Source organism: Methanofollis sp., from assembly GCF_028702905.1.
GTDB lineage: Archaea > Halobacteriota > Methanomicrobia > Methanomicrobiales > Methanofollaceae > Methanofollis.
The window spans coordinates 1-57,671 of record NZ_JAQVNX010000001.1; the positions used below are offsets into that span (position 1 = coordinate 1).

The following is a 57,671-nucleotide window of genomic DNA, read 5'->3' on the forward strand; positions in this document are numbered from 1 at the left end:
GGCTCTGTAGAATCGGGCATGAACCCCTGGCTCACGCATACGTGATGAAAATTTCTCGTTGCAGTTCTCCTGAGTGCGGAGGGATACTTGATTCCTCTCCTTGCAACAGGGCACCTGAAGGATACTGTTCAATTGCCGCCCCTCGGCTATCTTCATCCGTGGGGGGTCCGGGGGGCAACGCCCCCGGTACGAGACGGCGGTGAAGATTCTGCGGTCGGGGGGCGGCACGCCTGATCATCACCCCTTCCCACATCTTCACGCCGGCGGCAGCGCCCCCGGACCCCCGGGACGAAGATAGGGGCAGGAAGGCAGAGAGCTCGATCGTTCTGCGGGCGGTTTTGTTCTCCGTATATCGGGTATGAGAGAAATCCGTGTGTTCAAATTCTCATCCATAACTCCAGAATTGAAAGTCTGGATCATTTTCATGGTAAATCCTCTGGATAGCATCTCTGCGGAGGCCGGCCGCTCGAAGACCTACGGGTCTTCTCAAGCTCGCGGGGTCTCGCACCTTCCGGTCCCCCCGCATCAGGATGGGACCGGGGACGGCAACTCCCCCTTCATGTTCGTTGATTTTGCCTTCCTGACCCAATCGCAGTTTTGGGGGTCCGGGGGCAGAGCCCCAGGTGCGAAGATGTAGGAAGGCGGGTGAGTCACGTTCACACCCAGAAAAGGTGAGGGTTCCTACAAAGCCATTTACCATGAAAACTACCGGGTTGGTTTTCAAAGAACCGCTTGAAACTTCGTTTCATGAGCGATTTTCCAGAACCTTTGCACCAGTAATCCAACAGAACCCCTGTTTTTTTCATTTTTCACCGGGTTTGCACCAGAGAGAGAAGCAGCCTACGGCCAGGGATCGAGAAAAGAGACTGCTTAATCCCGTTGATCACCCTCGTTTGCACCACCCCGGATTTCACAGCATGACACACGCACCGCGGCTGACCGTGCCGTGTGTTCTCCGGATCGTGTGCAAATTATCCGGGGTATCTGTACACACTTCTTTCTCTATACTCTGTACGCACATACACCTCAGGAACGCCCCCCTTCTGAGGCCGGATCATTTCCACCGCCCCGGTGCAAATCAGGCGCGAAGGTGGAAAGGTCGGCCGCCGCCGATTCTCCTCACCCCGAAAAAAGGTCTCAGATCCTCTTCCAGATATACGCAATCCTCTGGATGGCGGTATAGTGGCCGAAGATCCCGAAGAAGACCAGGAGCCAGCCGAGGTACGGGAGGCCATAGACCGTCGTCCCGAGGAAGAGGTCGAGGACGCCGGCGATCATGAGGAGGACAAGTCTGTCGGCACGGCCGAGGACGCCGCCGTAGTAGCGGCCGACACCGAGGGCCTGTGCCTGCGTGCCCATGTACGAGGACATCAGGACGCCCGTGAGGGCAAAGACCCCGATCTCCCACGAAGCCGCACCCCCTGCAAAGATGCCGGTGATGATGACAATGTCTGCGTAGCGATCCGAGACATGGTCGATGAAGTCGCCGCGCAGGCTTGCGATGGCAAGTTCGCGGGCGAGGGCGCCGTCCAGCGCGTCAAAGATGGCATTGACCGCCACGAGGACGATGGCGGCGGCGAGCATCCCTTCATAAAAGGCGAGGCCGGCCGCAAAGGCGGCGAGGAGAGCGCCGACAGAGAAGAAGTTCGGCGTCAGGCGGAGGGCCCTGGCAACGCCGATCGCCGGGGTCAGGAGGCCTGCGACATAGGGGCGGAAGCGGTCGAGGGTCATAGACCCTCCAGCAGGTACGCCGACCAGTCGAACGAGCCCGAGGACGGGGGCACAGTCCCGGCGGCAAAGCCTGCGATGAGATCGGCGGCCTCCTCAGGGCCGGTCGTCGTCGTGTCGATCTCAAGCACTACATTCCTTTCAAAGTTTTCCAGAGTCTCGACAAGGATCACGTCGAGCGCCTCGGCCTCGGCATTCTCGCGCACCTTCGCCTCCGCATAGCCGCGGGCCACAAGGCGCGCTTCCAGCACATCTGGCCGGCACCTGAGGACGATGATACGGTCGCAGGGGAGGAGGTGGGCAAGGTGCCCCTCGACAAAACCGTCTATCGGGGTGAACGCGGCCGCCCATGCTTCCTCGTCCACGATCTTCGTATCGCGTGCAGGGTCGTCGCCAAGGACAAACGGCCCGACCGTCTCGCCAGCCCTGACGACCACATGGCCGCGCCGCTCAAGGATCCCGGCGATGGTGCTCTTTCCCGTGCCCGGCGTACCGGTGATGCCGATCATCATAGTTCTGCAATCCCGCGTAGAAACAGTTCGTTCTCCCAGTCCGCCCCGATGCTGACCCTGATATAGCGGTCTTCAAGACCGGGGAAACTGCGGCACGACCGAACAATCACACCGCGGGCGGCGAGGCGCTCCATCGCCTCATCACCGGTGAGAGGTGCGACGTCGACGAGGATAAAGTTCGCGTCGGACGGCGTCACAGGCAGGGGGATCTCTGCCACGAACCGCTCTCTCCACACCCGGACATGCGCGACGGCCTCCCTGATGTGCGCCTGATCGGCCAGGGCCGCACCGGCCGCCGCAAGGGCGACGGTGTTCACGGCAAAGGGCGTGGACGCACTGTCAAGGTGGGGGAGGAGGCGGTCGGGTATAAAAGCGTACCCGAAGCGCAGACCCGCAAGGGAATAGGCCTTCGACATGGTCCGCCCCTCGATGAGAGTGTCGTACTCCTTCATCAGGGGACGGTAGTCGATATCGGAGAACTCGATGTAGGCGTTGTCCAGGAAGAGGAGGCAGTCGATACCGTCAAGGATCTCCCGCACCGTCTCTATGGGGACGGCATTCCCTGTCGGGTTGTTCGGCGTGCAGAGGAAAGCGAGTTTCGCGCCGCGGCACGCCTCGATGAAGCGCCCGGCATCGACCGAGAAGTCGGGTTCCCGCGGGACGTTCACGACTTCGGCACCCTGCGCCGCCGCCGCAAGACCGTAGAAGGAGAATGTCGGGGTGGAGACGACGACGCGGTCGCCGGGGTCGACCACCGTCCGCACGACCGTCTCGATCACGCCGTCCATCCCGTTCCCGATGATGAAGGCGTGATCGCCTTGGACCGCCTTCAGCGCCCTGAAGATGGCGTCGGGGTGGCCGGCAGGATACCGGTTCCCCTCCTTCAGGGCGGCGAGGCCGGCGGCGACCACCGCATCAGACGGCGGGAAGGAGTTCTCGTTGCTCGCCAGGCGGGCAACACGGTCAAGGCCGTTCTCGCGGGCGATCTCCTCCGCGCTCTTCGCAAAGACGTAGCCGCCGGGTGCGGCGTACTGCCGTCTAACGAAGCGCTGCATTGATGACCCCGACAGCCGTGTCGATCTCCTCGTCCGAGATCACCAGAGGCGGGACCAGGCGGATGTTCCCGTCTGCCGCACAGTTGATCAGGACGCCGTGCTCGGCACAGTACGCCTGCACGGCAGGACAGCGCTCGCCAAGGGTGAAACCGATCATGAGGCCGTGCACCCGGGGGTTGTGGGCGGCAAGGCCGCGGGCAAAGCGCCCGGCCTTCTCCGGTATCGACGGGAGAAGCTCTTCGATGACACCGATCGTCGCCCTGGCCGCTGCGCAGGCGAGGGGGCCGCCGGCAAAGGTGCTGCCGTGCTCGCTCTTCTTGAACTCAAGGCCCTCGCGGGCGACAAGCGCGCCCATGGGGAAACCGCTTGCAATACCCTTCGCGATCGTGACGATGTCCGGCACCGCCTTCGTGTGCTGGAAGGCAAACCACTTTCCTGTCCTACCCATCCCGGTCTGGACCTCGTCGACGATCATCAGGGCGCCCTTCCGGTCGCAGACATCCCTGATACCCTCAAGGAAACCTTCGGGAGCAGAAATGACGCCGGCTTCGCCCTGGATCACCTCGACGATCACGCCTGCGATGTCGGCGTCCACGGCCTTCTCCAGGGCATCGAGGTCGCCGTATTCGACGAAGGTGCAGCCCGGTTCAAGGGGCTCGAAGGGCTCGCGGATATTTGGTTTGAAGGTGACGGCAAGCGACCCCATCGTCCGCCCGTGGAAACTGTGGGTGAAAGAGACGAACTTCTTCCTGCCGGTGGCAAGGCGGGCGAGTTTCAGTGCGCCCTCGTTCGCCTCGGCCCCGGAGTTCGAGAAGAAGGCCTTGCCGTTCTTGAAGCCCGAGATCTCAACGATCTTCTCGGCAAGTTCGGCCTGGTGCGGCACATAGTAGAGGTTCGAGCAGTGGATCAGGTCATGCGCCTGCGAACAGATCGCCTCCACCACCGCGGGGTGGCAGTGGCCCGTGCTGCAGACGGCAATCCCGGCCACGCAGTCGATATACTCTTTCCCGTCCGCGTCCCAGACATGCGCCCCCTGCCCGCGCACGATCTCAATCGTGCGCGAGAAGGCGGGCATGTAATAGCGGGCATCCAGTTCCCGGTAATTCCGCGTTAACTCCATGATTTTATCGCCTCACTCGTATTCGATGGTCGCAGGGGGCTTGGGGGTGATGTCGTAGACGACCCTGGAGACCTCGGCGATCTCCGAGGTGATCCGTCCCGCGATCGCGGTGAGCACCGGGAACGGCACTTCCAGCGGGTCGGCAGTCATGCCGTCGCGGGAGTTCACCGCCCTGATGGCGACGACCCAGCCGAAGCACCTGATGTCGCCCTTGACGCCGGTCCCCCGGCCGAGGAGGGCGGCGAAGCACTGCCACGGCTGGTAGCGCTCCACCAGTTCCTCCTCGACGATGGCGTTCGCCTCGCGGGCGACCGCGATCTTCTCGGGCGTGACCTCGCCGAGGACGCGGACCGCAAGGCCAGGACCGGGGAAGGGCATCCTGTGCTGGATCTCGGCCGGCAGGCCGACGGCACCGGCAACGTCCCGCACCTCGTCCTTGTACAGATCGCGGAGGGGCTCTATGACCTTTTTGAAGAGGATGTCGACAGGCATGCCGCCGACATTGTGGTGGCTCTTGATCCCGCCCTCGCTCTCGATCCTGTCAGGGTAGATCGTCCCCTGCAGGAGGTACTTCGCACCCGTCGCCTTTGCCTCGCGCTCGAAGATCCTGACAAACTTCTCGCCGATGGCCTTTCTCTTCTCTTCGGGGTCGGTGATCCCCTTCAGCGCCGCGAAGAACTCGTCCGCTGCATTGACCCTCTTCAACCCGAGGTCGCAGAAGAGTTCGCAGATCCGCTCGCTCTCGCCCTTCCTCATCAGTCCCGTGTCCACATAGATGGGGATCAGGTTCTTCCCGATCGCGCGGCTTGCGAGCATGGCGCATACCGATGAATCGACACCGCCGGAGAGGGCGACGACAACCTTCTCGTTCCCGGCCTCCTTCTTGATCTCCTCGATCGCGGTCTCGACGAACTTCTCTACCTTCACCATTGCATTTCCTCTACTGTTTTATCTCTTTATTTTCCTTGCACGCGTTCACAAATCCGAGGTACGGCGGCGACGGCCGTGTCGGTCTCGACCTGAATTCAGGATGGAACTGGGTCGCAAAGAAGAACGGGTGGCCAGGCAGTTCCAGGATCTCCATCCTGTTCCCGTTCTTGCCGGAGAAGACCAGTCCCGCCTTTGTGATCTCCTCGATATAGTCGGGGTTCACCTCGTACCGGTGGCGGTGGCGCTCGATGATCCCTGTCTTCCCATAGAGATCCCAGGCCGTCGTGCCGGTCGCCACATCGACCTGGCAGTTGCCAAGGCGCATTGTCCCGCCGAGGTCTTTCACCTCTTCCTGCTCGGGCAGGAGAGCGATGACATGCGTACCAGGCCCGAACTCCTCGGAGATAGCGTCCTGGTAACCGAGCACGTCACGGGCGAACTCGACGACTGCCATCTGGAAACCGAGGCAGATCCCCAGGAAGGGGATCTGGTGCTCCCGGGCATACTGGATGGCGCGGATCTTGCCGGGGACGCCCCGCGAACCGAACCCACCCGGCACAAGGATGCCGTCGAGTTCGGCAAGGTCGTGATCGTCGAAGGTCTCGGCGTCCAGCCACCGGATCCGCACCTCTGTCGAGAGGGCGCGGCCGGCATGCTTCAGCGCCTCCTTGATCGAGAGATAGACGTCCTCGATCCCGTACTTGGTCACGATCCCGATCGTCGCCCTGTTCGTGTACTCGGCCGTCACCGTGTGATACCACTCGGAGTCCACGCCGCGCTTCTCCAGGCCGAGGGTGTCGAGGATGACGTTTGCGACCCCCTCTTTCTCAAGCTCCATCGGCACCTGGTAGATGTCGGGTGCGTCCGCGGCGCTGATGACCGCGCTGATCGGGACATCGCAGAAGTCGGAGATCTTCCGCCTGGAATGGCCTGGCAGGACGCGGTCGCTCCTGCAGACGATGATGTCTGGCCGCAGACCGAGTTCGCGCAGCGCCTTGACCGAGTGCTGGGTCGGTTTGGTCTTGAGGTCGCCCATCGTGTCTGCCGGGACCAGGGTCACGTGGACGAGCGCGGTGTCCTGTGCCGGGAACTCGCCGCGCATCTGCCGCACCGCTTCCAGAAACGGCATGCTCTCGATATCGCCGACAGTCCCGCCGACTTCGACGAGGCAGACCTCGGCCTTGTGACCGTGGTTTTCAAAGGCCTCGGCAGTCTTTGCGATGTGGCCCTTGATCTCGTCGGTGATGTGCGGGATGATCTGGACCGTGCTGCCGAGGAAGTCGCCGTGACGCTCTTTCTCGATAACAGTCTTGTAAATCTTCCCGGTCGTGATGTTGTGGGGCCGCGTCAGTTCGATGTCGAGAAACCGCTCGTAGTTGCCGAGGTCGAGGTCGACTTCGCCGCCGTCGCTGAGCACGAAGACCTCGCCGTGCTGGGCGGGGTTCATCGTCCCTGCATCGATGTTCAGGTAGGGATCGATCTTGATGGCCGTGACCTGGTAGCCCCGGTTCTTGAGGATCCTCCCGATCGATGCCGCAGTAATGCCTTTGCCAAGGCCGCTCATTACGCCGCCAGTAACGAATATATACTTCAAAACAAATTCCCCGCGGATATCGTCGTACCCCATTATATCTCACCGGAGGATTATAGTTCTAGTGGAGGGGGAGAGGAGAAGCCCGGCCCGGGCTGAACCGCATTTCTCCAGAAATCATCTAAAGTTGCGAGATTTTCCTCTTCTATCCACTCCGCTCAGGACTTTTGTCCCATGACCGCAAAGGAGGCGGTCGTCCGCGCGAGCACGGTACCGTCGGCGCCGATGATCGCCCCTTCGGCAAAGGCGACGGCATGACCTTTTCTGACGACACGGCCCGTTGCCCTGACGGTGCCGTCCCGCACCCCCTTGAAATACTGCGTCGTCTCGGAGATCGTGGCGATATGCTCGCCTTCGTCGAGGAGGGTGGTGAGGGCAAGTGCCATCGCCTCGTCGGCAAGGGCGGTGTAGATGCCGCCCTGCAACCATCCCGCACCGTTGTGCATCTCGGGCCGCACCGTCATCGAGAGCACGGTCTCGCCTCCACCGAAAGATATGACGTCGATGCCCATCAGAACAAAAAACGGATTTGCCATCCGCCCTTTTGCCGCGATCTCCTGGAGATAACCCATGATCAGGACTGGGACCGTCTCCGGCATAATCATTCCCGCGGCCCTGAAAAAATCATAGAGAAAGGCTCTGGAAAAACCCTAATCCGGCCGATGCATCTCCCTGATCCCCTGAGGGGACGCGCGGATCCGCTGCCTTCCCCACACAGTTCACCAGGGTACTACAGCGCCTCTGGCTTTCTCGAACTCGCTATCGCTCGTTCAGCGAAGGGATTCGACCTTTTTGACTCCCTGCGATCTTCCCCCGGACCCCGAACCAGGATCAGGCCTGGGAAGAGTGAACTGGATATCCTGAGGGGAGACTGCCATCCACCCCTATCTTAATGAAGGGGGGTGCGAGCGGAGCAAGCTTGAGAAAACTGTAGGTTTTCGAGGGCGACCGTAGGGAGGCAAGAAGACAGTCGGGTCTTCGCTGAACTCCCCCGGAACCAGCACACCAGAACAGGATATGTTATGAAATACGGCTCTGTAGAATCAGGCATGAACCCCTGGCTCACGCATACGTGATGAAAATTTCTCGTTGCAGTTCTCCTGAGTGCGGAGGGATACTTGATTCCTCTCCTTGCAACAGGGCACTTGAAGGATACTGTTCAATTGCCGCCCCCCGGCTATCTTCATCCGTGGGGGGTCCGGGGGGCAACGCCCCCCGGTGCGAGACGGCGGTGAAGATTCTGCGGTCGGGGCGGCACGCCTGATCATCAACCCTTCCCACATCTTCACGCCGGCGGCGCTGCCCCCGGATCCCCGGGACGAAGATAGGGGCGGGAAGGCAGAGAGCCCGATCGTTCTGAGGACGGTTTTGTTCTCCGCATATCAGGTATGAGAGAAATCTGTGTGTTCAAATTCTCATCCATAACTCCAGAATTGAAAGTCTGGATCATTTTCATGGTAAACCCTCGCGGGAAAGTACTTCCTGAAGCGATAGGGGAAAAATTCTGTTCAGATGTGCTTGGTCCAGGGGGGCTACCGCCCCCCATACCCCCTGCCATTAAGATAGGGGCAGGGATGGCATCCTCCTCTAGGACTCCGACCCTTTCTTCCCGGGACCAATCCTGAGCGGGGGTCCGGTGGCTGCGATCGAAGGGAGCATGAGAAGACCATCAGGTCTTCGAGTGTAGTCCCCCGGCGAACGGGAAGAGGAAGACAGAGGATCAGCACGCACTATCAACCTCTGTAGGAGGATTTCTACAGAGCCAGAAATACTTTTCATCAGGTTCACCTGAGACGTGTTTTCGCTTCATGCCCAATTCTACAAAGTCCATAAAGGAGAAAGATCCATACCCCTTCATGGATCCATCCGAGAAAGAGATGCTCGAAGACCTCATCTGGCTCAACGCCGTGATCGCAACAGAACTGATCCAGATCACGGAGAACACCTCCCAGATACTCAGGAAAGAGGCTCCCCCGGCACGTTGCCTGACCGACCACCAGGCCCTCCGCGAGACCGCCCTTGCAATGGCGGAGAAGTACAGGCCCGGCACCGCCCTCCCCGGCCACCTCCGAGGCCACCAGTGATCTCCACTTTTTCCGACCGATAGATGCACCGGCGGGTACGCGCACCCGCACCGAAGGAATGAAGGCGCGCCAGCCGTCTGTCTACAAAGATAGAGTTATTGGGAAAAATCCCCCATTGAGTGGTATGAAACTCGTACTCGCCATTGCACCGGATAGATTCCGCGATGAAGAACTCTTCGTCCCGCAGAAGGCATGCACCGTGGCCAGCGTGGAGACCGTCATCGCCTCGACAAAGACCGGCACCTGCGAAGGGATGCTCGGCGGTGCGGCCGAAGCGACGGTGACTTTTGCAGAGGTCGCACATGAGGCGTATGACGGGATCGTCATCGCCGGCGGCATCGGGTCTCAGGACTTTCTCTGGGGCAACAACGACCTGATCGGGCTCGTGCAGGCCTTCGCCGCCGAGGGCAAGGTCGTCGCCGCGATCTGTCTCTCCCCGGTCGTCCTCGCCCGTGCAGGCGTGCTAAAGGGCAAGAAAGCGACCGTCTTCAACAGCCCGAGATCGGCCAGCGAGATCAGACAGGGCGGCGCGACGCTCACGGACGAGGCCGTCGTTGTCGACGGGCAGGTCGTCACGGCAAACGGCCCCTTTGCCTCGGAGGCATTCGCCGCAGCGATCCTTTCCCTCCTCTCCCCCTGAAGACCTCTTTTTTCCCTCCCGCACACCGCATCCAAAAGACAAAAGCGCGTGAGAGACGGTTCTCGACACAGATCCAGGAAGAGAAACGGCGCAACAGTGGATACTCTCTGCAATAAAGATAGGGGTGGCGGCAAATGGAAAATACATAACCATTATAAGTGCTGATGGCTACCTCGTCAATAAGGGACGTGGGAGCGGATAGACTGTGGAGAGTTCGAATATCGACCGTCTGGAGTCAGGAATTTCCCACCTGCTCCTGACGATGGACCGTTCGGGGGACGGCATCCTCATCAGCGATCAGGAGAGGACGATCATCTATGCCAACGAGACTTTCGGCCGTATTTTTGGGTTCTCTCCAGATGAACTCGTCGGGAGAGACGTCATGGAGGTCATGGAATCAGAACTCTCTCCCCTCTTTGAGGAACCAGAGTCTTTCAGGGTCAGGATCGAGGCAGTCTACCGGAAGGCCCGAGAGTGCCGGGAGCCTGAGTTGCCCTTGCGCGGCGTCGGGTCACGGTGGATCACCTACTCCAGCCATGTCGTCTCCGGGAGTGCACTGCAGGGCCTGAGACTCGACATCTTCCGCGAGATCACCGGGATCAAACAGGCCGAGGAGACACTCCTCCAGAATGAAAAGAGGCTGAAAAACCTGACCACAGCCTGCGGCATCTGTACCTGCACGACCGGGCCCGACCTTGCGGTCGTCACGGCCGACGAGACGTTCTGTGAGATGACAGGCACCAGAAAGGAGACTGTCCGCGGGAAGAACATAAGGGAACTCCTGCCCGGCATGGCGGCATCCGAAGTGGGCGCACGCCTCGGCGAACTCTCCGCAGCGCAGCCGACGGCCGTGGTCCCCTCGCCCGGCGGAGTATGGAGGCTCTGCGGCACCTTCTTCCCGGACGGCTCGCTCTCAGAGGTCCAGTGGGCATGGTGCGGGGAGAGGGAGATGTCCCGCGCCGCAGGCGGCGCAGGTACGGACGCGTGGCCATCCTGCCTCTCCGCCCTTGCCGCCCTCTGTATCGACGGAACGCGGGAGATCGGAGACGTCCTTGCAGGGGCCGCGCGCCTGGTGCTGGAGGCGGCACCCTGGTGTTCCTGGATCGGGATAGAGGCCCCGGGCATCTCCCCTGCCGAGGCGGGGCACCGGAAAAAGAAAGATACAGAGACGATCATTCCCATCCCTCCCGGCAGGGACGGGGGGAAACTCCGTATCAGGCACGCGGCAGAAGAGGCCGTGCCCTCAGGCGGGGACGCCTTCCTCCGCGCCGTCAGCGGAGTGATCGGGGTGTACCTCGGTGAGCAGACGGCGCTGGAGGCGGCGCAGCAGTCAGAGGTCACCTACCAGACACTCCTTGAGACCACCGGGACCGCTACCTTCCTTCTCGACAACGGGGGGACTATCGTCAGGATGAACGCCGAGTTCGAGCGTCTCTTCGGGTATAATGCCAACGATCTCAGGAACGGCTTCATGTGGACCTCCTGCGTCGACGAGGAAGACCGCCAGATGGTCAGACACTTCCACCAACTCAGGCGCAGCGGGGCCGGGGACATACCGAAGTCCTACGAATGCCGGACATATGCAAAAGACGGCACCCCGAGAGATATGATCGTCAATGTCTCCCTCATCCCGGGGACACAATACTCCATCATATCTCTCGTCGACATCACCGAGCAGAACGAGACCGAGGTCGAACTCAGGGAGAGCGAGCACCGCTATCAGCTGATCGCCGAGAACGCTACCGACGTCATATTCACCCTTGACCCTGACCTCAGGTTCACCTATGTGAGCCCGTCGACCGAACGTCTCCTGGGTTGGCCTTCCGCAGGGCTGGTTGACCACCCGGTGACCGACTGCTTCGCTGCGGGCGACGGCGACGTCTTCTCCGGGGCTGCATGCGAGATCCTGACGGCCGCAGACGACGGGGAACCCCTCTCGCGCGTCATGGAACTGGAGGCACACCGTCCCAACGGCAGTCAGGTCTGGGTGGAAGTGCGGATCAATACCCTGCGTGCAGGTGACGGGTCGCCGGTCGGGGTTATGGGCGTCATTCGCGATATCAGTGAACGTAAACACGCCGAAGAAAGGGAGATCCAGTACGTCAGAGAACTCTCCTTCCTTTCCAGTGCGGCCATGGGATTCGTCGAATTGCCGCCTGAGGAGGAGATCTACCGCTATATCGCGGACCGCCTCTGCAGTCTCCTCGAAGGATCCCTCGCCATAGTCTCCCGGTACGACGACCTGGACACGACCCTCACCGTGCGGGCGATCTCCGGTATCGACGAGGACCACTCCCCCCGCCTCTACTCCCTGGCACGCAGTTGCAGGGGCATGACCGTCTCCGTACCGGCCGACCTCATCGAAGACCTCGGCAGGGGCGTGGTCCTGCCGCTGGAAGGAAGAGGGAAGTCTGAACTCCTCGCCGGACCGGTCGGTACGATTGTCGATACCTTCGCAAAAGGCACCGGCAGGAAAGAATATGTCATGGGGATTGCACGGGGCGACGAACTCTTCGGCTGTGTGGTCGTCGTTCTCAGGGATGAGGTCTGTCTGGAATCGGTCTCGACGATCGAGACCTTCGCCCACCTCTCCTCTGTGGCGCTCCAGCGGCGGCGTCTCGAGGTCGAACTCGAATCAACAAAGTCGCGTCTCCAGCACATCCTCTCCTCAAGCCCGGTGGCGATCTTCTCGGCAGAACCCTCGACCACCGGACGCGGGATGGGCCCGATCACCTTTGTGACCGAGAACATCACCGGCCTCATCGGTTTCGAGCCGCAGGAGATCCTCTTCGACTCCACGTTCTGGTCCACCTACATCCACCCTGCTGACCGTCCGCGCGTCCAGGGCGAGGAATATAGTGCACTCCTTGAGGAGGGAAAGCGGACCTTTGAGTACAGGATCAGGCACAAAGACGGGAAGTACCGCTGGGTCCACTCTGAAGTGCGGGTAATCCGCAACGAAGAAGGGAAGGCAGTCGAACTCATCGGGTCGGCGATCGACATCTCGGAGAGGAAGAGGATCGAAGAGGCCCTCAGGGTTATGGACAGCGCCATCACCTCCTCGATCAACCCGATCATCATCACCGACCTCGAGGGCGACCTCGTCTTTGCAAACCACTCGGCCCTGAAACAATGGGACTACGAGAACATCCAGAAAGTGGTTGGAAAGCCGCTCGACCGGTTCTGGACACAGAAAAAGCAGATCGCCGCGATCCTCGACCGCATCGACAGGAACGGCGGATGGATGGGCGAACTGATCGGGAAGAAGAAGGGAGGAAAACGCTTCCATGCCAGCGTATCGGCAAACATGGTGACAGACGAGGAGAACGAACCTCTCTGCATCATGCTCTCCTTCGCCGACATCACCGAGCGGATCGAGATCGAGGAGGAACTTGCGAAATACCGTACGCACCTCGAGGAACTCGTGCTTGAAAGGACCGAGAAACTGACCCGGGCAAATGAACTCCTCGGGCTGGAGATATCGGAGCGCAAACGTGCGGAAGAGCATGTAAGGGCGCTCAGTTCGTTCAGGGAGAGTGTCATCGAGAACGCCATGATGCTCCTCACCGTCATCGACGAGGAAGGGGACGTGAGCGTCTGGAACAAGGCGGCGGCCGAGATCACAGGGTTCGACCGGGACGAGATGGTCGGAAAGCACATCGATAGGGTCTGGGAGACACTCATCCCGGACACCGTCTCCAGAGACGCCATCACGCACGACATATATGAGAGGCTCAACGCCTGTGGCCGGATCGAGAACATGGAGGTCTTGATCAGGGCGAAAAACGGTGAGACGAAAGTCCTCCTCTGGAATGGCCGCCTGGTTGAAAACAGCGGAAAGAGGGGGCTCGTCGCCCTCGCCGAGGACATCACGGTGCGCAAGCAGATGGAGGAGGAGATCAGGGCGAGCGAGGCGCGCTACCGCGGCGTGGTCGAGGACCAGACAGAATGGATCTGCCGGTTCGGGTCTGATCTGCACCTCTCCTTCGTGAACGAGGCATGCTGCCACTCCTTCAGCCGCAGCAGGGACGAGATACTTGGATCCTCCGTCGCCGCACTCCTCCCCGAAGGCTGCGAGGACCTCCTCCCCCCCCTTGCCGGGCTTTTTGCAGGGGGCAGGCAGAGCGTCACCCTTGACGGCACTGCACGGAACCCGGAGGGAGACCTGCGGTGGCACCAGTGGACGCTGCGGGCCATCTTCACCCCGGACGGTGACGTCTCGGAGTACCAGGCCGTCGGCCGCGACATCACCGAGGTGAAAAAAGCCGAGGAGGAGTTTGTCCGGACAGAGAAACTCCTCTCCCTCTCCGAACTTGCCGGCGGGATCGCCCACGACTTCAACAACATTCTCACCTCGATCATGGGCAATCTCAACCTCGCAAGGATGAAACTCTCCCCGGACGATTTCGTCTATCATCGCCTGACCGAGGCCGAGGCGGCGACGATGCGGGCGGGCGAGATCACGCGGCAACTCTTCAGCTTCTCCGACAGAACAGAACCCCGGAAAGACACGCTGGATGTCGCCGACATCATCCGTGAAGCGGCAAATTACGCCCTCCGCGGCTCGAAGAGCACCTGCAGGCTCGACCTCGGGCCCGGGCCGATGCCGGTGGACGCCGACCCGGCCCAGATCCTCCAGGTGCTTCAGGCACTGATCATCAATGCCGACCAGGCGATGTCCGGCGGCGGTGAAGTGACTGTCGGGGCAGAGGTCGTGGAGGTCTCCGGGAACGACCCCGTTCCTCTTCCGATAGGTTCGTACGTGCGGATCACGGTGAAAGACGAGGGTGTCGGCATCCAGAAGGAGCATCTGGGGCGGATCTTCGATCCCTATTTCACGACCAAAAAGCATGGTTCCGGCCTCGGCCTTGCGGTCGCCCTGCCCATCATCAAGAATCACGGGGGCTGGATGGATGTGGCGTCCGAAACCGGCGCCGGGACAACCTTCTCCCTTTATCTGCCATCATCAGCACATAATGTACGTGCAGAGATGAAGCCCGAAGTCATAACGTCAGGCAGGATTGGCTCGATCCTGCTGATGGACGACGAAGCGGGTATTCTCGAAACCACCAGCGACATTCTCCGGCATCTCGGTTACACGGTGACGACGGCACAGGACGGCAAAGAAGCGGTGACGCGCTTTGAGGAGGCGCTGAAAGAGGGGAAGCCCTTCGACGGTGCCATCCTCGACCTGACCGTGCCCGGCAAGATGGGCGGTGAGGAGACCTTCACCCGCCTCCGCGAACTCGACCCGGCGGTGAAGGTGGTGGTATCGAGCGGCTACCTGAACGATCCGGTTGTCAGGAACCCGAAGAAGTTCGGGCTCTTCGGGAGTATCGGGAAGCCGTATCGGATCGATGAACTCTCCCGCGTGTTGCAGGAACTTCTCAACGCCTGAGCGTCTGGTGCCGGGAGAGTTAGACTTTTTTCACTACCCTTATTGGGGCGTGCGGTGAAGTACTCGCAACCACGCATGACCGATCAACCACCAGCCGATGCCGGGAAGGAAGCCTTCGCCCTCTATGAGGCAGGGAAGTACAGGGAGTCGATCGACCTGTGCACGTGCCTTCTGAAAGGCTCAGACGACTCTTCCCTCGCCATACTCCTCGCTACAAACCTCTTTGCCCTCGGTGAATACAACGAAGCCGAGGCACACCTCAGGGACCTCCTCAGGAAGATGCCCGAGTCCTCGTACCTCCACAGTTTTCTTGGCCGGGTGCTCTCGGCGCGGGGGGACGGGCGGGCGGTCGCCGCCTATGCAAGGGCGGTTCAACTCGACCCGGCAAATGAAGAGGCTCTCAGGGCCTACGCGGCATATTTCTCCGGGAAACGCGATCAGATGTCGGCCGTTCCGATCCTCTCCGCGCTCGCGCGGGTCTCGGGAAAGAAGGAGGATGCCCGCGCCCTGATCCGCGCCCTCATCGAGTGCGGCAGGGGAGAGGAAGCGCTCTCGGCCTATCAGGAACTCCTCGGCGGGACCGATGCCGATGCCGAGTACATCGATGCCCTGATGGTCGCCGGGCGGCACCGGGACGCCGCGGCGGCATCGGTCGAGACCTTCAGGAGGACAGGAGACTCGGCGTTCCTGCGGCAGTACCTCGCCGCCCTCTCTGCCTTCGACCGGCTGGCGGCCCTGAAGATCTTTCCCCGGTACCTCGGGGACACATCCGACAACGACCTTCTCTTTGACTATGTCCTCCTGCTCAAGTCTGAGGGGAGGTGCCGCGAGGCTCTGGAAGCCTGCGAACGCCTCCTCGCCCGGAGCCCTCATCCGATCTACCAGCTCGTCGCCTGCGAACTCATCGCGGCGACAGGGCAGACCGAGCTCGCACGGGAGTGCTACGAGGCATTGATCAGGGGCGGGGTTGCCGGGATGGACGATCCCGAGACCCTGGAGATGTCTGTCGCCGCCTACGAACAGTTTCTCAGGAAGGCGTATTCTCCGGAGACCGTGCCGGCGTGCTACCTGGAGACTGTCTCCCGTGACCCGAACGTCGTCAGCCTTACGAGGACGGGTATTTTCTATGCCTCTTTCGGTGACATGGAGGCGGCGCGGGACTGGCTGTACCGGGCATACAGGCTCGACTTCCTCAATGGCGGGATCGAATATGCCCGGTTTCTGGCGCGGCAGGGCGAGACGCGGGAGTGCGAGAAGATCCTCATCCATATTCTCACGAACACCCGGAGGACTGCCGACCTCGTGAAAGTGGCCGAGGCCGTCATCGGCGGAGACGAGGGTGGTGCAGGGAGGAGGAGGCTCCTCGACGCACTTGTCAGGAGGTTCTCGACCGAGACCGGCCACCTCGGCCCCGAGGGGACCGAGATCTTCGCACGGGTCTGCCTCTGTGCGGCCAGGGTGGCGCTGGACACAGGGGACTATGTGCGCTGCAAGGAGTACTGCCTCCACGGTCTGGACCTCTCCCGCACCTGCACGGACGCCTTCTTCGATGTCGTCAGGCGGTGCAAGGAGGCGACTGTCGCCGAACTGCCTGTTTTTCCCTTTGATGGTGAAGGTGAGGGTGCCCGAGCGGCCAGAGCCGACCGGAGCAAAAACGATGTCGAAGAGCCCGACCTCGGTCTCGACGAACGCGAAACAGCGCTGGTCGCCTTTTTACGCCAGCACCGCGAGACCAATGAGGAAGAACTCCGCAAGGTGCTCGGCACCCGCCGGGTGAGCGGTGTGGTCAATCGCCTGATCAAAAAAGTGAACGATGCCGGTCTCCCCCTGATCGAGAAACAGGGCCAGGGCGAGCACGGCGAGATATATGTCTACTGCGGGAAGTGAGTTAATGGACGGGAGAAAGACAGAGAGCATAGGAATCATCAATGCGCTCAGGCGCGGGACTGTGCCCGCATCAGGGCTGGAACGTCTTGCCGTCGGGCTTTCGGTGGAGGAAGAGGTGATCGGCAGACAACTTGACTTCGCCGCATCGGGAGGGGCCGACATAAAATTCGTCTGCGGAGATTACGGGAGCGGGAAGACATTTCTCGTGGCGCGGGCACTGGAGATCGCACGGGAGAAGACGTTTGTCACCGCGCATGTGATGATCTCGGCAGACACTCCTCTCCACAAGCAGAGCGCGCTGTACTACCGGATCCTCTCGTCTCTCAGGACCGCGGAGCACGAGAACGCCCTCAAAGAGATCGTGGACGACTGGATCTTCGCGATCGAGGAGAGGATCATCGAGGTCGAAGGGGTCTCCGAGGAGGACGAGGCCCTGAAGACCGGGACGGTGGAGAGGATCGAGGCAGCCCTTGCCGACATCTCGACGGTGAACCCGGCCCTTGCCGCGGCGCTCAGGGTCTACTACACGGCAAACTGCGCCGGGGACTTCCCTCTCGCGCAGGCGGCGCTCGGCTGGCTCTCGGGCGAGCCCCATGTGGGGCGGAGGTTTCGGCAGGCGGCAGGCGTGAAGGGCGAGGTGGACGAGGTCTCGGCGCTCGTCTTTCTGCGGGGCTTTATGCGGATCATCAGGGCGGCCGGGTATGCCGGACTCGCGGTGGCGGTGGACGAGGTCGAGACGGTGCAGGCCCTGCCCTCGAACCTGCGGGCGAAGGGCTACGGCAACCTCCGCCAGATCGTCGACGCCGTCGACAGGGGGGAGATGCCGCACTGCTACTTCCTCTTCACCGGAACCCCGGCCTTCTTCGAGGGGTCGAAGGGGATACGCTCGCTGCCGCCCCTGTACGACCGCCTGAAGATCGTGGGCGCCGACGACTATGCCAACCCCCTCCAGGCCCAGATCCGCCTCCGGCCCTTCGACCTGCAGAAACTGGAAGAGGCGGCTCTGAAGGTCTGCGAGGTCTATGCCGACGCCGCCGCACCGGTGGACAGGAACCGCGTCTCCCACCGCTTTATGCAGGGGATGATCGACCGCGTCACCACGGGGTTCGGCGGGAGGGTGGACGTCATCCCCCGCATCTTCCTCCGCGAGTTCGTGGATGTGCTGGACAAGTGCGGGCTGTACGCGGAGTACGACCCCGCGGCCGCGTATGCCTTCGACAGGGAGAGGGTGAAGGGCGACCTGAAGGAGGAGGAAGAGGCGGTGCTTGAGGTGGAGTTCTAATGGCCAACCGGAAGGAAACCTTTGTCGGGGATATCGCCGACGGGGACGAGGTCGACGAGATCTTTCTCCTCAGGTCTGCCGAGGTGAAGCAGAAGAGGGATGGAAGTCCCTATATCCTGGCGCAGGTCGCCGACAGGAGCGGGTCCCTCGCCTGCAACATCTGGGGCGTGCAGGGATGCGGCGAGGCCGTTTCTGCGGCGGCAGAAAAACTGACTGTCGGGGCCGTCTACCGCATCCGCGGCCTTGCAAAGGCCTACAACGGTGCGGTCCAGGTCTCGGTGAACGAGGGGATCGCCGACCTTGCGGAGGTGCCGCCCGAAGAGGTCTCTGCGGCGGACTTCGTCTGTGCGCCGGTGGACGAGGCCGAACTGAAGAGCGGCGTGCTGGCGATGGCCAGCGATATCGCCGACGGCGCACTGCGGGACCTGGTGCTCGAAGCGATCGCCGGCGCGGACGGGTTCTTCATGAAACCTGCCGCAAAGTCGAGGCACCACGAGTACCGCGGCGGTCTTGCCGGGCACACCCTGGAGACGGCCAGGATCGCGGCGGCGTCCTGCGATGCCGCCTGTATCCCTATGGACCGCGACCTCGTCGTCGCCGGGGCGCTCCTCCACGACATCGGGAAGGCATTCTGCTTCGACGAGGCCGGCCTTGCCTTCACGGCGAGACCGGAGTACGACCTTGTCGGCCATGTCACCATCGGCGTCTCCTATCTTACCCGGTTCCGCGGCCGCATCCCGGAGGAAAGATTTTCCCACCTCCTCCATATTGTCCAGGCCCACCACGGCCCCCACGGCGAGGTGCACTGCCACACGCCGGAGGCATGGGCCGTCCACCTGGCGGACCTGACGAGCGCCACCCTGCGGGAGGCGGCCGACGACCAGAAGGAGGCCGAACCCGGTACCCGGAAGAACGGGTGGCGGAGCGGCGGCCCGGTCTGGCGGTTCTGAAAGGTTTCTATCTGACCCTTCCAAACGTGAAGGGTTCGAGAGGACGACAAAAGGGAGTCGAGAAAAGGGAGAAAATCAAACCGGCCGCACCCGCCACCAGCGCTCCGGACAAAGAACTCTCCAGAGCCATCCCATTCTTTTTGAGCCCTGTGAGGGCCTGCCCCGCGGTTCACTCTGCAGCCGAGGGTGGGAGCATAACCCCCCGCCACGGCAGATGACAGACCTCGGGGTCGGCGATCCGGGTCTGTTTCCCGACGAACGCCACCCGCGATAAAGCCGGGACGGCATGGATCTCGGCCGCGTAGCCGATCTCCTCCTGCCAGACCTGACAGGCCTCTTCATAGGAGGGGGTGATGCAGAGGGTCTTCCGGCTTTCCCTGTCGACAACGATGTAGCGCACCGCTCCCGGTGCAGGGGGGTTGTTCATGATTATTCCGGTACAATGCCGGGAATGTAAATGAACAGGTTAAACTAACCCGGAAAAAGAGTTCTGGAGACGCCCCCGGACCCATCCAGAGAGAGTCACCACACATCAATGTCCCCGCTGGAATGAACGATGAACGGCTCTTTTGAAACCCTCAATTCCTCTTCTCCTGGCCTTGAGGGTGCCGGGAACCGGGCACTTCGCCGCCCCTCGGCTATCTTCGCCGTGGGGGGTCCGGGGGGTCTCCACCCGGCGAGAGAGAGAGCAGGGTAAAGTTTCTCGTTCTTCTGTTGGGGGCGGCCCGTCTGATCGACATGCCTTCCCACACGCTCGCGCCGGGGGCGCTATCGAAGATCAAAGATCTTCTCAAGCTCACTCTGGTCGTTCCCCCGGAACCCCCGGGATTGCGATAGGGGCGGGAAGGCGGCCGGTGATTGTTCAGAGGGGGTTCCCGTCCTCTGCCGATCCATCACGTAGGGGCAAGGGTGTGATCACCCCCTCATGTTCACTCCAGAAGAGGAATGCAACAGAGTCCGATGAGCCGAAAAAAAGAGGGTTCAGGCGTCCTTCCGCCTGCGGATCCTGACCGAGTTTGCATGGGCGTGGAGGCCCTCGGCAGAGGCGAGATTTTCCACGATGCCGCCAAGCCACTCGAGCCCCTCCCTGCTGATCATCTGGACAGAGGAGGTCTTGCAGAAGTGGTGGATGTCGAGCCCGGAGTAGACCTTCGCATAGCCCGCGGTCGGCAGGACATGGTTGGTGCCTGAGGCGTAGTCCCCGAAGGCGACGGCGGTGTACGGCCCGACAAAGATGGAACCCGCGTTCCGCACCGCGGTGAGGGCCGCCATCGGGTCGGCGACCTGGATGGAGAGGTGCTCGGGGGCGATGTCGTCCATCGCGGCGATCGCCTCGTCAAGGTCGCGGACGACCACATAGCCCGAGTGATCGAGGGCCTTCTCGATGATGGCGCGCCTCTCTGCCGTGGCCATCTGTCTCTTGATCTCCGCGCCGACCTTCGCCGGGAGGGAGGGATCGGTGGTCACCAGGATGCACCCGGCATGGGGGTCGTGCTCAGCCTGCGCCAGCACGTCGGCCGCGACGAACGCGGGTTTCGCCGTCGCATCGGCAAGGATACCGATCTCAGAGGGACCGGCCGGAAAGTCGATCTCGGCCTCTTCGCGCAGCATCATCTTTGCCGCCGTCACAAAGACATTCCCCGGACCGACGATCTTCTGGACAGGGTCGATCGTCTCCGTGCCGAGGGCCATCGCCGCGATCGCCTGTGCGCCGCCGACGCGGTAACACTCGTCCACACCGGCGATATCGAGGGCCACCAGGGTGAGGGGATGGATCGGGGGCGGGGAGCAGACGCAGATCTCCGCGACCCCGGCCACCTGTGCCGGAACCGTGGTCATCAGGGCGGTCGAAGGATACGCGGCCCGGCCGCCCGGCACGTAGGCACCGATACGGTCGAGGGGTGTCGTCTTCACGCCCAGGATCACCCCGGGCTCCACCTCGTCGAGCCAGAGCGAATGGTTGCGCTGCAGTTCGTGGAAACGCCTGATATGCGCCTCGGCCTCGGCAAGGCTCTCGACCAGAGCGTCGTCCACTTCCTCGTATGCGCCCTCGAACTCCTCGGGGGCGACGGCAAGGTCCTCAAGGTCGATGTGGTCGAACTTCTTCGTGAGAGCGTAGAGCGCCTCGTCGCCGTCCTTCCGCACTGCATCGACGATCCCGGCGACGGCGTCCTTCGCCCCTGCAAGGTCGGACCGCCGCTGGTTCTTCCATTCCTCTATGTCCAGCGCCTTCCACATAGTACGGAATGGTTCGGCGCAGGGAGGGTTAAGGCTTATCGTGGCCGTACAGATGACCCGGTTAATGGCGTTTCCTTAACTCGACACACATAAAAAGAGTTATCTGGAATTATATCGAGTTTATAACTCATGAATAGTAAAATTGTGACATTTTCAACGGTATTGATCCTCTGCGCCGCTATATTCCTCTGCGGCTGCACGACCACCCAGCAGACCGACGGTGGCAACCAGACACCTGCGGAAACAACCGCACCGGTAGAGACGACGGCCGCCGCGGCCGGTCAGGTCATCACCGTCTACCATGCAGGCAGCCTCGCCGCCCCCTTCGAAGAACTCGAAAAGCAGTATGAGACGGCGCATCCGGGCGTCGATGTCAGGCTCGTCCCCGGCGGATCGACCAAGCTCGTCAAGGACATCACCGACCTCGGCAAGAGCGCCGACGTCTTTGCATCGGCCGACTACACCCTCATCCCCAAGTTGATGATGCCGGGCTCTGCCGACTGGTACGTGACCTTCGCGAAGAACCAGATCGTGCTCTGCTACACCAACAAGAGCAAGTACGCCGGCGAGATCAGCGCCGACACCTGGTACACCATCCTGGAGAAGCCCGACATTGCATGGGCCTGTTCCGACCCGAACATCGACCCCTGCGGCTACCGCTCCCTGATGGCGATCCAGCTCGCGGAGCAGCACTACGGCAACGACACGATCTTCGACAGGGTCGTCTCCGAGCACTCGAACATCACGGTGACCGAAGAGAACGGCACGTACACGATCCTCGCCACCTCCCCCGAGCCGAAGGACACCTTCCAGATCCGGCCGAAGTCGGTCGAACTTGTCCAGATGCTCCAGAACGGCGGCCTCGACTATGCGTGGGAGTACCGCTCGGTCGCCGCCCAGAACGGCCTCAACTTCGTCGAACTCCCTGAGGCGATCGACCTCTCCTCGGTGACGTACGCCGACGACTATGCAAAGGTGACGATCGAGACTGCCGGCGGCCTCATGACCGCAAAGCCGATCGTCTACGGCGCGACCGTGCCGAAGAACGCGGAGAACCCTGAAGGCGGCCTCGCATTCGTCCAGATGCTCATCGGCAGCGAAGGGCAGGCTGTCATGGACGCACAGGGCCAGCCCCCGATCGTCCCGGCAGGCGGTTTCGGCACTGTCCCGGCCGGCCTGAAGGCCCTCACCGCATCCCCCTGAACTCTCCTTTTTTACCATGGCCCAGAGCTCAGTACTCCGTGACCGCTGCCTGGTCTCCTTCTCTCTCATCGGCGGCGTGATCCTCGGCCTCACCGTCCTCTCTCTCCTCTCGATGACCGTGAAGGAACTCTCCGATATCCCTCACCTCCTGAGAGTCGCCTCCGACGCGAAGGTGGTCGACTCCGTCGTCCTGACGATGGGAGCAGGGCTGAACGCCGTCCTCATCCTCCTCGTCCTTGGCATCCCCCTCGCGTATGTCCTCGCACGGACCGACTTCCGCGGCAAGGGAGTCGTGGAGAGCATCGTCGATATCCCCCTCATCCTCCCGCACACCGTGGCGGGCATCCTCGTCTACCTGTTGTTCATGCGCCGCGGCCTCATCGGCGCCCCATTTTATGCAGTCGGCATCTCGTTCGAGGACGCCTACCCGGGCATCGTCGTCGCCATGGTCTTCGTGGCCTCGCCGTACTTCGTGAACGCGGTGCGGGAGGGCTTTGAGAAGGTGCCTGTCCACCTCGAAAACGTGGCCCGGACTCTCGGGGCCTCGCGGTTCACGGCCTTTCGCACCGTTGTCCTCCCCCTTGCAGCCCGCGACGTCTTCAACGGGAGCATCCTTGCCTGGGGGAGGGCGATCGGGGAGTTCGCCGCGATCATCATGATCGCCTATTACCCGATGGTCATCTCCACCCTCATCTACTACCGGTTCACGACGAGCGGGATCAAGGAGAGCAGCACCGTCGCTTTCGTGATGATCCTCGCCTGTTTCACCGTCTTTATCGTCCTGCGGACAGCAAGCCGCTTTATCGGGAGGAAATATGATCGAGTTTAGGCATGTCTCTCTCGCCCTTGGCGACTTTTCCCTGAAGGACGTCTCCCTCTCCATCGAGAAAGGGGACTACTACTTCATCATCGGGCCGTCGGGTGCGGGAAAGACCGTGGTCCTGGAGGCGATCGCGGGCCTCCATCTCCCTGACGCGGGAGAGGTGCTCATCCACGGCGAGGACGTCTCGGCCGTGCCGCCGGAGAAGCGGCAGATCGCCCTGGTCTACCAGGACTACTCCCTCTTCCCCCACATGACCGTGCGGGAGAACATCGCCTTCGGTCCGAAGATGCAGAAACTCCCGAAGGAGGAGGTCGGCCGCCGGGTGGAGAGGCTGCTTGCGTCCTTCGGCATTGAACGCCTTGCCGACCGCTATCCGGGAACGATGAGCGGCGGCGAGCAGCAGCGGGTGGCGATCGCCCGCGCCCTTGCCGCGGAGCCCGAGATCCTCCTCCTCGACGAACCCTTCTCCGCGCTGGACCCGCTGACGCGGGAGCGGCTGATGATCGATATCGGGCGCATCCACCGCGAGAGGGGCCTCACCATCGTGCAGGTGACCCATGCACGGGAGGAGGCCCTGCGACTCGCCACGCGGGCCGCGGTGGTCATCGACGGCAGTCTGGCACAGGAGGGGTCTGTGCGGGAGGTCTTCGAGGATCCGCAGTCGGTCGAAGTGGCCCGCTTCGTCGGCATGGAGAACATCCTCGACGGGACCGTGACAGAGAACGCGGGCGGCCTTGCCCTGGTGCGAGTCGGCAACGCCGACATCGCGGTCATCTCAGACGCCTCTCCCGGAGAGAGGGTGGCGGTGGTCGTCGGGGCGGCCGACGTCGCGATCGCCCGCAGGGGCGAAGGCACGGGCATGGCCAGGAACAGGTTCGAGGCAGAGGTCGCCGGCATCGTGCCCCTTGGCGGGGCGCTCGTGCGTCTCCACCTCGATTGCGGTTTCCCGCTCACGGCGCTTGTCACCAGGCGCTCTGCCGATGAAGAGGGCCTTGTCCCCGGCATGATCGTCATCGCCTCCTTCAAGGCAAGCGCCGCCCGCACCCTGCCGACAGACTGACCGGCATCCCCATAAACCTCTTTTTCCATACTACCCCCCATGCAGGAGAGAGGGAGCCCCCTTGCCGGGAGAACAGGCAGACTGCGTGTGCATGCCATCGCACGCGGCCGGGTGCAGGGTGTTGGCTACAGGAGTTATGTCAACGGGTGCGCGGGCAGGACAGGCGTCGCGGGATATGTGAGAAACCTCCCTGACGGCACGGTCGAGATGGTGGCCGAGGGGGAGGCCAGCGCCCTTGCGGCCTTTCTCGACGAGGTGCGGGCGCGGGGCGAACCGGTGATCGCGGTCGAGGATCTGACGGTCGAGGTCTCAGAACCCACCGGCGAGTTCACCGGCTTCGAGGCACGTTTCGGGGACCGGCAGGAAGAACTCTTCAAGAGGAGCATGCTCGCCCTCGACCTGATGAAGGCGGTCCTGAAGACTGAGCAGGAGATCCTCGCCGAGCAGAGGAAGACGAACACGCTCCTCGAAGAATGTGTCAGGGCCGGCAGGAGATAAAAAACTGATGACACCTCCGACCTCAGAAGGGATAGTCGCCTACCCCCCACCCTGGACCGGGGACTACGGGAAAGCAGGGACCCCGCGTTCACTCCACGAGATCAAAGAGGAGACATCGATCATCACCCCGACCTCACCTTCACTATCCTGATCACGGCGACCATGACGGCGGTGACACCGTTGGTGACGACGATCGCGGCATCGCCCCGGGCCAGAAATTCACTCTCAGAAAGGAGGAGGCACGGCCCCGCACACAGATCGCCGCGTTTATATGTCGATCAGCAGAGGAAAATGCACCTATGATCGTGATTGTGCGGTTGGTCAACGGGAAGATGGAGGAGCGCGAGTACCCGGACACGATGTTCTTTGAAATCGGCGACATCCTGCCCGACGGGGCCGAGGTGGTCGAACTGCCGTACCCGGACGACATCGACGAGAACCTCGGCGCCACCGGGACCGATGACGAGGACGCCATCGACTGAATGCATCCCCTGAAGAGACAGTTGATCTCTGCGGGCCCACCACCCGGAAAGTGTCTACATCCCGGACATCTTTCGGAAAAAGTATTAACAAATCGATCGCACGTATGAAACATGGAACTGCAACCCTACAGGCGGGAGGGCGTCCTCCCGCTGCCGGTCGTCCTCATCTCGACCATCTCCCCCGAAGGCATCCTCAATGCCGCCCCCTGGGGGAACATCACCCCGGTCCTGCGGCCTCTCGACGAGATCGTCCTTGCTTCCTGGGTGAAGCGGGACACCCTCGACAATATCAGGGCGACCGGCGAGTTCGTCGTCAATGTCCCGACCGTCGACATGAGCCGCGAGGTCATGGTCTGCGCCCGCAACTATCCTCCTGAGATCGACGAGTTCGCCGAGGCGCACCTCACACCTCACCCCTCGAAAACCGTGCGCCCGCCCGGCATCGAGGGGTGCATCGCATGGATGGAGTGCAGACTTGTCGAGGAGATCTGCAGGGAAAAATATGTGCTCGTCATCGGGAAGGTCGAGCACCTCGAAGGCAATGACCGCTTCTTCACCCCGGACGGAGAGATGAACCCTGCCGCCCGGCCGCTCTGCATGATCTGCGGAAACAAAGGGATGCAGTTTACCTATCCTGAACCAACCGGGCACTTTGCCACATATGCCGAGATGTTTCTCAAAAAGGAGAGGACATGAAGAGCGAAGAGCACTTCCATGACCGTGCCGATGCCTACGAGGATCTGATCGTTGGAATTGTCCCTGATGCACGGGCATTTTTCGGCGCGGCCGTCTCATCTGTTCCCGGAGGAGAGGTCTCGGTCCTCGAACTCGGGAGCGGCACCGGCTACGTGACAGAGATGGTGCTCCGTGCCAACCCCGAGGCGGCGGTCACCTGCATCGACATGGACCCGGCCATGCTCGCCGTGGCACGGAGAAAAGAGGCCCTCCGGGGAGTCTCGTTTCTCGAAGACGACTTCAGGGACATCTGGCCAGAGGGACAGTTCGATATCGTCCTCACCTCCCTCTGCCTCCACCACCTCCCCGACTCCGACCGTGCCGCCGTCGTCAGGCGCATCCACACAACCCTGCGGCCGGGAGGGGTCTTTGTCAACGGCGACGTCTTCCGGGGAGTGACGCCGGAAGAAGAGGAGGCAGACTGTCGTCTCTGGCGGCAGGCAATGGCGGAAAACGGTCTCCCCGTCGAAGAAATAGAAGCGATGCTCGCACGGCGGGAGAAGAACACCGCCTGCCCGGACACCCTCCCCGCATACCTGCAGAAGATGAAGGATGCTGGTTTCACGCAGATCACCTGTCCCTATCGTCACAGCATCTATGCCGTCGTCGCCGCCACCCGATGACCGGGGCCGCATATTCGCGGTCCCGATAAAAATAGTGAGTGTATGATCAGGGCGACCTGATCTTCACAGCAAGGATGCAGAGCAGAAGGACCGCCGTGACCGCGTTCGCAATTATGATCGCAGGGTCGTCCCTGACCATGCCATATACGAACCAGAGGATGAGACCTGCGAGGAAGCAGACGAGCATCGCATAGGAGAAGTCGTGCGCCGACCGCGTCCGCAGGGTCTGCGCCACCTGCGGGATGAAGGAGAGGGTCGTGAGCGAACCTGCCGCAAGGCCGAGGAGGTGTATCGAGTCCATGGGATCAGATATTCCCGGTGTGACGGGCGCCCGGATATACTTTTAGCTCATTCTCCCCGCACCGACAGGAGAGATCAGGATTTTTCTATGTGCTGTTTTTCGGGCGAAACCGTCATACTCAGGTTGATCTCTCCTCTCTGATCGCCTGAAACGTCACCTCATGAGCGAATCCACAGAGCCATTTTTCGCTCACAACAGAAAAAGAGGCTGGTGCGCCCCGTGGAAAAAAAGGGAAAAGAAGGATTTACTCCTTCTGGAAGATGTTGAAGATCTGGTCGCTGCCTGTACCGGTAAGGCGGGCCCTCTCTTCGTTCTCCTCGACCAGTGCAAGCACCGGCAGGGTCATGTCGACGCCCGGCACAAAGCCGAACATCTCCTGGAGGTCGACCTGGAGAGCGTGCATGAAGAGCGCGTTCGGGATATCCATCGCGCAGAGTTCCTGGCACTGCCCGCAGTTGATGCAGGAGTCGGAGATGTGGGCGAACCTGATCAGGTGGAACATGAAGTTCGGCGGAACCTCGCCGGGCTTGACCAGGTACGGCTTCTTGGTGGAGCACTCGACACAGTAGCAGATCGGGCAGTTCTCAATGCACTGGTAGCACTTGATGCACCGGGAGGTCGCATCGAGGATCGTCTTCAGGCGGTCGTTGCCTTCGCCAAGGGCTGCGAAGTCCTTCGCACGCCAGGAGTCGCCAAGCTTGAGCATGGCGTTCTCGACCTTGCCGCGGATCTCGATACCCTTCGGGTTCGGTGCCTCGGTGGCAAGCTTGCCTGCCTTCGCGGCGGCGTCGAGGAGCTGTGCGCCCTTCTCAGAGCAAACTTCAACGAAGGTCGCCTTCCCGGCCTTGTCGCCGATGACGCCCCAGTTGCCGCAGGCAAGGTCTGCCTGGCGGGGGACCTTCATCTTGCACCGGCGGCAGTTGGCACGCCGGCCATAGCCCTCTTCCTCGAGCTCGTCCATCTTGATGCCCTTGTGGCCTTCGGCGGTCTCGATGATGAACTGGCCCTTGTCGATCTCTTCCTTGAGGACGGTGTCCGGGTCGGTCTCGAACTTCTCGGCGATCATCTTCCGTGCGGCGACCGGGCTCACAGACCCGCCGCAGTTCAGACCGATCATGACGACATTGTCGAGGTTGATCTGCTGCCTCTTGGCAAGCTCGTACATGCCCATGACATCGCAGCCCTTGAGGGTGACCGCGATCTTCATGTCCCTGGCGCCATTGAGGTACTTCTTGAAGAGCTTGGAGAGGAGGAGCGTCCCGCAGTGGAGGGATCCCGCAGTCTGTGCAATCTCTTCAGGGTTGGTGATGAGGGCCGGGACGGCATCGTAGATATCCGCACCCTTCTTCACGGCAAGGACCGCGTCGACCATCTTGCTCTCAAGAGCGAACTTGAGGAGCGAGGAGACGGCACCGCCGCACTCGCCCTTTGCAAGGAGGTCCGCATCGGTCGACCATGCGTAATACATATCGCCTTTTGCTGACATTTTCAGGCCTCCTGAATCTTCTCAACCTTCACAGAACATGCCTTGAACTCGGGGATCTTGGCGATCGGGTCGAGGGCATTGTTAGTGAGGACGTTTGCTGCGCACTCGGCGAAGTGGAACGGCATGAAGGTGACGCCCTTCATGATGTCCTTCGTGACCTTTGCCGGGACATTGACGGTACCGCGGCGGGAGGTCGCCTTGACCATCTCACCGTCAACAATACCGAGGGCCTTCGCATCCGCGGGATTGAGTTCGATCCAGCCGGTCGGGACCTCGGCGTCGAGGTGGGCAGAGCGGCGGGTCATGGAGCCGGTGTGCCAGTGCCAGATGCACCTGCCGGTGGTGAGGATGAGCGGGTACTCCGCGTCCGGAACCTCTGCTGGCGGCTTCCACTCGATGGCGTGCATGACGCCCTTGCCATCAGGGTGGGAGCACTTGCCGATGTGCAGGATCGGGGTGCCGGGGTGCGTTTCGGTGGGGCACGGCCAGTGAAGCGCTTCAGGCCGCTCAAGCCGCGCGTAGGTCATCCCTGCATAGGACGGGGTGAGTGAGCGCATCTCGTTGAAGACATCCTCCGACGTCTTCCAGGTGAACTGCCCGGCATAGCCCATCTTAGCAGCGAGCTCGGCGATGATCTGCCAGTCGAGTTTTGCCTGGCCGGGTGCCTCCTGGGCCTTGTGCCACATCTGGACACGGCGCTCGGTGCTGGTCTGGGTGCCGGTCTTCTCTGCATAGCAGGTGGCCGGGAGCACGACGTCGGCGAGGGCGGCGGTCTCGGTCATGAAGATATCCTGCACGACCAGGAAGTCAAGGCTCTTGAGGGCATGCTCGACGTGGGTGAGGTCGGGGTCGGAGAGCATCGGGTTCTCGCCCATGATGTACATCGCCTTGAGGTCGCCGGGCTTGTCGGTGAGGACGTCCATCATGACGGTGACTTCATAGCCGTTCTTCGGCTCGCAGATGCCGTCGGGGAAGCCCCATGCGTCGGCAAACTTCTTGTGGACGGCCGGGTCGATGACCTTCTGGTAGGCGGTGAAGACGACCGGGAGCGCACCCATGTCGCAGGCGCCCTGCACATTGTTCTGGCCACGGAGTGCGTTCACACCGCCTCCGCGCTTCCCGATGTTGCCGGTGAGCATCTGGAGGTTTGCCGTGGACTTGACGTTGTCGACACCGACCGTGTGCTGGGTGATACCCATCGAGTAGAGAAGGGCGGACGATTCGGCGGTTCCAATCCACTCTGCAGCGGTCTTGAGCTGCTCTGCCGGGATGCCGGAGATCTTCTCGACGTTCTCGGGCAGGTAGTCGTCCTTCAGAACGACTGCTTTCAGCTCTTCATAGCCCTTTGCACGGTTCTGTACCCATTCCTTGTCTTCCCAGCCATTGCGGATGATCTCACCCATGAGACAGTTCAGGATGGCGACATCGGAGCCTGAGCGGAACTGCATGTACAGGTCAGCCTGCTTGCCGGTGGCGGTGAGACGCGGGTCGGCGTAGATGATCTTCGCGCCGTTCATCTTGGCCTGGGCGATCTTGCGGCCGATGAGCGGGTGCTGCTCAAAGGTGTTGGACCCGATGATAAAGACGCACTTCGATTCCGCAATATCGAGAATCGAGTTGGTCATTGCACCGGAGCCGAAGGAGGCGGCAAGCCCTGCGACGGTCGAAGCGTGGCAGAGACGGGCACAGTGGTCGATGTGGCGGGTCTTGAGGGCGCCGCGGGCGAACTTCATCAGAGCGTAGTTGTCCTCGTTGGAGGTACGGGCCGACGAGAGGCAGGCAATTTCGTCAGGCTTGTATGACTTGAGCTTCCGGGCGATGAGGTCGTAGGCCTCGTCCCAGGTTGCCTCGACAAACTCGCCGTTCTTCTTGATCATGGGCGTGGTGAGGCGGTCCTCACGGTTCACAAATTCCCATGCATAGGTGCCCTTGGGGCATACCTTTCCCTCGTTGACCGGGGAGCGGTGGTACGGCTGGACGCCGCAGACCTTTCCGTCCTTAACAACGAGGTTGAAGGAACACCCTGTACCGCAGTACGGGCATGTTGTACGGACATACTTCATGTTCTCCATGGAATAACCTCGGATAGATAAGAGGTTGAGGTTCGATTATATAAGGATAGTGTCATATTCCGAAATTTTTGATGAATAGTGGTGGAAGGCGCGGATGGCGGCTGGGATTTAATACTTCAAGACTATTTAACCGACAATAGTACTGTTTTACTGGTCACACCTGACACGCTCAAATAGGGCGGGCGCGCAGGTCTTTATATGCAGGTGCGTATCCCGCCGATGCTCGCCGAACTCGTCGTCGCAGCGATCTCGGCCATAGACGGCGTCGTCTTCTCCGGCCTCACCAGGTGCCCCGCATGCGGCGGGCCGGTGCGGGGCCATGATATGAAAAAGCGCCGGTTCGCCGTGATCCAGAGAGAGAAAGGGCGAAGAGAGATCACGGTCTGGGTGAAACGCTACCACTGCACGGCATGCGGCGCATTCTGCACCGCAGACGCACCCTTTTATCCGGAGACGCGGGTCGGGTCTCCAGTTGTCGACCTCTGCCTCGTCCTCACCGCCGACCTCCCGGCCAACCATGCCGCCCGCATCCTCTCGGCGATGGGGGTCGTCCTGGACCGCGGGTCGGTGCAGAACTATGCCGCCCGCCGCGCCGGCCCGGTGTCATCAACCCTCCTCTACGGCCTGAGGCTGCCGAACTCGCTTCTCTCACTCATCCCGGTCGCCATCGGCAGGTACGAGTCCGGTCCCGTCCCAGGGGCAGAAGTCCTCGCGGCCTGTGGTTTCCCATCCGCAGACAGGACACCGCTTCACCCGCTGCGGCGAAAGGAAGGGGACGAGCGGGACGAAGAGGAAGAGAAAGAAAAAAGGGAGACCGAGGAGGTAACAGACCGCGGTCACGAGGACGGACCCCAGAAGGACGAGGAGGCTCAGGGTGAGCCGTTGCGTGACGCCACCTCCCGGACCGCATAGGCAGGAAGGGCGTCGGCCATCCCGCCAAGTTCCCTGTTGAGGTCGGTCCCGCCAAAGATCTTCGTGAAGAGAGCCGACCCGATCCCTGCGCAGAGGACGGCGCCGTTGCCCCGGGTCGCCGCACATTCGGAGACGGCCCTGAGGATCATCCCTGACTGCGCCGCCCAGAACTGCCGGGCGATGCCATATATCGCCTCGTCCCCGATCTCCGCGGGATCGGCGCAGACAACCCGCGCCAGCCTTCTCATCGCGGCCTGCACAGTCGCCGGGCCGCCGTCGGGCGTCGCCGCGGTGTACATCTCAGGGGAAATCTGGCCGAGGACGAGGTGGGCGTCGCCGCTGCACGCGAAGTACTCTGTCGAGACAGGGGTGAAGACGCCGTTGACCTCGACGGCGTGGATGAGTGTCGCCACATTTGTCCTGAGCATCCCCGTATAGACGAGGTAGCCCTGCTGGAGACGGAGGAGGTCGGTGAGGCCGCGGAGGTCGTCGAAACGCCCGAGGGGTATGATGTCCGCGGTGGTGCTCCCCACGTCGAGGAGGACCGCACCCGGATACCGATCTCGCAGGTAGTCGGCAGAGGCAAGCCAGTTTGCGGCGGCAAGTGCGGGGACGGCGTCGTCGTGGAAATTCCCGTCTGTCCCGTAAAAAACGGCGTCAGGGAAACTTTCCTTCACCGCATCGACGATGAACCTGATCCCCCCGGCCTTGTCCTCAAAACTGTCGGCAAGTTCGCCGCTCATGACGACAGCCGCGTTCTCCCCTGACCCGGCATAGCCCCTGAGCATCTCCGCAAGGGGCGCCTCTGTCCAGAGGGGGCAGTAGTGGATATGGGCGCCGTCCGTATCGACGACCTTCAGGTTCGCGCCGCCGACGTCGATCCCTATCATAGCCTCTCCACCTTCCCTTCCCGGTCGAAACGGACGCGGCCGGTGAGGCTGACCGTCTCCGGCGCCATGCCGCGGGAGGCGTCGACAAGCACCTGCGCGATCTCCTCCTTCATGCAGGCGGCGATGCCGACGAGGCTTGTCGTCGGCCTGGGGTTGACCTCAAGGACATAGGGCCTGTCCGCGACGACGAGGTCGACGCCGGCATAGCCCTGGCAGCCGATGACAGACGCCGCCTTCACCGCGGTCTCGATAATCTCCTCCTTCATCGGGTGGTCGATGGGAGTCTCCCCGCCCATGTAGGTAAAGACACCATCTTCCAGGGGGATGTGCTGCCTGTTGAGGGAGAGGACGAGGGGTGGCCGTCCCGTATAGAAGAGGCAGGCCTCGCCGACATAGCGGTTGACGACCAGGCTGACAGACATGGATTCGCCCCCGATATACTCCTGGCCCATCTCACCCTCGCCCGGTGCTTCCTCGGTGAGACGGGTGTTCGCGGTGTCGCAGGAGTACACCGGCTTGACCACCTTCAACCCCTCTGTCCGCTCCTCAGGGACCGGGATGCCGTGGGCGGCGAGGACCTTCAGGGACCGTTTTTTATTCGCACACAGGGCGACGTTCAGAGAGTTGCACCCGAGGTTCTCAGTGCAGTCCTCGACCTTCTTCGTGAGGGGCGCAAGGAGGTGGTCGGGGGCGATCACAAGACCGACGTCGCATTCGGGCGCGAGCGCCTCGATCTCAGCCATCAGGTCGCCGCCGCGGGGGGTGACCACCTCGTAGCCGCACCGCGAGAAACTCCCGCTGAGCACCGTCATCATGGCCTTCCCCTCGGCCGCCAGGGCCGGGTCATGGAAGACCGTATATTCTGCAAGAAATGCCCTCATTCCCTAGAGGATTGTCGCCGGCCGGTTTTGTAGATATTGATCGCAAACGACTATCTGCCAGGGGGCCCTATCCCTTCAGCAACGATGCGACCAAAAATCCTCCTCACCAATGATGACGGCGTCTACTCCAACGGCATATGGGCGGCATACAGGGCGCTCGCCCCGATCGCCGATGTGACGGTCGTCGCCCCGGCAACCCAGCAGAGCGCAGTCGGGCGTTCCATCTCGATCTTCGAACCGATACGGGCGACAGAGATCACGGTGGACGGCGTCCGCGCCTATGCGGTCGGCGGCAAACCGACCGACGCGGTGATCATCGGGCTCTTTGCCCTGAAACTCCAGCCCGACCTCGTGGTGAGCGGCATCAATATCGGCGAGAACCTCTCGTACGAGTCGATCATGACTTCCGGGACCGTGGGGGCGGCGATGGAAGCATCGAACCAGGGCGTGCCCTCGGTCGCCTTCTCCCTCCAGGTCTGGGACCAGGGGGACAAGTTCGACGACCCCCGCCATGTCGGAAACAGTTTCAACGACTCTGAACGGGTTGTCAGGGACGTCTGCGAGAAGATCCTTGCCCGCGGCTTCCCTGAGGGGACAGACGTCATCAACGTGAACATCCCCTCCCAGGTCAGGGGGGGCTATGAGGTGACGCACCTTGCGCGCAAACTTTTCCACACCGGGGTGGAACGGCGCCTCGACCCGAGGGGCAGGCCGTACTTCTGGATCAACGGGCCCCTTGTGGAGGACGCGGAGGAGGGGACCGACGTCCACGCGATCAGGAAGGGAAACGTCTCCATCACGCCGATCACCCTCGACTGCACGGCGGCAAAGGGCGTGGACAGCGTCCGCGATCTCTTCGGGTAGAGGGCATCCTGAATTCTCGGCTTTGCAGAAACCCTCATACTCAGGTTGATATCTCCTCTTTGATCTCAGTGAGGAATGTGCGGATCCACCGCCTTCCCCACACTCTCGGCCGGGGGACTACGCCGAAAATCAAAGATTTTCTCGAACTCGCTATCGCTCGTTGCCCCCGGATCCCTGATTTAGGATAGGATCGGGGAAGTGAGAAGAGGATATCCCGAGGAGGGAGATTGCCATCCACCCCCCATCCTAATGAAGGGGGGACCGGGGGGCTTTGCCCCCCGGAGGAGGCCGGCGGTACACCTTATCTTCCCCCGTGCCCATACTTTTCTGATGACAAAACAGGATAATCTTGAAGTGAAACGGGTCGCCGGCCTCGCCGCCGCGGAAGAGGTGGGGGACGGCATGGTGGTCGGCCTCGGCACCGGTTCGACGGCAAACTATGCGATCCAGAGGATAGGAGAGCGCATCAGAGAGGAGGAGATCTCTGTCGTCGGCGTGCCGACTTCGTACCAGTCGGCTTTCCGTGCACGGGCCGCCGGCATCAGGGTGGCAGACCTCACAGACTACCCTGAGATCGACCTCACCATCGACGGCGCCGACCAGGTGGACGCCGCCTTCAACCTGATCAAGGGGGGCGGCGCAGCGCATACGCGGGAGAAGTGCGTCGCCGACGCCTCGAAGCGTATTCTTATCGTCGTCGACGGGTCAAAACTCGCAGAAAGCCTCTCCGTGCCGGTTCCGGTGGAGGTCGTCCCTTACGCGTCGACCCTTGTCGCACAGCATGTCAGGGCCCTTGGCGGCGTCCCTGTCCTTCGAGAGGGAGTGAAAAAAGACGGCCCGGTCATCACGGACAACGGAAACTTTGTTCTTGACTGCGCATTCGGAACAATCGGGGACCCGGCAGGGCTTGGTACCCGCCTGAACACGGTCCCCGGCGTCCTGACCTGCGGATTGTTCACCGAATACCAGGAAAAGATATCGGTTATGGTCGGTGAAGCAGGGGGATGCAGGATTCTTACGAGGAGATAAGCCCTCTTGCCTTTTCGATCAGGGCGAGCTGGGTATCAACTTCTTTTTTCTTGGTCTTCTCGATAACGTCGATGATCTCGTTGATAGGCTTTGCAAGAGTATAGATCTTGACAGGCCGCCCTTTGCTCTCCGCTTTGCTCTCGCGGGAGTTGATCCACTTTTTCTCCTTGAGATAGCGCATGGCGATGCTGACCTCGGGTTGGCGGAGGTCGGTGCCGCGCTCGATCTCACGGGACGTGGCCTCATCGGTGTTGGCGAGGTACACAAGGACCTTGGAAACATTGCGCTTGATCCCGATATCGATGAGGAGGGTGGCGAACTCTTCTTCTCTCTGCGTAAAGTACAGGACTTCTTCTGCTCTCATTGTGTTCACCCAATTGCCTATATTATGTTATTATTTGTAATATATGAATATTAGCCATGGATATAATTTTTATTTAATGACCGGACACCGAAAAACAATCCCTGAACCACTCGGGGTGCCGGTCATGAAGAAAGAGTCGGAAGACCGTGCCACACAGGGGAAGTACCTGCCTAATTATATTGGACTGGTAATTAAAAAAGGTTATAGTTTAGAGGAGACCGAGGTTGGAAAGATCATCGATAATTTTCTGCACCGCGAGTCTTGCATCCTCAGGCCGCTTGCCACCGGTAATGATCAGTTTACCTGACCCGAAGAGGAGAACGACAACCTTCGGATCCTCCAGACGGTAGACAAGGCCGGGGAACTGCTCGGGTTCGTACTCGATGCGGTCGAGGTTGAAGCCGATAGCGATCTTGTTCAGGTTGATGGGCTTTCCAAGGTCAGCAGAGGTGACGATGTTCTGGATGGTGTAGGTGAGGTGCTCGTCGATCGCAATCCCGAGGCCACGTAGTTTGCCGCCAAGGATCTCAAGCCCCCTGGTGAGGCTGTCCACGCTCTTTGCACCGGTCAGGACAACCTTGCCTGATCCGAAGACCAGAGCTGCGATCTTCGGGTCCTGCATCCTGATGACCACGCCGGGGAAACGTTTCTTGTTGTAGTCTGCCCCGGGGATCTGCGATGAAATGACAGGGAGGTCAAGGGAATCGGTTACTTTGGCAGAGGCAACGATGTTTTCTATTTTCAGGGATTCCTCTGGGGTACCGTGCATGTTATAAATGACGTAAAAATGCTATATAAAGAGTTGGGTACTCAGTCCTCCAGGGTCGAGACATCCCCGAGGTCCATGCCAAGTTCCTTTGCCCTGAGTACCCGCCGCATGATCTTGCCGCTCCGCGTCTTCGGGAGGGAGTCGACGAACTCGATCTCCGAGGGCATCGCGATCGGGCCGACTGTCATCCGCACATGGTAGCGGAGGTCAGCCTTGAGACGGTCGCTCCTGGCATGCCCCTCTATGAGAATGACGAAGGCCTTGATCTGGTTCCCCTTCACCGGGTCGGGGATGCCGATCACTGCCGCCTCGGCGACCGCGTCATGGGAGACGAGGGCCGACTCCACCTCGGCGGTGCCGATGTTGTGCCCGGCGACGATGATCAGGTCGTCGGCACGGCCGATGACCATGATGTTGCCGTCGTGTCCCTTCACCGCAAGGTCGGTGGCTGTATAGACCCGGTTGATGGTCGTCCAGTACTTCCGGTAGCGCTCGTCATTGTTGTAGACCGTCCTGAGCATTGCGGGCCAGGGCTCCAGGAGGACAAGGTAGCCGCCATTGCCGGGTTCGACAGGGTTGCCGTCGCGGTCCACGACATCGGCGACGACACCCGGGATCGGCCGCCCTGCAAAACCCGGTCGCATCGGTTCGCCGACCATCGTCGTGATCATGTGCATCCCTGTCTCGGTCTGCCACCAGGTGTCCACGATCGGGCAGCGGTCCCTCCCGATGTGGCGGTAGAACCACTCGAAGGCCTCGGGGTTCAGGGGTTCGCCGACAGAGGCGAGGATGCGGAGGGAACTGAGGTCGTACCTGTCGGACCACTGCTCGCCGACCCGCATGAACATCCTGATCGCGGTCGGCGCCGTATAAAAGACCGTGATACCGTAGTTCTGGATGATCTTCCACCAGATGCCGGGGTCAGGATAGTCGGGCGTCGTCTCGGTGACAAAGACCGTGGACCCATTCAGGAGGGGACCGTAGACGACATAACTGTGGCCGGTGATCCAGCCCGGATCGGCTGTGCACCAGTAGACGTCGTCCTCTTTGAGGTCGAGGACGTACTTCGTCGTGTACTGGGTGCCGACCGCGTAGCCGCCGCAGGTATGGATGATCCCCTTCGGGGTGCCTGTCGTCCCGCTCGTGTACAGGAGGAAAAGCGGATCTTCGGCGTCCATCACTTCGGGTTCGCAGACTGCGGGCTCGTTCTCCATCAGTTCGTCGAAGTCGAGTTCCATCTCTGAGTGGAGTTCGACCTTCGGGCGGTCGCGCCGCAGCACGACAACGGCCTCGACGCTCGGGGCATTGACGACGGCCTCCTCGACGATGGACTTGAGCTGGATCGCCTTGCCCCGCCGCATGGAGACATCGGCCGTGACCACGACCTTCGAGCCCGAGTCGCGGATCCGCTGGTTGAGGGCGCCGACGCCGAACCCCCCGAAGACAACCGAGTGGACGGCCCCTATCCGTGCACAGGCAAGCATGGCGACGATCTGTTCGGGGACGACGGGCATGTAGATGCAGACCCGGTCCCCTTTCCTGACGCCGATCTTTTTTAAGGCGTTGGCAAAGCGGCAGACAGCCCTGAGGAGCTGGCTGTAGGTGTACACCTTCTCCTCCCCCTCTTCCCCCCTCCAGAAGACGGCGACCTTGTTGGCCCGCCCGTCCCGCACATGGCGGTCGAGACAGTTGTGGGTGATGTTGAGTTTCCCGCTCAGGAACCACTTCGCATAGGGGAAGTCCCAGTCCATGACGCGGTCGAACGGCTCAAACCATTCGATCTCTGCCGCGCGAGTCCTCCAGAACCCCTCGGGATCCTCAAGGTACTTCTGGTACGCCGCCCTGTAATCTCCGATCCATGATCTCTCCCTGTACGAGGGGTCAGGTTCATAATATCGCGGCGCCTCCAGGGGCACAGCAAAATCCTGCTCTGTCATGCTCACCTCCGATTTTACATGATCGAATGTGATGGTTTTATTAAATATTTTGTGGTTCAAAGAATTTTTCGGTTTTTCAGGAAACGGAGTTAGATACATGGGAATTGAAGCGCGCCGGGAAAACTACATGATCGTCAGTGATAGATCGCGCATCGCCCATGTGAGACGCAGTTTTTAAAAAAATCCCGGAATTGCACGAAATCTGCCCTGCATATACCCTGAACCCCCTCTCAGGGATGCCAGAATTATCGACGATCGCCGACACTCGCTTCCACAAATTCAAAAAGGTCTTAAAGGGGAGACTCCGACACTATGGTATCAACTCAATACATATTTCACACCTGCACATGAACGGAATATGAACGAGTTCGGAACCGCCAATCCCCCATCCGAAACAGTATATGCTTTATCAGGATCATAGAGGAGCGTGCGGTTCGGACGCAATTCCCGCTGTTGGGAACAATTCCCACCCAGAAGAGAGGAAGTTTATGGCAAAAAGAATGCTCAGCGAGGCAGAGGGGTACGAACTCCTCCAGAAGTACGGCGTCCCGACCCCCCGCTTCAAGATTGTAACCAGTCCTGAAGAGGCCTCCAAAGCGGCGTCGGCCTGCGGATACCCGGTCGTCATGAAGATCATCTCCCCCCAGATCGTGCACAAGAGCGATGCGGGCGGCGTGGTTGTTGGGATCTCATGTGCAGACGAGGCTAAGAAGGCCTTTACGAAGATTGTCGAGTCGGCGAAGGAATATAACCCTGACGCCGAGATCAAGGGCGTCATCGTCGAGGAGATGGCAAAACCCGGCCTCGAACTGATCCTCGGCGGCAAGACCGACCCGGCCTTCGGCAAGGTGATCACCTTCGGCATGGGCGGGACACTCGTCGAACTCATGAAGGACGTCACCCTCCGCATCATCCCTGTTCAAGAGTGCGAGATCAGGTCGATGATCCATGAGATCAAGGCCTATCCCCTCATCAGCGGCTACCGCGGCATGAAGCCGAAGGATGAGGAGGCCCTGGTGACGATCATCAGCGGCGTCGCACGGTTCTTCGAAGAGAACCCGCAGGTGGTGGAGTTCGACATCAACCCCCTGAGGCTCTATGAGTCGGGCGCCTGCGCCGTGGACGCGAGAGTCATCATCGACGACGAGTACCGCCCGCAGGTGAGGACGGAACGCACCCCTGTCCCGCCCGAATACTTCACCCCACGGTCGGTCGCGGTCATCGGAGCCTCCTCAGAACCGACAAAGATGGGCTTTGCCGTCCTCCACAACCTCCTCCACTTCCCCGGCCAGATATACCCGGTGAACAACAAGCGCACCGAGGTGCAGGGGCTCAAGGCCTACCCGACGGTGACGTCGATCCCGAACCCGGTCGACCTCGCCGTGATCACCGTCCCTGCCGTCCAGGTGCCAAAGGTGATGCAGGAGTGCGGCGAGAAGGGTATCCCCCTCGTCGTGGTCATCACCGCCGGTTTCAAGGAGACCGGGCCTGAGGGCAAGGTGCTCGAAGACCGGATGCTCGATATCGCACGCTCATACAATATCCGGATCATCGGGCCGAACTGCCTTGGCATGATCATCCCGCCGCGGGGCCTGGACACCACCTATGTACACGAGTCGCCGAACCCCGGTTCGGTCGCCTTCATCTCGCAGTCCGGCGCCATCATCAACACTGTCGTGGACTGGAGCCTCAAGCAGGACATCGGTTTCTCGGCGGTCTTCTCGGTGGGCAACCAGGCCGACCTCGACTTCCTCGACTACCTGACATTTGTCGGGCAGGACAAGAGTACACGGTCGATCATTCTCTACATCGAGCAGCTCCCTGACGGACGGGAGTTCATGGAGATCGTGCGCGAGGTGGCGAAGAAGAAGCCGGTCGTTGCGATCAAGTCGGGCTCCTCGCAGAAGGGGCAGAAGGCGGCGTCCTCCCACACGGGTTCACTCTCGGGCTCGTATGAAGTGTACATGGAGGCCTTCAGGGAGGCGGGCGTGATCCCGGTCAGGGCACTCAGGGGCGCCTTCGAGGTTGCCGAACTCTGCTCCTCGCCAAACGGCTACCCCAGGGGACGGCGGGCGATCGTCATCACCAATGCCGGCGGTTTCGCCGTTCTCTCCTCGGACTATGCCGAGATGTACGGCGTCGACCTTATCGAACTCCCGCCCGCGATCCTGGAAGAACTCAACCAGATCCTCCCTGACTACTGGAGCCATGCCAACCCCCTCGACCTCCTCGGCGACGCCTCGGAGAAGCGTTTCGAGCAGGTCTTCGACATCCTGGCGCGGCACTCCGACCTCTGGGACATCGCCTTCGTGATCGGATTCCCGAACCTTGTCCTGGACTCGGCCGACTTTGCGAAGCAGATCATCTCCTTCACCGGCAAGACGAACAACCTCGTCGTCGGCACCCTCCTCGGCGGCGAGTGCATGGACGCGGGCAAGAAGATCCTCAAGGAGAACAACATCCCCAACTTCGACGAACTCGAACAGACCTTCAAGGTCGTCGGCCGCGTTGTCTGGCAGCGCTGCCGGGCACGGTCGATCGGTCTGCCGTAATATTTTCTTTTTTCTGGAGTGGCAGGATGGGGGGCGCTGTCCCCCCCTCTCGAAACCCTTCAGTCTGTGGCACATCGTAGGTTTTCGGGGGACGAGCGATAGCGAGTTCGAGAACACAGGGAATTGAAGATTCCCGGTGAAGGAAGATCTTCGATCTTCCGTGAATCTTGATTTTCGAGTAGTCCCCCCGTCTGTGCCTTGGGGAAAGGCGGTCGATCGATGCTCCCCTCCGCAGAACCCCCCCTCTTTTTTCCGCGACCTCTCGCCCGGGTACCGTTCAGAAGATGACCACCCCGGCACGGGGAGCACATACTATTATCACCGCGAAGGATCATGTAGCGGCGGGATAGAAATGGAAAGCAGCAGGTTGTATGTCGGAAACCTGACATATTCGGTAACCGAAGAAGATTTGAAAGACCTCTTCTCCAGCTACGGAGATGTAAAAAGCGTTAAAATTATTGGAGACAAGGGGTTCGGGTTCGTCGAGATGAGTACAAAGGAGGAGGCCGAGAAGGCAAGGGACGCCACGAATGGGACAGAATTCGTCGGCCGCACCTTACGGGTGGAAGAAGCACAGCCACCCCGTCCCAGAAGGGAATACCCGAGGTACTAGGGTTTTTCCCTCAGACCCCTTTTGAACGGGAAGGCTATTCAGGCATTTTTACGAAAAATACCGGAGGTGTTTTTCATGCCGACCTCTCCTTCCCCGAGGTCCCGGGTAAGGAGAGCGTCGAGATCGGCCCCGGCCTCCGTCCTGATCAGGACAAACCGTTTGCTCACCGATGCGGTGGCCGCCGCCGCCTTCTTCATCGCGAGGATGATCACCCTGACAGCGTCCTCCGTGCCGCCGTCCTTCCACCCCCCCCTGATGGAAACGAGGGCAATATCCTGCGCGATCCGGTTCCCGAGGACGACGAAAGTGCTGCCCGTACCTTTTCCGGTCAGCCTGCCGCACGATCCTTCAAACTCGGCAAGGACGTACCGCCCTGCCGTGACATAGAGCCTCCGTGCCCTGACCGTCCCGCCCATGGTCTCCCTCACCTCGCCGACAAGGACACCGTCCTGCTCTCTCACCTTCTCCCGGCCGTCCCTGACGACGACGCCCACGCCAAGCGCCTCGGCCCGCCTGTACAGGTCGTCGTCGGTTACGAGGTCGCCACCATACAGTTCTTTTTCCAGGGCCAGGACGGCGGTCTCGTCGTCCCAGAAAAAGATCTCCCGCATGTCGCCTGCCATCACGGCGCCTTTCGACCCGACAAAAGCAATCACAAGACTCATCGCACCAACCCCGCCGACAGGTGCTGATCCTTCAGGCATCATGAAACTATGCCGGAAAGAGACCGGGACAATAGAACCGCAGCGGCGTGCTCCGTTATCGGCAGACTGATATAGGGGACTGGAGATAGTGACCGCCAGACACAAACCAAGCACACATGTATTCTGTTCTCTACGTTGACGACGAACCGGCGCTCCTTGATATCGGTAGACTCTTCCTTGAGCGGTCGGGACATCTCTCCGTCGACACCGCACTCTCGGCCGCAGAGGCGATCGCCATGATGCAGGCCGGGAAATATGACGGCGTCATTGCTGACTACCAGATGCCCGGAATGGACGGCATTGAACTCCTCAAACATATACGCACCCATTTCGGCGAACTCCCCTTCATCCTCTTCACCGGCAGGGGCAGGGAAGAGGTGGTGATCGAGGCCCTGAACAGCGGGGCAGATTTTTATCTCCAGAAAGGGGGGGATCCGGTCTCCCAGTTTGCCGAACTGGAGCACAAGATCAAACTGGCCATCGAGCGGAAACAGACGCGGGACGAACTCGCGGAGTCCAGACGGCGGATGGCTGACGTGATCAATTTCCTCCCCGACGCCACCTTCGCCATCGACCTCGACGGGACGGTGATCGCCTGGAACAGGGCGATGGAGGAGATGACCGGCGTCCGGAGCGAAGAGATCCTTGGGAAGGGAGACTTCGAGTACGGCATCCCCTTTTACGGGGAGAGACGGCCCGTCCTGATCGACCTTGTCCTGAAGGAAGGCGAGGATATTGAGACGAAATATCCCCGCGTCGTACAGAGCGGCACCAAACTTATCTCCGAATTTTTCCTTCCCCACCTCTATGACGGAAGAGGGGCCTATCTCTGGTTCATCGCGTCCCCGCTGTACGATACAAAGGGGAACGTCACAGGTGCGATCGAGTCTATCAGGGATGTTACCGAGCGGAAAAAAGCGGAGGAAGAAACAGAGGCGGCACACCAGAAACTCCTCGACATCGTCGATTTCCTCCCTGACGCCACCTTCGTCATCGACCGCGGCGGCAGGGTCATCGCATGGAACCGCGCCATCGAAGAGATGACCGGGGCACGGAAGGAGGAGATGCTCGGGAAGGGGGACCACGCATATGCCGTCCCCTTCTACGGGAAAGCGATATCCGGCCTGATCGATCTTGTCATGAAACCAGAAGCGGAACCTGAGGTGCAGTACGAGATGTTCAGGCGCGAAGGCGACACGGTTGTCGCCGAGATGACCATCCCCTCCCTGAACAGGGGACGCGGGGCCTCCCTGTGTGGGAAGGCCTCTCCTCTCTATGACAGTCGAGGAGAGATCATCGGGGCGATCGAATCCCTCAGGGACATTACCGGCTACAAACAGGCAGAATCCGCCCGCCTGCATGCGATCGCACGAGGGTCCCCGATCCCCCAGTTTGTGATCGACAGAAACCACCGTGTCGTGTACTGGAACGGGGCGCTGGAAGCGTACAGCGGCATCAAGACCGGAGATATTGTCGGCACGAACGAGCACTGGCGGGCATTTTACCCGAGAGAACGACCGTGCCTTGCAGACCTGCTCATCGACGGCGAAGGCGAGGAGAGCATGATCGCCAGGTGGTATAAGGGGAAGTACGCACCGTCAGGTCTCGTCAGAGGCGCCTACGAGGCGACCGACTTCTTTCCCACCCTGGGTGAGGACGGGACATGGCTGTATTTCACCGCCGCCCTGATCAGGGATGAAGAAGGAGAGGTTATCGGTGCGGTGGAGACTCTCGAAGACGTCACCGAGCGGAAACAGGCAGAGGAAAGGATACGGATCTTCCAGCGTTTTACCGAAGCGTCAGGGCAGGGTCTCGGGATGGCGACGCTGGACGGCAGCATCACCTATGCCAATCCCACGCTCTGCCGGTTGCTTGGAATGGCGAAACCGGTGGAGATCCAGGACACGTTTTTCTTCAGGTACTACTCCCCCGAGATCGCGGAGAGGCTGGAGAAAGAGATCATTCCCGCCGTTCTCGAAGAGGGGCAGTGGGTGGGCGAGCTTACTCTCGTCAACGCGCAGGGAGAACATATCCCGACTATTGAAAACTTCTTTGTGATACCCGACGATTTCGGAAGGCCTCTCTACCTTGCCGACGTCATCACCGACATCTCCGGGCTCAAGAAGGCCGAGGAAGCGCTGAAGGCGTCTGAAGACAGGTACCGGACACTCTTCGAGAACAGCGGCAGTCCCCTGATCATCGTCGAGGAGGACACCACGATCTCCCTCGTCAACAGGGAGTTCGAGAAGATCAGCGGCTGTACGAAGGAAGACGTGGAAGACAGGATGAGATGGACGGACTTTGTCGCGGACCCGGCAGAACTGGAGAGACTGATGGAGTATCACCGCCTGCGCTGGACTGAGTCTGAGTCTGCTCCACGGGTCTTCGAGTGCCATCTCTGCGACAGGTACGGGACTGTCAGGAACGTGCTCGTCACCGCTGCGATGATGCCGGGGGCACGCCAGAGCATTGTGGCTATCGTGGATATCACCGAGCGGAAAAAGGCCGAGGAGGCACGTCATCTTGCCGACCTGATCCATTCCATGCCGGATGCGATCTTCGCCGTCGACCGTGACGGGAAGGTGATCGCCTGGAACAGAGCGATCGAGGAGATGACCGGCGTTGCGGCCGCCGAGATCATCGGGAAGGGGGAGTATGCATATGCGGTCCCGTTCTTCGGGGACAAAAGACCTCTCCTGCTCGACCTCGTCTCCGCTCCCGCAGGGGAACTGGAGAGGCGTGGGTATACACGGATTGCACGGTCCGGTGATTTCCTCATTGCCGAGAGCGCCGACGCACGGCCACAGGGAAGGGAGGTGATCCTGCAGGCGTTTGCCGCCCCACTGTACGACGAATCAGGGGAAAATATCGGCGCAATCGAGGGGATCCACGACATCACCGACCTCAGGCATGCGGAACAGGCATTGCAGGAGAGCGAGATCAAGTACAGGTCGCTCTTTGAATATGCCAATGACGCGATCATTCTCATCCTGGACGACCGGATCACCGACTGCAACCCCCGGGCCCTGGAGATGTTCGGGTGTACCCGGGACGAGTTTGTCGGCAGTGCTCTCTCTGTTTTTTCACCGCCGGTTCAGCCGGATGGCTCCGACTCGAAGGAGAAGGTCGCCGAGAAGATCAGGGGGGCGATCGCCGGGGAGGCGCAGTTCTTTGAGTGCAACTGTCGCACCCACGACAGGCGGCCATTTTATGCGGAGGTGAGCCTGAACCGGATCCAGCTGGGAGACGAGATCTCTGTCCAGGCGATCGTCCGCGACATCACCGCACGCAGGGACGCCGAAGAGGCGCTGAAGAAAAAGACGTACGACCTGAACGAACGGGTAAAAGAACTGAAATGCCTGTACACGATCTCGAAGATCCTGGGCAAACCCGAGACAGGGTTCGATGCATTGATGCAGACGGTCGTGGACGTCATACCCGACGCATGGCAGTACCCTGAGGTGACGGCCGCCCGGATCACCCTGGACGGGAGGGTGTACCAGACCGCTGCCTTCCAGAAGACGGCGTGGATGCAGCGCCAGCCGATTCTGGTCAATGACAGGGAGGCAGGCACAATAGAGGTCGGGTACCGGGAAGAACGGCCTGAGCGCAACGAGGGACCGTTTTTAAAAGAAGAGCGGAGCCTCATCGCCAGTATCGCCCAGCGGATAGGGGGGTACATCGTGCGCAAGCAGGCTGAAGAGGCGCTCAGCGCTTCGGAAACCGAGTTGAGAGCGGTGTTGTCGGGCATGACCGACATCGTCGTCGTCCTTGATGCAGAGGGGCACTGCCTGAAGGTCGCACCGACGAACCCGCCCCCTCTCTTCAGGCCGGCCGGCGAGGTGTGCGGAAAGACGCTTGACCGGGTGTTCCCGTCAATGCAGGCAGAGACGATCCCCGGCGCTATCCTGCAGGCACTGGAGACAGGGGAGCCGGTTGCGATCGAGTACGGTATGCGGGTCAGGAACCAGGAGGTCTGGTTTGCCGCCGTCATCTCCCCGATGACGGAGGACCTGGTGGTCCTCGTGGCGCGGAACATCACCGGACGCAAGCAGGCGGAGACGGCGATCCAGACGGCGAACAAAAAACTCAACCTCCTCTCCAGCATCACGCGGCACGATATCCTCAACCAGATCACGGTGCTGCGGGGATACATCGAACTCGCCAGGATGGAGACGACAGACCCGACGCTGCTCGACTATATCACCAGGGAGGAGACAGCCACCTGGGCAATACAGCGCCAGATCGAGTTCACCCGCGATTACCAGAATATCGGCGTCACCTCGCCGCAGTGGCAGGATGTGCACCGGGTCATCGCCCGCGCCGTCCGCGGCCTCGACCTCGGCAGGGTCGAGTTCTCCATTGATTTCGACGAGGTCGAGGTCTATGCCGATCCCCTTCTCGAAAAGGTCTTTTTCAACCTGGTGGACAACGCCCTCAGGTACGGCGAAAAACTCACAAAGATCCGGTTCTCCGGTCGTGAGGACGAGGGGGGGTTCACCATCGTCTGCGAGGACGACGGCGTCGGCATCCCCACAAAGGTGAAGGAGGCGATCTTCCGGCGGGAGTACTACAAGAACACGGGTCTCGGGCTCTACCTCTCCCGGGAGATCCTGGCCATCACCGACCTCACGATCACGGAGACCGGCGAGCACGGGAGGGGTGCCCGCTTCGAGGTCTTCGCCCCGCGCGGGGTGTACCGTTCTGTCACAAAGAGGGAGAGGCTGGTGCCACCGGGGGGGTGAGAGAAGTCGTCTCGACCAGATCGCCGAGAGACATTGTAATTGGGCGGGGATACGCGCTCCTCTCAGGGATCAGGTGGATCTATCGACATGAGCATGAGGGTTTACCATGAAAACCGCCTGAAACTCCGTTTCGTACCCGATTCTACAAAGTCTGGCCCTAAAGAAGTCTCGCAGATCCTATCCTGTGGTGCCCGCATGTTAGAACATAAGGGTGTGGTCCCGTGGGACATGGCCCGGGTCAAATACGCCCGGATCTGCCTCCGATCAGGGGATCCCACATCCCATTCGGGGCCATATCTGGGAGATCCTGCGATCCGGGCATACCGGGGGCCATGGGCAGAACAGGACGAAATCCGGCAGGACTCAACGTCCTCAGGCCCCCGGTATGATTGTGGGTAATGTTTCCCTCTCCCGGCCTCCCCTGGTGTCGAGGAGGAGGAGGGAGCGGGGCTGGAAATTGCCCCGATCCGGGCTCTGGGGATATCCTCAGTATGAGGGTTTACCATGAAAATGATCCAGAAGATCCGTTCTCCGGGTTTTCATGAGGTTTTGACTCTCAACGAGCACCCCATGATGGAGATGGAGAGGACAAAATCACCTTCAGAAAAGGTTCGCCCTCTGCCTTCCCCGTCCTATCGTAATTCCGGGGGTCCGGGGGCAGCGCCCCCGGCGCAAGCGTGCGGGAAGGCACGTCGACCAGACGAACTCCTCAGAACAATTTTCATGCAGTATGCCTGAGGCGTGCTCCCGACTCATGTCTGATTCTACAAAAACTCAAAACCAGAAAAATTTCGCCAGAAGAGCAGAATGATGCTATAAAACGACATTCGTGAGAGGATCAGAAATGTATCAGAAGTAATGCGAGGGAAGGGATTCGAACCCTCGAACACCTACGTGACAAGGCCCTCAACCTTGCGCCTTTGACCTGGCTTGGCAACCCTCGCCCGAAAATGAGGGACAGGAACCTGTGTGTTCCCGCTGTTTCTATAGGTTGGTATTCCTAGGATTTAATCGTATTCACGCCAGGTGTGCCCGCACTCGGTGCAACGGAAGAAACGCACCTCACTCTCATCAGCAGCGCGGAGCTGGCGCAACCACCAGAAGGCGAGGTTATTCTCACACTTCGGACACCTGGCCTGGATCGTCGGGAGGGTCTTCATCTTCTCCTCCTCGTCCACGATCGTGATCTCCTTCTCCACGCGGGTGGTCGTGATCTTCATCCCGGCCTCACTCTCGATGGCCTGGATATAGCCGCACCTGCGGCACTTCATCTGCCCCCCGGACGAGATCATCATGGTGTTGCACTTTGGACAGAATAACATTCAGATATTATTGGGAGGCATGCAAGATTAAGGCTTGGTTGGCTGATCATACACGGCACAGAGAGGTTTTGCCGCAGATTGAAGGGCGAGATCGGCCGCCTTAAGAACTCTTAATTAGGTGAGTGGGACAAATAGTGGGTGATGGACGAATACCTTCTCTTTGCAGCGTTCGCCTTATTTGTTCTCTTCCTCATACCCGGACGCCACCGGCCGTATGCAGGTATCGGCGGCTGGCTCGCCATGTCCCTCTACCTCTTCGCGGAGGTCCCCTATTTCCTCTCCATCAACAACTTCCTCTACCCGACACTCGCCCTCCTCTCCCTCCCCTTCCTGTACGTGACGGCGAAAAGGCTGCTCGCCGGGGACGACCATATCGGCCACCTCACCCGCGCCGCGGCCGTCGCTGTTCTCCTGTACCTCCCCTTTGCCTACACGCCCCTCGGAGAATGGCTGATCCAGATCGTCATCGACCAGATCGGCTGGTGCCTCTCCGCTCTTGGCATCGCCTATACCATGCCTGAATGGGACATGTTTGCCGGGAACGGCCTGAAGGTCCAGATCATCCTCGGGTGTACCGGCATCCAGAGCATCGCTATCATGCTCGGCGTCGCCGCCGCAGTCCCGAGCAACCTGCGGCAGAAAGCCATCGCCGCCCTCCTCATCGTCCCGACGATCTATCTCCTCAACATCGGGAGAAATGTCTTCGTGATCCTCGCGTATACAGGACAGTGGTTCCCGTACCTCCCCGAGATCGCAAGCAACGGAGAATACGGCTACGAGAGTTTCTTCTGGGCCCACAACGTCCTCTGCGAACTCGGGGCGCTGGTAGCACTGATCGTCATCGCGTACGCCCTCTTCATCATCATGCCCGGCCTTGCGGCAATGGCAGACGGCCTGTATCAGGCCTTCCGCGACGACCTCACCGGTGCGATCTCACGGCCTCAGGGGAGCGACCTTGAGAGGTAGGCGATCCTCTGGATTGCCGAGAGATTTGTGCAGACCGCAATGAGGATCACTGCAAGCCCGGGGAAACCCGCGGCAGCGCCGACGATAAGAGCGATCAGGGTCTCGGGACGGCCGAAGAAACCGACGCCCTCAAGGGGGTCGTGGATCTTCCCGTCCACCCGCTCCGTAAACCCGACCTCGGCATAGACCACCGGCTTGATGAAGGTGTTGATCATCGAGCCGAAGATGGCGACGGCGACGACGGCGAAGTCCGCGGCAGGCGGGAGAGGGAAGTACCCGGAGACGACCGCCACACCGGAAAGCCCGATGCCGAGGAGGGCGAGGGCGTCGACATATTTGTCAAAGACCCAGTCGATGACCGCCCCGAACTTCGTCTGGCAGTGCTTCTTCCGTGCCACGGTACCGTCCACCAGGTCAAGGATGGCCGAGACAAGGAGGAGGAGGGCGCCTGGAAGAAACAGGCGCTCGGCAAAGGCGACCGCACAGCAGATCCCGGCAAGAAGAGAGAGGTACGAGATCTGATTGGGACTGATGCCGGCCCTGACAAAAAAATCAGCGATCGGCTCGAGTTTTGATATGAGACGCGGCCTCAGCGCCGTTATATTCATGACAGGATAGTAGAACTGCCATGAGGATAAGCATTGCTTCGCCGGGATACCTGACCATACCCTCTTTTAAACCCCGGGGTGATATTAGACTGAGATTATGTCTGCTCCATCACTACGGCCCCACGTGCTGATGATGTCGGAGATCACGGTCGACGGGAAGCTGACGCTCAAAAGAGGCGCTTCCAGCAAAATTCTCATGAAACACATGGCCCATGAGACCGAGATCCTCCTCCACAAGACCCGCGCAGAGTGTGACGCCATCATGGTGGGGTCGCACACCATCGCCATCGACAACTCCTTCCTGACCGTCAGACTGGCGCCGGGAAAGAGCCCGATCCGGGTCATCCCATCGAGCATGGCCGACATTCCCCTCACTGCCAATGTGCTCAACCGCGACGCCCGGACGGTGATCGCCGTCTCCGAACAGGCCCCCGCGGAGAAGGTCGCCGCCCTCCGGGAGAAGGGTGTCGACGTCGTCGTCTGCGGGAAGACGCACATCGACCTCCCTGAACTGATGGCGGTCCTCAGGAGAGACTACGGCGTCAAAAAGATGATGATCGAGGGCGGGCCGACCCTCAACTGGCACATGCTCAGGCACGGCCTGGTCGATGAGATCAGGCTCATCCACCTCCCCTTCATTGTGGGCGGCGAGGACACTCCCTCCCTTGTCGGCGGGATGCACATCGAGTCGGAGGACGAGATGATCCGTCTCAGACTCCTGCGCCACTACCTCTGCGGGAGCAACCTGGTGACCGAATACGCGGTCAGTTACGGGGACTGAGTGATGAACAGCCTCCTTGCCGATATCGAGCGCGCACAGAAACGGCGGAGGCTGAAAAAGAATCTCAGCATTCTTGCCGTCGTCGGACTCATCGCCGCGGCCGTCGCTGTCACCGTATTGCTCATGTCACCGATCGGTGAGGGCGACGTCGCCGTCATCCGCGTCGAGGGAACGATCCTTGCCGGCGACTTTTCGGGCGGCGGGTATGCAGGGAGCGAGTATGTCGGGCGCGAGGTCCGCACGGCGGCCGACGACCCCTTTGTCAGCGCGATCGTGCTGCGCGTCAACAGCCCGGGCGGCAGTCCGGCGGCGGCGCAGGAGATCGTGCGCGATCTGGAGTATGCACGGGCGAAAAAACCGGTCGTGACCTCGATGGGAGACGTCGCCGCCTCGGCTGCCTATATGATCTCGGCGCACACCGACAGGATCTACCTTTCGCCGGATACGATGACCGGGAGCATCGGGGTGATCTGGCTCTTCCCCGACGAGAGCGAGTGGATGGAAACGGAGGGGAGGAAGGTCGAGGTGGTGAAGTCGGGAGAGCAGAAGGACATGACCTCCCCGTACCGCTCCCTGACCGTGGAAGAGCAGTCCTATGCGAGACAACTCGTGAACGAGAGCGCCGACGACTTCATCGCCGACGTGACGGCACAGCGGCCGGTGGACCGCTCGGAGATCGCCTCGGCCCGCCTGATACGGGGCGAGGAGGCGATCGGCATCGGCCTTGCCGATGAGGTGGGCAACCTCTTTGACGCCATAGAGGGTGCCCGCACTCTCGCGGCCGTCAGATCATCGCCAGAGGATCGGCCTTCATGAACTCCCGGCAGATCGTCGTCGCATAGTGGCCGGGTGGGAGGGTGAAGGCGAGGGAGACGTCCTGTCCCTTCACCTCCGTCACAATCTCTGTTTTCACGTTGATGGGCCGGAGGGTTCCGGCATAGTGGAGGTGCACGAATGCACCGGCACGCTCGAAGTGCTCTGCGGTGATCCCGTCCTCAGCAAGGAGCGCAGCCATCCTCTCGTCGTTCCTTCCCTCGGTGCGGAATGACCCGGCACCTGGGAGGAAGAGGGCGACGGCACACCTGCCGCGGCCGATATGGACTGAGACTATTCGACGGTTCGCTTCGGTCACGATGTCCTCCCTGCCGTTCGTGAAGACGAGACGCTCGCCGGGCAGGGGTTCGTCGAGGCCGGTGCCGTCGGCGCAGCGGAGGGAGAGGACGCGGTTGAAGAGCCAGGACTGGTAGGCCGAGACAAACATGGAGAGGAGTTTTGGCGGGAGGTTCTGGAGAGCCCCGCCAGAGTCGCCGGGGTGGGCGGCAAGGTACGAGAGCACCGAACGCTCAAAGCCGAGGTGGGCGGGGAAGGCGGCGATCGCCGCCTTTGCGTTGCGGGTCTCAAGATAGGCCCGCCGCGTCTCCTGCACCTCGGGCGTCTCGTCAGGGCAGGCGAGGCCGACATAGGTGTCGACCGCGGCATCGTAGTCGCCCCGCAGGATCTCCCGGCCGACGAGGTGGGTGACAGGCCGCACGACGCCGAAACGCTGGAGGCCGAAGTAGTTCGGAAACCCTGCCGCCGCCGCAGAGACGGAGGACGCAACCGTGTCGGCAAGGTCGTCAGCGGTGCAGTCCCTGATGGTGATCGCAAACCTGTTCCCCGCAAGGGCGCCGAGGGAGAGGGCGTGCTGGGTCATGCCGAGGGGTTCGATCTCCATGTCCCTGATCCGGAGGTCCTTCACGGCCTCCGCCTCGCCACCATAGATGGTGATGTACTGGGTGGTGAGGGCGTTCTTGTCCTTGGTGCCGGCCCAGGCGATCCGCCTGTGCGAGATGCCGAGGGCCGCCGCGATGGACTTCATCGCGTGCTGGTGCTCCCAGTTCCGCTTCGTGAGTTTGCAGAGGAGATACGGCCCCTCTCCCAAAGGGCCGCCGAGGGGCATCTCCTCGACCGTAAAGTCCTCGGGTTCCTTCCTCAGGACGCCGCCGATCCCGGGCGTTTCCGTGGCGTACCATGATATCCCGAGGGTGTCCTCCACTGGATAGGGGGTGTGCATCATAGGAGTTGCAGCCCGCCGGTGATGCGGTCGAGTTCCTCGCTCTTTGCCGGGCCGAGGCCGAGGGCGGTGACGGTGCCGGGCGGGATCTCGGTGAGCCCCGCGTCCTGAATGAGGGAGCAGGGGATGCCGGCGGCTTCGGCAGCCATCTTCAGGGCGTGCAGATCCCGCTCACCGGCGACCTTCAGCGCCACCTTTTTCTGCCCCTCTGAGTACCACGCCTTCTTCGCTTCTTTTCCTGCGTGCTCGTAGGCGCCGATGGCGGCATGGGCCATCTGCACACACTTCTTGCCGCAACTCATCTTGATGTCGGTCCTGATGACCAGACACTGCTTCCACTTGAATACGGGCACTTCGGACATCCTGATCCTGTTGGCGCGGCAGAGCAATAAGGCCTGACCATATCCTCTGACCTCGGGGTGATTTTTGGGAAGAGGTGCCGATGGATCTCTCTGCCCCAACTCTGGAGAGAACTTCCACGATTGGACCGATGCCTGGGGGTTCACTCAAAAACCTACGGTTCGTGGCACATCGAAGATGTGCCAGAACCGGAAAATGCTCTGCATTTTCTGCTTTCTCAAGCTCGCTCCGCTCGTATCTCCCTGGACCCCTACTCTGGATTGATCCAGAGAAAACGGAACAGAGATTCTGGAGAGGGGATTGCAGACCCCTGCCTATCCTAACACGGGGGGACCGGGGGGCAACAGCCCCCCGGAGGAATGCACTGATCCACGAGCCTTCCCCGTACAGGTCACCGGGGGATTACTCGAAGACTTCGTCTTCTCGTGCTCCCTTCGGTCGCAGCCCCCATACCTCGAAAATCAGAGATTTTCTCAAACTCGCTATCGCTCGTTCCCCGCTCAGGATTGACTCCGGGAAGGCAGGCAGGAGAATGGAATGAAGAGGTCGATTGTCATCCGTCTCTCCATCCTTAGGGACGAATCCCATGTTTATAGTGATGTTCAAGTAGAGAGGGGGGCAGATTATCTCTGCATGTTTGACGTTGCGGTGGTCGGGGCCGGGCCGACAGGGAGTGCGGCGGCGCGCGCCTGCGCAGATGCGGGGCTGTCTGTTCTCTGCATCGAGGAACACGCTGCTCCTGGCTTTCCCGTCCAGTGCGCCGGCCTCCTCTCGGTCAAGGCCCTCGAAGAGTGCCGGGTCTCTGAAAGGTCCGTCTTGAACCGGGTCCAGGGCGCAAGGGTAGTTGCCAGCACCGGGGCAGAGCTCAAATTCGACGGCGGGGTGACGAAGGCCTCGGTCGTCGACCGCGCACGCCTCGACGCCGAGATGACAGCGGCCGCGGCAGACGCCGGGGCCGAGTTCTGGCCGAAGACCACCGTTGTCGGGAGAGAAGAAGGACGTCTTATGACCCGCGGGGCCTTCGGGAGAAGGGACGTCGAAGCGCGGCTGTATATCGCCGCGGACGGGCCGCGGGGCGGGATGGCGCGCATGCTCGGCATGGCGCGGTCGCCGGTCTATCTATCCGGCATTCAGGCCGACGTCCCCCTCGACATGGATACCCGCTTCGTGGAAGTCCACCCCGCCGCCGCCCCGCAGTTCTTCGGCTGGGTGATACCGACAGGCGAGGGGCGGGCACGGGTCGGCCTCTGCGGGATGCGCAACGTAAAGGAGGACTTTCAGAAGTTCGCCGGGCCGTACATGACGAGCTGTACCCACCTTGTCACCGGCACGATCCCACTCGGCCCGATGCCGCGGACGTACGGCCACCGGACCCTCTTTGTCGGCGACGCCGCGGGGCTTGCAAAGCCGACCTCCGGCGGCGGCATCTATACCGGCGTGCGGGCGGCGCGGCACGCGGCCAGCGTCGCCCTCTCCTGTTGCGAGAGAGGTGACTTTTCCGACGCCGCTCTCGCCGACTACGAACAGAGGTGGCAGGCCGATTTCGGCCGCGAACTCGCCCTCGGCATGCGCCTTTCCCGGCTCAGACAGGAACTTTCCGCAGCGCAGACAGACGCTCTCATTGCAAAGATGGCAGACCCCGCGATCACCGACCTGATCGTGCGCTACGGCGATATGGACCGCCCCGGCATTCTTGCTCGCCGCCTTCTCACGAAACCCTCCATCATTATGTCGCTTGGCACAATAGTCGGGCCTTCAGTATGCGCTTTTTTGAAAGAACTCGCAATCGGCGCGAATAGATAATACTTATATTCTGGAACGTGCTACCAAAGTATGGTCACCATGCACATTCCAGACGTCTTTATTCCCCTCTGGCAGAGCGCCATTTACTGGGTCATTGCTCTGATATTCATCGGCCTCGCCTTGCGGTGGGCACGAAACGAACTCGACGACGAGAAGGTACCCCTCATCGCCGTCCTTGCCGCCGGGATCTTCGCCATCCAGGCATTCAACCTCCCGGTCGGCATGGGAACAACCGGTCACCTTGTCGGCGGGGCCCTTGCGGCAATCCTCCTCGGTTCCCCCTATGCCGCGGTCTTCATCCTCACCCTCGTGCTCCTTGTCCAGGGTGTCGTCTTCGGAGACGGCGGACTCACGACGATGGGCGCCAACATCATCAATATGGGCGTCATCGGCGGGTTTGTCGGGTTCTACACATACAAAGGAGTGATGGGCATTGCAGGGAACACTTACCTCTCCGCAGGCGTCGCCGCCTGGTTCGCCTGCGTCATACCGGCACTCTGTGCATCCATCGAGATGTTCCTCGCCGGCACCTTCCCGCTCGTCGAGGGCATGATCGCGATGGGCACCTACCATGCGGCCATCGGTATCATCGAGGCCGTCATCACCGCCGGTGCGATCTACCTCATCGCCTCGGCGCGGCCTGACCTCATGAAGACAGTCAAGGGGGTGGCGGCATGATGGAGACGAAGCAGTTCGTCGCCCTCGGTGTCATCGTTGCCATCCTGATCGGCGTCACCGCCGTCTTCTTTGCCGCGGGCGATCCCGACGGCCTGGAGAGCACGGCCCTTGTTGTCCTGGGCGAGAAGAGTCTCACCGGACCGACACCCGAAGACGCCGACCCCGAAGCCGTCGGCCAGGACGTCGGCTTCGAGTACGAGGCACCCATGCCTGATTACACGATGGGAGAGGGGGCCGGCAAGATGGGTGAGGTCATCGCCGTCGTCGTCGGCATCTTCCTTGCCCTTCTCCTCGTCCTCGGTGCCGGCAAGGCAGTCACTGCCTCAAAACACTGACTCTATATCTTTTTTTACCAAACAGGGTACTGATGCATATTATCGAGACCCGCAACCTCACCTTCGCCTACCCGAACCGGCCTCCGGCCCTGAACAACGTGAACTTCATTGCCGGCAGGAAGGCACGGATAGCGGTGATCGGGGCGAACGGCGCGGGAAAGAGCACCCTCTTCAAGCACCTCAACGGCATCCTGAAGCCGACGTCGGGCGAGGTACTCATCCACGGCGAGCCTATCACAAAGGCGAACCAGAGGGAGGTGCGCAAGATGGTCGGCATCGTCTTCCAGAACCCTGACGATCAGGTCTTCGCGCCGACGGTCGAGCAGGACATCGCCTTCGGACCGACAAATCTGGGTCTCGACGAGGAGACGATCCACCACCGGGTGGAGAGCGCAATCCGCCTTCTCGATCTCGACGAGATGCGCGACCGCCCGCCCCACCAGCTCTCCGGCGGGGAGAAGAAGCGCGTCGCCATCGCCGGCATCCTGGCCATGGAGCCCCAGGTGCTCGTCCTCGACGAACCGACGGCGGGACTCGACCCGCAGGGCGTCGCGGATCTGATCTCCTTTATCAACACCCTGCCCGAGCGTTTCGGCATGACGGTGATCTTCTCCACCCACCACCTCGACCTGGTGCCAGAACTGGCCGACTATGTCTATGTGATGGACCGCGGCGCAGTCGTGGCAGCGGGGATGGTGCCTGAGATCTTCTCGCAGGCCGACCTCCTGACGCGGACCCGCCTCGACATCCCTGTGCTCCAGAGGCTGATGCGGTCCCTGCGCGAGGCCGGCGTCCCCCTCGGCGAGGGCTACACCTATACCGAGGTCGAGGCGGCGTTCCTCTCCGCATACCGGGGGAGGCAATGATAGAGGAACTCTTCGCTATCGAGCAGGTGGCGCAGGGGACAAGCCCCGTCCACCTGTGCGACGCACGGGTGAAGATCCTCATTGTCTTCGCCTTCATCATCGCCACCGTCGCGTTCCCGTACACGACCGGGGTCTACCTCCCCTGTGCCGTCTTCCTGGCATTCTTCGCGGCCCTCTGGGCACTATCCCACATCTCCCCAAAAGAATACCTCAAGCGCCTGCTCCTTGTCCTGCCCTTCGGCTTCTTCCTCATCGTCTTCCAGATATTCTTCACCAACCCGCACTACGCCGAGTTCCACCCCCTCGTCACCCTCCCCCTCGGCATCGCAATCTATGCCGAGTCCGTGGAGTTCGCCACCATCCTTGCGGCAAAGTTCCTGGTCTGCATCTCCTTCATCATCCTGCTCTCGTCCACGACGACGATGCAGGGCATGCTCGAAGGTGCCGGGCGCCTCGGCCTCCCGTCAGAGTTCACCCTCATCCTGGGGATGATGATCCGCTATCTCTTCCTCTTCGGGAGGATGTACGTGCGGGTCAACGCGGCCCTCCAGACCAGATGCTTCGATGCTCTCGACCGTACCCTGCCCCACCGCTATCGCCTGAAGATGCTCGCCTACGAGGTCGGGACGATCTTCCTGCGGTCCTTCGAGCAGGGGGAACGGACCTACACGAGCATGCTCTGCCGCGGCTATGGGAAGGACTCCCACCTCCTCATCACGAAAAAACCGTTGAAGGTGGTCGAATGGGCGTTTCTTGCCGGGACGTTCGCCCTCATCATCGCCACCTCGACCCTTACCTGGCTGTTCTGAAGGTGAGGGCGCAGAATCCGGGGGGAGTGCGGATCCCCCGGTGATACCTTTTTCTGGAAGGAGGGCCATTCCCCATTCATGGAGAGCAAATTCGGCAGGGGCTTTGTGATCCCCCTGGTGGCGCTCGCCCGG

At 61.1% G+C, this 57,671-nt stretch carries 50 protein-coding genes and 1 tRNA gene (1 of these 51 running past the window's edge); 28 read left to right on the plus strand and 23 right to left on the minus strand.

The window, feature by feature from the left end:
* Positions 1–1,137: 1,137 nt before the first annotated feature.
* The 7 genes from PHP59_RS00005 to PHP59_RS00035 all read right to left on the minus strand — a co-directional run bounded on the left by PHP59_RS00005 (position 1,138) and on the right by PHP59_RS00035 (position 7,535).
* Positions 1,138–1,731: a CDP-alcohol phosphatidyltransferase family protein gene (locus PHP59_RS00005; RefSeq protein ID WP_300161689.1), complete on the minus strand. Its 594-nt coding sequence runs from the start codon at positions 1,729–1,731 to the stop codon at positions 1,138–1,140.
* Positions 1,728–2,240, minus strand: coding sequence for an adenylate kinase family protein (locus PHP59_RS00010; protein WP_300161692.1), 513 nt, complete (start codon positions 2,238–2,240; stop codon positions 1,728–1,730). Before PHP59_RS00010 ends, PHP59_RS00005 begins: the two co-directional genes overlap by 4 nt.
* A complete protein-coding gene (locus PHP59_RS00015) occupies positions 2,237–3,295 on the minus strand; it encodes a histidinol-phosphate transaminase (protein ID WP_300161695.1) in 1,059 nt (352 codons plus the stop codon). The genes PHP59_RS00010 and PHP59_RS00015 overlap by 4 nt, the downstream gene beginning before the upstream one ends.
* Positions 3,279–4,415: an acetylornithine/succinylornithine family transaminase gene (locus PHP59_RS00020; RefSeq protein ID WP_300161698.1), complete on the minus strand. Its 1,137-nt coding sequence runs from the start codon at positions 4,413–4,415 to the stop codon at positions 3,279–3,281. The genes PHP59_RS00015 and PHP59_RS00020 overlap by 17 nt, the downstream gene beginning before the upstream one ends.
* Before the next feature lie 12 nt (positions 4,416–4,427).
* Entirely contained in the window at positions 4,428–5,345 is a 918-nt protein-coding gene (gene guaA, locus PHP59_RS00025; RefSeq protein ID WP_300161701.1) for a glutamine-hydrolyzing GMP synthase, read from the minus strand.
* A 10-nt stretch (positions 5,346–5,355) separates the two neighbouring features.
* Complete coding sequence (locus PHP59_RS00030; protein ID WP_300161705.1) at positions 5,356–6,939, minus strand: CTP synthase; 1,584 nt, start codon at positions 6,937–6,939, stop codon at positions 5,356–5,358.
* Positions 6,940–7,094: 155 nt separating this feature from the next.
* Positions 7,095–7,535: a PaaI family thioesterase gene (locus PHP59_RS00035; RefSeq protein WP_300161709.1), complete on the minus strand. Its 441-nt coding sequence runs from the start codon at positions 7,533–7,535 to the stop codon at positions 7,095–7,097.
* Between the two features lie 1,257 nt (positions 7,536–8,792).
* On the opposite strand from PHP59_RS00035, the gene PHP59_RS00040 reads away from it, so the two are divergent.
* From PHP59_RS00040 to PHP59_RS00065, 6 genes are all read left to right on the plus strand, one after another.
* Positions 8,793–9,020, plus strand: coding sequence for a hypothetical protein (locus tag PHP59_RS00040; protein WP_300161712.1), 228 nt, complete (start codon positions 8,793–8,795; stop codon positions 9,018–9,020).
* A 124-nt stretch (positions 9,021–9,144) separates the two neighbouring features.
* The gene (locus PHP59_RS00045) at positions 9,145–9,660 is read left to right on the plus strand and encodes a DJ-1/PfpI family protein (RefSeq protein WP_300161715.1); all 516 of its coding nucleotides are present in this window, start codon (positions 9,145–9,147) and stop codon (positions 9,658–9,660) included.
* Between the two features lie 205 nt (positions 9,661–9,865).
* A complete protein-coding gene (locus tag PHP59_RS00050; RefSeq protein WP_300161718.1) occupies positions 9,866–15,058 on the plus strand; it encodes a PAS domain S-box protein in 5,193 nt (1,730 codons plus the stop codon).
* Positions 15,059–15,133: 75 nt separating this feature from the next.
* The gene (locus tag PHP59_RS00055) at positions 15,134–16,945 is read left to right on the plus strand and encodes a tetratricopeptide repeat protein (protein ID WP_300161721.1); all 1,812 of its coding nucleotides are present in this window, start codon (positions 15,134–15,136) and stop codon (positions 16,943–16,945) included.
* 4 nt (positions 16,946–16,949) lie between these two features.
* Positions 16,950–18,227, plus strand: a complete 1,278-nt coding sequence (gene brxD / locus PHP59_RS00060) for a BREX system ATP-binding protein BrxD (RefSeq protein WP_300161724.1) — start codon at positions 16,950–16,952, stop codon at positions 18,225–18,227.
* A complete protein-coding gene (locus PHP59_RS00065) occupies positions 18,227–19,177 on the plus strand; it encodes an HD domain-containing protein (RefSeq protein ID WP_300161727.1) in 951 nt (316 codons plus the stop codon). Before brxD ends, PHP59_RS00065 begins: the two co-directional genes overlap by 1 nt.
* A 169-nt stretch (positions 19,178–19,346) precedes the next feature.
* Here the strand turns inward: PHP59_RS00065 and PHP59_RS00070 are convergent, their stop codons facing one another.
* A complete protein-coding gene (locus PHP59_RS00070; protein WP_300161729.1) occupies positions 19,347–19,604 on the minus strand; it encodes a hypothetical protein in 258 nt (85 codons plus the stop codon).
* Positions 19,605–20,158: 554 nt separating this feature from the next.
* Positions 20,159–21,415, minus strand: coding sequence for a histidinol dehydrogenase (gene hisD / locus PHP59_RS00075; RefSeq protein ID WP_300161732.1), 1,257 nt, complete (start codon positions 21,413–21,415; stop codon positions 20,159–20,161).
* 144 nt (positions 21,416–21,559) lie between these two features.
* Here hisD and wtpA point away from each other — a divergent pair, with 144 nt between their 5' ends.
* From wtpA to PHP59_RS00110, 7 genes are all read left to right on the plus strand, one after another.
* On the plus strand, positions 21,560–22,618 hold the full coding sequence (wtpA, locus tag PHP59_RS00080; RefSeq protein WP_300161735.1) for a tungstate ABC transporter substrate-binding protein WtpA: 1,059 nt from the start codon (positions 21,560–21,562) through the stop codon (positions 22,616–22,618).
* Positions 22,619–22,634: 16 nt separating this feature from the next.
* Entirely contained in the window at positions 22,635–23,447 is an 813-nt protein-coding gene (locus tag PHP59_RS00085) for an ABC transporter permease (RefSeq protein WP_300161737.1), read from the plus strand.
* Positions 23,434–24,501 (plus strand): ATP-binding cassette domain-containing protein, encoded by a 1,068-nt coding sequence (locus tag PHP59_RS00090; protein ID WP_300161740.1) that lies wholly within the window; start codon positions 23,434–23,436, stop codon positions 24,499–24,501. Before PHP59_RS00085 ends, PHP59_RS00090 begins: the two co-directional genes overlap by 14 nt.
* Positions 24,502–24,540: 39 nt before the next feature.
* Complete coding sequence (locus PHP59_RS00095; RefSeq protein ID WP_300161742.1) at positions 24,541–24,999, plus strand: acylphosphatase; 459 nt, start codon at positions 24,541–24,543, stop codon at positions 24,997–24,999.
* A gap of 299 nt (positions 25,000–25,298) precedes the next feature.
* Entirely contained in the window at positions 25,299–25,481 is a 183-nt protein-coding gene (locus tag PHP59_RS00100; RefSeq protein WP_300161745.1) for a hypothetical protein, read from the plus strand.
* 111 nt (positions 25,482–25,592) lie between these two features.
* A complete protein-coding gene (locus PHP59_RS00105) occupies positions 25,593–26,177 on the plus strand; it encodes a flavin reductase family protein (RefSeq protein ID WP_300161748.1) in 585 nt (194 codons plus the stop codon).
* Positions 26,174–26,839 carry a class I SAM-dependent methyltransferase gene (locus tag PHP59_RS00110; protein WP_300161751.1) on the plus strand — a complete coding sequence of 222 codons (666 nt, stop codon included), beginning with the start codon at positions 26,174–26,176 and terminating at the stop codon, positions 26,837–26,839. Before PHP59_RS00105 ends, PHP59_RS00110 begins: the two co-directional genes overlap by 4 nt.
* A 46-nt stretch (positions 26,840–26,885) precedes the next feature.
* Here the strand turns inward: PHP59_RS00110 and PHP59_RS00115 are convergent, their stop codons facing one another.
* The 3 genes from PHP59_RS00115 to fdhF form a co-directional block, all read right to left on the minus strand.
* Positions 26,886–27,140, minus strand: a complete 255-nt coding sequence (locus PHP59_RS00115; RefSeq protein ID WP_300161753.1) for a SemiSWEET family sugar transporter — start codon at positions 27,138–27,140, stop codon at positions 26,886–26,888.
* A gap of 244 nt (positions 27,141–27,384) precedes the next feature.
* Positions 27,385–28,626, minus strand: coding sequence for a Coenzyme F420 hydrogenase/dehydrogenase, beta subunit C-terminal domain (locus PHP59_RS00120; RefSeq protein ID WP_300161755.1), 1,242 nt, complete (start codon positions 28,624–28,626; stop codon positions 27,385–27,387).
* Positions 28,627–28,628: 2 nt separating this feature from the next.
* The gene (gene fdhF, locus PHP59_RS00125) at positions 28,629–30,698 is read right to left on the minus strand and encodes a formate dehydrogenase subunit alpha (protein WP_300161758.1); all 2,070 of its coding nucleotides are present in this window, start codon (positions 30,696–30,698) and stop codon (positions 28,629–28,631) included.
* 198 nt (positions 30,699–30,896) lie between these two features.
* Between fdhF and PHP59_RS00130 the strand changes: the two genes are divergently transcribed.
* A complete protein-coding gene (locus PHP59_RS00130) occupies positions 30,897–31,610 on the plus strand; it encodes a hypothetical protein (protein ID WP_300161761.1) in 714 nt (237 codons plus the stop codon).
* On the opposite strand, the gene PHP59_RS00135 is transcribed toward PHP59_RS00130, so the two are convergent.
* Positions 31,568–32,500 carry a hydantoinase/oxoprolinase family protein gene (locus tag PHP59_RS00135; protein ID WP_300161764.1) on the minus strand — a complete coding sequence of 311 codons (933 nt, stop codon included), beginning with the start codon at positions 32,498–32,500 and terminating at the stop codon, positions 31,568–31,570. The genes PHP59_RS00130 and PHP59_RS00135 overlap by 43 nt on opposite strands.
* On the minus strand, positions 32,497–33,381 hold the full coding sequence (locus PHP59_RS00140) for an ATP-grasp domain-containing protein (RefSeq protein ID WP_300161767.1): 885 nt from the start codon (positions 33,379–33,381) through the stop codon (positions 32,497–32,499). Before PHP59_RS00140 ends, PHP59_RS00135 begins: the two co-directional genes overlap by 4 nt.
* Positions 33,382–33,465: 84 nt before the next feature.
* On the opposite strand from PHP59_RS00140, the gene surE reads away from it, so the two are divergent.
* Together surE and rpiA are read left to right on the plus strand one after the other, a co-directional pair.
* Complete coding sequence (gene surE, locus PHP59_RS00145; protein ID WP_300161770.1) at positions 33,466–34,245, plus strand: 5'/3'-nucleotidase SurE; 780 nt, start codon at positions 33,466–33,468, stop codon at positions 34,243–34,245.
* Positions 34,246–34,575: 330 nt separating this feature from the next.
* A complete protein-coding gene (gene rpiA / locus PHP59_RS00150; protein WP_300161773.1) occupies positions 34,576–35,274 on the plus strand; it encodes a ribose-5-phosphate isomerase RpiA in 699 nt (232 codons plus the stop codon).
* On the opposite strand, the gene PHP59_RS00155 is transcribed toward rpiA, so the two are convergent.
* The 3 genes from PHP59_RS00155 to acs all read right to left on the minus strand — a co-directional run bounded on the left by PHP59_RS00155 (position 35,261) and on the right by acs (position 38,344).
* Positions 35,261–35,638 carry an ArsR family transcriptional regulator gene (locus tag PHP59_RS00155; RefSeq protein ID WP_067049738.1) on the minus strand — a complete coding sequence of 126 codons (378 nt, stop codon included), beginning with the start codon at positions 35,636–35,638 and terminating at the stop codon, positions 35,261–35,263. The genes rpiA and PHP59_RS00155 overlap by 14 nt on opposite strands.
* Before the next feature lie 208 nt (positions 35,639–35,846).
* On the minus strand, positions 35,847–36,407 hold the full coding sequence (locus PHP59_RS00160; RefSeq protein WP_300161778.1) for a TATA-box-binding protein: 561 nt from the start codon (positions 36,405–36,407) through the stop codon (positions 35,847–35,849).
* A gap of 41 nt (positions 36,408–36,448) precedes the next feature.
* On the minus strand, positions 36,449–38,344 hold the full coding sequence (gene acs / locus PHP59_RS00165) for an acetate--CoA ligase (RefSeq protein WP_300161781.1): 1,896 nt from the start codon (positions 38,342–38,344) through the stop codon (positions 36,449–36,451).
* Positions 38,345–38,832: 488 nt separating this feature from the next.
* On the opposite strand from acs, the gene PHP59_RS00170 reads away from it, so the two are divergent.
* Together PHP59_RS00170 and PHP59_RS00175 are read left to right on the plus strand one after the other, a co-directional pair.
* Complete coding sequence (locus PHP59_RS00170; RefSeq protein ID WP_300161784.1) at positions 38,833–40,896, plus strand: acetate--CoA ligase family protein; 2,064 nt, start codon at positions 38,833–38,835, stop codon at positions 40,894–40,896.
* A 352-nt stretch (positions 40,897–41,248) separates the two neighbouring features.
* The gene (locus PHP59_RS00175) at positions 41,249–41,509 is read left to right on the plus strand and encodes an RNA-binding protein (RefSeq protein WP_067049749.1); all 261 of its coding nucleotides are present in this window, start codon (positions 41,249–41,251) and stop codon (positions 41,507–41,509) included.
* A 38-nt stretch (positions 41,510–41,547) separates the two neighbouring features.
* Here the strand turns inward: PHP59_RS00175 and PHP59_RS00180 are convergent, their stop codons facing one another.
* The gene (locus PHP59_RS00180) at positions 41,548–42,174 is read right to left on the minus strand and encodes a DUF2121 domain-containing protein (protein WP_300161787.1); all 627 of its coding nucleotides are present in this window, start codon (positions 42,172–42,174) and stop codon (positions 41,548–41,550) included.
* A 155-nt stretch (positions 42,175–42,329) separates the two neighbouring features.
* Here PHP59_RS00180 and PHP59_RS00185 point away from each other — a divergent pair, with 155 nt between their 5' ends.
* Positions 42,330–46,958 carry a PAS domain S-box protein gene (locus PHP59_RS00185; RefSeq protein WP_300161790.1) on the plus strand — a complete coding sequence of 1,543 codons (4,629 nt, stop codon included), beginning with the start codon at positions 42,330–42,332 and terminating at the stop codon, positions 46,956–46,958.
* An 859-nt stretch (positions 46,959–47,817) separates the two neighbouring features.
* Here PHP59_RS00185 and PHP59_RS00190 read toward each other — a convergent pair.
* Both PHP59_RS00190 and PHP59_RS00195 read right to left on the minus strand, forming a co-directional pair.
* Positions 47,818–47,902 (minus strand) — tRNA-Leu (locus PHP59_RS00190).
* A 63-nt stretch (positions 47,903–47,965) separates the two neighbouring features.
* Complete coding sequence (locus tag PHP59_RS00195) at positions 47,966–48,280, minus strand: transcription factor S (protein WP_300161793.1); 315 nt, start codon at positions 48,278–48,280, stop codon at positions 47,966–47,968.
* Between the two features lie 141 nt (positions 48,281–48,421).
* Here PHP59_RS00195 and artA point away from each other — a divergent pair, with 141 nt between their 5' ends.
* On the plus strand, positions 48,422–49,246 hold the full coding sequence (artA, locus tag PHP59_RS00200; RefSeq protein ID WP_300161796.1) for an archaeosortase A: 825 nt from the start codon (positions 48,422–48,424) through the stop codon (positions 49,244–49,246).
* On the opposite strand, the gene PHP59_RS00205 is transcribed toward artA, so the two are convergent.
* Complete coding sequence (locus tag PHP59_RS00205; protein WP_300161799.1) at positions 49,222–49,854, minus strand: CDP-alcohol phosphatidyltransferase family protein; 633 nt, start codon at positions 49,852–49,854, stop codon at positions 49,222–49,224. The two genes, artA and PHP59_RS00205, sit on opposite strands and share 25 nt — an antisense overlap.
* A gap of 97 nt (positions 49,855–49,951) precedes the next feature.
* Between PHP59_RS00205 and PHP59_RS00210 the strand changes: the two genes are divergently transcribed.
* Both PHP59_RS00210 and sppA read left to right on the plus strand, forming a co-directional pair.
* On the plus strand, positions 49,952–50,635 hold the full coding sequence (locus tag PHP59_RS00210; RefSeq protein ID WP_300161802.1) for a dihydrofolate reductase family protein: 684 nt from the start codon (positions 49,952–49,954) through the stop codon (positions 50,633–50,635).
* Positions 50,636–50,638: 3 nt separating this feature from the next.
* Positions 50,639–51,451 (plus strand): signal peptide peptidase SppA, encoded by an 813-nt coding sequence (gene sppA, locus PHP59_RS00215; protein WP_300161805.1) that lies wholly within the window; start codon positions 50,639–50,641, stop codon positions 51,449–51,451.
* Here sppA and truD read toward each other — a convergent pair.
* A complete protein-coding gene (truD, locus tag PHP59_RS00220; RefSeq protein WP_300161808.1) occupies positions 51,420–52,691 on the minus strand; it encodes a tRNA pseudouridine(13) synthase TruD in 1,272 nt (423 codons plus the stop codon). The two genes, sppA and truD, sit on opposite strands and share 32 nt — an antisense overlap.
* Positions 52,688–53,050, minus strand: coding sequence for a peptidyl-tRNA hydrolase Pth2 (gene pth2, locus PHP59_RS00225; RefSeq protein ID WP_300161812.1), 363 nt, complete (start codon positions 53,048–53,050; stop codon positions 52,688–52,690). The genes truD and pth2 overlap by 4 nt, the downstream gene beginning before the upstream one ends.
* A 631-nt stretch (positions 53,051–53,681) precedes the next feature.
* Here pth2 and PHP59_RS00230 point away from each other — a divergent pair.
* The 6 genes from PHP59_RS00230 to PHP59_RS00255 form a co-directional block, all read left to right on the plus strand.
* Positions 53,682–54,851 carry an NAD(P)/FAD-dependent oxidoreductase gene (locus PHP59_RS00230; protein ID WP_300161815.1) on the plus strand — a complete coding sequence of 390 codons (1,170 nt, stop codon included), beginning with the start codon at positions 53,682–53,684 and terminating at the stop codon, positions 54,849–54,851.
* Positions 54,852–54,890: 39 nt separating this feature from the next.
* A complete protein-coding gene (cbiM, locus tag PHP59_RS00235; RefSeq protein ID WP_300161818.1) occupies positions 54,891–55,529 on the plus strand; it encodes a cobalt transporter CbiM in 639 nt (212 codons plus the stop codon).
* Complete coding sequence (locus PHP59_RS00240; protein WP_300161821.1) at positions 55,526–55,864, plus strand: PDGLE domain-containing protein; 339 nt, start codon at positions 55,526–55,528, stop codon at positions 55,862–55,864. Before cbiM ends, PHP59_RS00240 begins: the two co-directional genes overlap by 4 nt.
* 32 nt (positions 55,865–55,896) lie before the next feature.
* Complete coding sequence (locus PHP59_RS00245) at positions 55,897–56,730, plus strand: ATP-binding cassette domain-containing protein (protein ID WP_300161824.1); 834 nt, start codon at positions 55,897–55,899, stop codon at positions 56,728–56,730.
* A complete protein-coding gene (gene cbiQ / locus PHP59_RS00250) occupies positions 56,727–57,539 on the plus strand; it encodes a cobalt ECF transporter T component CbiQ (protein ID WP_300161828.1) in 813 nt (270 codons plus the stop codon). Before PHP59_RS00245 ends, cbiQ begins: the two co-directional genes overlap by 4 nt.
* Before the next feature lie 78 nt (positions 57,540–57,617).
* Positions 57,618–57,671: the 5' portion of a hypothetical protein gene (locus PHP59_RS00255; protein WP_300161831.1), read on the plus strand. The gene runs 255 nt beyond the window's last position; only the first 54 of its 309 coding nucleotides appear in the window; its start codon is at positions 57,618–57,620; its stop codon lies beyond the right edge, outside the window.

Excerpts from the sequence above, each read along its gene's own strand:
- PHP59_RS00005 (WP_300161689.1), bottom strand. The coding sequence starts at position 1,731 with ATGACCCTCGACCGCTTCCGCCCCTATGTCGCAGGCCTCCTGACCCCG.
- PHP59_RS00010 (WP_300161692.1), bottom strand. The coding sequence starts at position 2,240 with ATGATGATCGGCATCACCGGTACGCCGGGCACGGGAAAGAGCACCATC.
- PHP59_RS00015 (WP_300161695.1), bottom strand. The coding sequence starts at position 3,295 with ATGCAGCGCTTCGTTAGACGGCAGTACGCCGCACCCGGCGGCTACGTC.
- PHP59_RS00020 (WP_300161698.1), bottom strand. The coding sequence starts at position 4,415 with ATGGAGTTAACGCGGAATTACCGGGAACTGGATGCCCGCTATTACATG.
- guaA (WP_300161701.1), bottom strand. The coding sequence starts at position 5,345 with ATGGTGAAGGTAGAGAAGTTCGTCGAGACCGCGATCGAGGAGATCAAG.
- PHP59_RS00035 (WP_300161709.1), bottom strand. The coding sequence starts at position 7,535 with ATGCCGGAGACGGTCCCAGTCCTGATCATGGGTTATCTCCAGGAGATC.
- PHP59_RS00040 (WP_300161712.1), top strand. The coding sequence starts at position 8,793 with ATGGATCCATCCGAGAAAGAGATGCTCGAAGACCTCATCTGGCTCAAC.
- PHP59_RS00045 (WP_300161715.1), top strand. The coding sequence starts at position 9,145 with ATGAAACTCGTACTCGCCATTGCACCGGATAGATTCCGCGATGAAGAA.
- PHP59_RS00055 (WP_300161721.1), top strand. The coding sequence starts at position 15,134 with ATGACCGATCAACCACCAGCCGATGCCGGGAAGGAAGCCTTCGCCCTC.
- brxD (WP_300161724.1), top strand. The coding sequence starts at position 16,950 with ATGGACGGGAGAAAGACAGAGAGCATAGGAATCATCAATGCGCTCAGG.
- PHP59_RS00065 (WP_300161727.1), top strand. The coding sequence starts at position 18,227 with ATGGCCAACCGGAAGGAAACCTTTGTCGGGGATATCGCCGACGGGGAC.
- PHP59_RS00070 (WP_300161729.1), bottom strand. The coding sequence starts at position 19,604 with ATGAACAACCCCCCTGCACCGGGAGCGGTGCGCTACATCGTTGTCGAC.
- hisD (WP_300161732.1), bottom strand. The coding sequence starts at position 21,415 with ATGTGGAAGGCGCTGGACATAGAGGAATGGAAGAACCAGCGGCGGTCC.
- PHP59_RS00085 (WP_300161737.1), top strand. The coding sequence starts at position 22,635 with ATGGCCCAGAGCTCAGTACTCCGTGACCGCTGCCTGGTCTCCTTCTCT.
- PHP59_RS00090 (WP_300161740.1), top strand. The coding sequence starts at position 23,434 with ATGATCGAGTTTAGGCATGTCTCTCTCGCCCTTGGCGACTTTTCCCTG.
- PHP59_RS00095 (WP_300161742.1), top strand. The coding sequence starts at position 24,541 with ATGCAGGAGAGAGGGAGCCCCCTTGCCGGGAGAACAGGCAGACTGCGT.
- PHP59_RS00100 (WP_300161745.1), top strand. The coding sequence starts at position 25,299 with ATGATCGTGATTGTGCGGTTGGTCAACGGGAAGATGGAGGAGCGCGAG.
- PHP59_RS00105 (WP_300161748.1), top strand. The coding sequence starts at position 25,593 with ATGGAACTGCAACCCTACAGGCGGGAGGGCGTCCTCCCGCTGCCGGTC.
- PHP59_RS00110 (WP_300161751.1), top strand. The coding sequence starts at position 26,174 with ATGAAGAGCGAAGAGCACTTCCATGACCGTGCCGATGCCTACGAGGAT.
- PHP59_RS00115 (WP_300161753.1), bottom strand. The coding sequence starts at position 27,140 with ATGGACTCGATACACCTCCTCGGCCTTGCGGCAGGTTCGCTCACGACC.
- PHP59_RS00120 (WP_300161755.1), bottom strand. The coding sequence starts at position 28,626 with ATGTCAGCAAAAGGCGATATGTATTACGCATGGTCGACCGATGCGGAC.
- fdhF (WP_300161758.1), bottom strand. The coding sequence starts at position 30,698 with ATGGAGAACATGAAGTATGTCCGTACAACATGCCCGTACTGCGGTACA.
- PHP59_RS00130 (WP_300161761.1), top strand. The coding sequence starts at position 30,897 with ATGCAGGTGCGTATCCCGCCGATGCTCGCCGAACTCGTCGTCGCAGCG.
- PHP59_RS00135 (WP_300161764.1), bottom strand. The coding sequence starts at position 32,500 with ATGATAGGGATCGACGTCGGCGGCGCGAACCTGAAGGTCGTCGATACG.
- PHP59_RS00140 (WP_300161767.1), bottom strand. The coding sequence starts at position 33,381 with ATGAGGGCATTTCTTGCAGAATATACGGTCTTCCATGACCCGGCCCTG.
- surE (WP_300161770.1), top strand. The coding sequence starts at position 33,466 with ATGCGACCAAAAATCCTCCTCACCAATGATGACGGCGTCTACTCCAAC.
- rpiA (WP_300161773.1), top strand. The coding sequence starts at position 34,576 with ATGACAAAACAGGATAATCTTGAAGTGAAACGGGTCGCCGGCCTCGCC.
- PHP59_RS00155 (WP_067049738.1), bottom strand. The coding sequence starts at position 35,638 with ATGAGAGCAGAAGAAGTCCTGTACTTTACGCAGAGAGAAGAAGAGTTC.
- PHP59_RS00160 (WP_300161778.1), bottom strand. The coding sequence starts at position 36,407 with ATGCACGGTACCCCAGAGGAATCCCTGAAAATAGAAAACATCGTTGCC.
- acs (WP_300161781.1), bottom strand. The coding sequence starts at position 38,344 with ATGACAGAGCAGGATTTTGCTGTGCCCCTGGAGGCGCCGCGATATTAT.
- PHP59_RS00170 (WP_300161784.1), top strand. The coding sequence starts at position 38,833 with ATGGCAAAAAGAATGCTCAGCGAGGCAGAGGGGTACGAACTCCTCCAG.
- PHP59_RS00175 (WP_067049749.1), top strand. The coding sequence starts at position 41,249 with ATGGAAAGCAGCAGGTTGTATGTCGGAAACCTGACATATTCGGTAACC.
- PHP59_RS00180 (WP_300161787.1), bottom strand. The coding sequence starts at position 42,174 with ATGAGTCTTGTGATTGCTTTTGTCGGGTCGAAAGGCGCCGTGATGGCA.
- PHP59_RS00185 (WP_300161790.1), top strand. The coding sequence starts at position 42,330 with ATGTATTCTGTTCTCTACGTTGACGACGAACCGGCGCTCCTTGATATC.
- PHP59_RS00195 (WP_300161793.1), bottom strand. The coding sequence starts at position 48,280 with ATGTTATTCTGTCCAAAGTGCAACACCATGATGATCTCGTCCGGGGGG.
- artA (WP_300161796.1), top strand. The coding sequence starts at position 48,422 with ATGGACGAATACCTTCTCTTTGCAGCGTTCGCCTTATTTGTTCTCTTC.
- PHP59_RS00205 (WP_300161799.1), bottom strand. The coding sequence starts at position 49,854 with ATGAATATAACGGCGCTGAGGCCGCGTCTCATATCAAAACTCGAGCCG.
- PHP59_RS00210 (WP_300161802.1), top strand. The coding sequence starts at position 49,952 with ATGTCTGCTCCATCACTACGGCCCCACGTGCTGATGATGTCGGAGATC.
- sppA (WP_300161805.1), top strand. The coding sequence starts at position 50,639 with ATGAACAGCCTCCTTGCCGATATCGAGCGCGCACAGAAACGGCGGAGG.
- truD (WP_300161808.1), bottom strand. The coding sequence starts at position 52,691 with ATGATGCACACCCCCTATCCAGTGGAGGACACCCTCGGGATATCATGG.
- pth2 (WP_300161812.1), bottom strand. The coding sequence starts at position 53,050 with ATGTCCGAAGTGCCCGTATTCAAGTGGAAGCAGTGTCTGGTCATCAGG.
- PHP59_RS00230 (WP_300161815.1), top strand. The coding sequence starts at position 53,682 with ATGTTTGACGTTGCGGTGGTCGGGGCCGGGCCGACAGGGAGTGCGGCG.
- cbiM (WP_300161818.1), top strand. The coding sequence starts at position 54,891 with ATGCACATTCCAGACGTCTTTATTCCCCTCTGGCAGAGCGCCATTTAC.
- PHP59_RS00240 (WP_300161821.1), top strand. The coding sequence starts at position 55,526 with ATGATGGAGACGAAGCAGTTCGTCGCCCTCGGTGTCATCGTTGCCATC.
- PHP59_RS00245 (WP_300161824.1), top strand. The coding sequence starts at position 55,897 with ATGCATATTATCGAGACCCGCAACCTCACCTTCGCCTACCCGAACCGG.
- cbiQ (WP_300161828.1), top strand. The coding sequence starts at position 56,727 with ATGATAGAGGAACTCTTCGCTATCGAGCAGGTGGCGCAGGGGACAAGC.